This is a genomic window from Paenibacillus sp. IHB B 3415, from assembly GCF_000802655.2.
Lineage (GTDB): Bacteria > Bacillota > Bacilli > Paenibacillales > Paenibacillaceae > Paenibacillus_AQ > Paenibacillus_AQ phytohabitans.
The window spans coordinates 1-57,671 of sequence record NZ_JUEI01000050.1 but is presented as its reverse complement, the minus strand read 5'-3'; the positions used below and the strand labels follow the sequence as shown (position 1 = coordinate 57,671).

The 57,671-nt window shown below is 51.7% G+C and carries 48 protein-coding genes, 1 pseudogene and 2 riboswitches (1 of these 51 running past the window's edge); of the genes and pseudogenes, 5 read left to right on the top strand and 44 right to left on the bottom strand.

Annotated elements, in window-relative coordinates; all coding sequences use genetic code 11:
* The 7 genes from liaF to QW71_RS21310 form a co-directional block, all read right to left on the bottom strand.
* On the bottom strand, positions 1-988 hold the 5' portion of the coding sequence (gene liaF / locus QW71_RS21335; RefSeq protein ID WP_039303344.1) for a cell wall-active antibiotics response protein LiaF. It extends 98 nt beyond the left edge of the window; 988 of the gene's 1,086 nt are visible here — the first part of the coding sequence; it begins with the start codon at positions 986-988; the stop codon falls past the left edge of the window.
* A 242-nt stretch (positions 989-1,230) separates the two neighbouring features.
* Complete coding sequence (locus QW71_RS40565; RefSeq protein WP_160311830.1) at positions 1,231-1,377, bottom strand: hypothetical protein; 147 nt, start codon at positions 1,375-1,377, stop codon at positions 1,231-1,233.
* Positions 1,378-1,544: 167 nt separating this feature from the next.
* The gene (locus tag QW71_RS42020) at positions 1,545-2,306 is read right to left on the bottom strand and encodes a 3D domain-containing protein (protein WP_039303341.1); all 762 of its coding nucleotides are present in this window, start codon (positions 2,304-2,306) and stop codon (positions 1,545-1,547) included.
* A gap of 140 nt (positions 2,307-2,446) precedes the next feature.
* The gene (gene thrS, locus QW71_RS21325) at positions 2,447-4,384 is read right to left on the bottom strand and encodes a threonine--tRNA ligase (protein ID WP_039303338.1); all 1,938 of its coding nucleotides are present in this window, start codon (positions 4,382-4,384) and stop codon (positions 2,447-2,449) included.
* A gap of 243 nt (positions 4,385-4,627) precedes the next feature.
* The gene (locus QW71_RS21320; RefSeq protein WP_039303334.1) at positions 4,628-4,996 is read right to left on the bottom strand and encodes a hypothetical protein; all 369 of its coding nucleotides are present in this window, start codon (positions 4,994-4,996) and stop codon (positions 4,628-4,630) included.
* Between the two features lie 84 nt (positions 4,997-5,080).
* Positions 5,081-5,254: a toxin-antitoxin system HicB family antitoxin gene (locus QW71_RS39115; protein ID WP_039303331.1), complete on the bottom strand. Its 174-nt coding sequence runs from the start codon at positions 5,252-5,254 to the stop codon at positions 5,081-5,083.
* Between the two features lie 12 nt (positions 5,255-5,266).
* Positions 5,267-6,109 carry an SPFH domain-containing protein gene (locus QW71_RS21310; protein ID WP_039303327.1) on the bottom strand — a complete coding sequence of 281 codons (843 nt, stop codon included), beginning with the start codon at positions 6,107-6,109 and terminating at the stop codon, positions 5,267-5,269.
* A gap of 185 nt (positions 6,110-6,294) precedes the next feature.
* On the opposite strand from QW71_RS21310, the gene QW71_RS21305 reads away from it, so the two are divergent.
* On the top strand, positions 6,295-6,477 hold the full coding sequence (locus tag QW71_RS21305) for a hypothetical protein (RefSeq protein ID WP_039303325.1): 183 nt from the start codon (positions 6,295-6,297) through the stop codon (positions 6,475-6,477).
* Between the two features lie 121 nt (positions 6,478-6,598).
* Here QW71_RS21305 and QW71_RS21300 read toward each other — a convergent pair whose 3' ends face one another.
* Positions 6,599-11,002: a bifunctional 2',3'-cyclic-nucleotide 2'-phosphodiesterase/3'-nucleotidase gene (locus QW71_RS21300; RefSeq protein WP_039303322.1), complete on the bottom strand. Its 4,404-nt coding sequence runs from the start codon at positions 11,000-11,002 to the stop codon at positions 6,599-6,601.
* 158 nt (positions 11,003-11,160) lie between these two features.
* Between QW71_RS21300 and QW71_RS21295 the strand changes: the two genes are divergently transcribed.
* Entirely contained in the window at positions 11,161-11,487 is a 327-nt protein-coding gene (locus tag QW71_RS21295; protein WP_083442653.1) for a hypothetical protein, read from the top strand.
* 729 nt (positions 11,488-12,216) lie between these two features.
* On the opposite strand, the gene mqnC is transcribed toward QW71_RS21295, so the two are convergent.
* The 3 genes from mqnC to metA form a co-directional block, all read right to left on the bottom strand.
* Positions 12,217-13,353 carry a cyclic dehypoxanthinyl futalosine synthase gene (gene mqnC, locus QW71_RS21290; RefSeq protein WP_039303318.1) on the bottom strand — a complete coding sequence of 379 codons (1,137 nt, stop codon included), beginning with the start codon at positions 13,351-13,353 and terminating at the stop codon, positions 12,217-12,219.
* Between the two features lie 196 nt (positions 13,354-13,549).
* Positions 13,550-14,716, bottom strand: a complete 1,167-nt coding sequence (locus QW71_RS21285) for an aminotransferase class I/II-fold pyridoxal phosphate-dependent enzyme (protein WP_039303315.1) — start codon at positions 14,714-14,716, stop codon at positions 13,550-13,552.
* A 125-nt stretch (positions 14,717-14,841) separates the two neighbouring features.
* Complete coding sequence (metA, locus tag QW71_RS21280; RefSeq protein WP_039303312.1) at positions 14,842-15,759, bottom strand: homoserine O-succinyltransferase; 918 nt, start codon at positions 15,757-15,759, stop codon at positions 14,842-14,844.
* A gap of 119 nt (positions 15,760-15,878) precedes the next feature.
* A riboswitch (SAM riboswitch) is annotated at positions 15,879-16,010 on the bottom strand.
* A gap of 424 nt (positions 16,011-16,434) precedes the next feature.
* Between metA and corA the strand changes: the two genes are divergently transcribed.
* A complete protein-coding gene (corA, locus tag QW71_RS21275; RefSeq protein WP_039303309.1) occupies positions 16,435-17,370 on the top strand; it encodes a magnesium/cobalt transporter CorA in 936 nt (311 codons plus the stop codon).
* Positions 17,371-17,460: 90 nt separating this feature from the next.
* Here the strand turns inward: corA and QW71_RS21270 are convergent, their stop codons facing one another.
* From QW71_RS21270 to QW71_RS21190, 17 genes and pseudogenes are all read right to left on the bottom strand, one after another.
* Positions 17,461-18,402 (bottom strand): 1-phosphofructokinase family hexose kinase, encoded by a 942-nt coding sequence (locus QW71_RS21270; protein WP_039303306.1) that lies wholly within the window; start codon positions 18,400-18,402, stop codon positions 17,461-17,463.
* A 165-nt stretch (positions 18,403-18,567) separates the two neighbouring features.
* Positions 18,568-19,584, bottom strand: coding sequence for an HRDC domain-containing protein (locus QW71_RS21265; protein WP_039303302.1), 1,017 nt, complete (start codon positions 19,582-19,584; stop codon positions 18,568-18,570).
* Between the two features lie 256 nt (positions 19,585-19,840).
* Positions 19,841-20,722 (bottom strand): ROK family protein, encoded by an 882-nt coding sequence (locus tag QW71_RS21260; RefSeq protein ID WP_039303300.1) that lies wholly within the window; start codon positions 20,720-20,722, stop codon positions 19,841-19,843.
* 770 nt (positions 20,723-21,492) lie between these two features.
* Positions 21,493-23,115: a cobyrinate a,c-diamide synthase gene (locus QW71_RS21250; protein ID WP_039303446.1), complete on the bottom strand. Its 1,623-nt coding sequence runs from the start codon at positions 23,113-23,115 to the stop codon at positions 21,493-21,495.
* 36 nt (positions 23,116-23,151) lie between these two features.
* Positions 23,152-24,288, bottom strand: coding sequence for a cobalamin biosynthesis protein (locus QW71_RS21245; RefSeq protein ID WP_047013897.1), 1,137 nt, complete (start codon positions 24,286-24,288; stop codon positions 23,152-23,154).
* On the bottom strand, positions 24,254-25,048 hold the full coding sequence (gene cobM / locus QW71_RS21240) for a precorrin-4 C(11)-methyltransferase (RefSeq protein WP_039303441.1): 795 nt from the start codon (positions 25,046-25,048) through the stop codon (positions 24,254-24,256). Before cobM ends, QW71_RS21245 begins: the two co-directional genes overlap by 35 nt.
* A 5-nt stretch (positions 25,049-25,053) precedes the next feature.
* Entirely contained in the window at positions 25,054-25,803 is a 750-nt protein-coding gene (gene cobI / locus QW71_RS21235) for a precorrin-2 C(20)-methyltransferase (protein ID WP_047013902.1), read from the bottom strand.
* Between the two features lie 209 nt (positions 25,804-26,012).
* Positions 26,013-27,236, bottom strand: coding sequence for a bifunctional cobalt-precorrin-7 (C(5))-methyltransferase/cobalt-precorrin-6B (C(15))-methyltransferase (locus QW71_RS21230; protein WP_039303293.1), 1,224 nt, complete (start codon positions 27,234-27,236; stop codon positions 26,013-26,015).
* Positions 27,229-28,572 carry a cobalt-precorrin-5B (C(1))-methyltransferase gene (locus tag QW71_RS21225; RefSeq protein ID WP_268794626.1) on the bottom strand — a complete coding sequence of 448 codons (1,344 nt, stop codon included), beginning with the start codon at positions 28,570-28,572 and terminating at the stop codon, positions 27,229-27,231. Before QW71_RS21225 ends, QW71_RS21230 begins: the two co-directional genes overlap by 8 nt.
* A 501-nt stretch (positions 28,573-29,073) precedes the next feature.
* The gene (locus tag QW71_RS21220) at positions 29,074-29,739 is read right to left on the bottom strand and encodes a precorrin-8X methylmutase (protein WP_039303290.1); all 666 of its coding nucleotides are present in this window, start codon (positions 29,737-29,739) and stop codon (positions 29,074-29,076) included.
* Positions 29,740-29,755: 16 nt separating this feature from the next.
* Complete coding sequence (gene cobK, locus QW71_RS21215) at positions 29,756-30,535, bottom strand: precorrin-6A reductase (RefSeq protein ID WP_039303288.1); 780 nt, start codon at positions 30,533-30,535, stop codon at positions 29,756-29,758.
* Complete coding sequence (locus tag QW71_RS42260; RefSeq protein WP_373604786.1) at positions 30,532-31,851, bottom strand: sirohydrochlorin chelatase; 1,320 nt, start codon at positions 31,849-31,851, stop codon at positions 30,532-30,534. The genes cobK and QW71_RS42260 overlap by 4 nt, the downstream gene beginning before the upstream one ends.
* 63 nt (positions 31,852-31,914) lie before the next feature.
* Positions 31,915-33,594, bottom strand: a pseudogene (gene cobJ, locus QW71_RS42255) (precorrin-3B C(17)-methyltransferase); the annotation flags it as partial.
* A gap of 29 nt (positions 33,595-33,623) precedes the next feature.
* Positions 33,624-34,469 carry an energy-coupling factor ABC transporter ATP-binding protein gene (locus tag QW71_RS21205; RefSeq protein WP_152679821.1) on the bottom strand — a complete coding sequence of 282 codons (846 nt, stop codon included), beginning with the start codon at positions 34,467-34,469 and terminating at the stop codon, positions 33,624-33,626.
* A gap of 259 nt (positions 34,470-34,728) precedes the next feature.
* Complete coding sequence (gene cbiQ, locus QW71_RS21200; RefSeq protein WP_039303285.1) at positions 34,729-35,517, bottom strand: cobalt ECF transporter T component CbiQ; 789 nt, start codon at positions 35,515-35,517, stop codon at positions 34,729-34,731.
* Positions 35,514-35,810: an energy-coupling factor ABC transporter substrate-binding protein gene (locus QW71_RS21195; RefSeq protein WP_039303282.1), complete on the bottom strand. Its 297-nt coding sequence runs from the start codon at positions 35,808-35,810 to the stop codon at positions 35,514-35,516. Before QW71_RS21195 ends, cbiQ begins: the two co-directional genes overlap by 4 nt.
* A complete protein-coding gene (locus QW71_RS21190; RefSeq protein WP_039303279.1) occupies positions 35,810-36,574 on the bottom strand; it encodes an energy-coupling factor ABC transporter permease in 765 nt (254 codons plus the stop codon). The genes QW71_RS21195 and QW71_RS21190 overlap by 1 nt, the downstream gene beginning before the upstream one ends.
* A gap of 272 nt (positions 36,575-36,846) precedes the next feature.
* A riboswitch (cobalamin riboswitch) is annotated at positions 36,847-37,043 on the bottom strand.
* Between the two features lie 162 nt (positions 37,044-37,205).
* On the opposite strand from QW71_RS21190, the gene QW71_RS21180 reads away from it, so the two are divergent.
* Positions 37,206-38,147 (top strand): transcriptional regulator, encoded by a 942-nt coding sequence (locus tag QW71_RS21180; RefSeq protein WP_039303273.1) that lies wholly within the window; start codon positions 37,206-37,208, stop codon positions 38,145-38,147.
* A 128-nt stretch (positions 38,148-38,275) separates the two neighbouring features.
* Here QW71_RS21180 and QW71_RS21175 read toward each other — a convergent pair whose 3' ends face one another.
* The 4 genes from QW71_RS21175 to QW71_RS39100 all read right to left on the bottom strand — a co-directional run bounded on the left by QW71_RS21175 (position 38,276) and on the right by QW71_RS39100 (position 42,488).
* On the bottom strand, positions 38,276-38,551 hold the full coding sequence (locus tag QW71_RS21175) for a DUF6171 family protein (RefSeq protein ID WP_039303270.1): 276 nt from the start codon (positions 38,549-38,551) through the stop codon (positions 38,276-38,278).
* 16 nt (positions 38,552-38,567) lie between these two features.
* Positions 38,568-40,064, bottom strand: a complete 1,497-nt coding sequence (locus QW71_RS21170) for an alpha-N-arabinofuranosidase (RefSeq protein WP_039303269.1) — start codon at positions 40,062-40,064, stop codon at positions 38,568-38,570.
* A gap of 254 nt (positions 40,065-40,318) precedes the next feature.
* Positions 40,319-41,011, bottom strand: coding sequence for a class D sortase (locus QW71_RS21165; protein ID WP_039303266.1), 693 nt, complete (start codon positions 41,009-41,011; stop codon positions 40,319-40,321).
* On the bottom strand, positions 41,004-42,488 hold the full coding sequence (locus QW71_RS39100; RefSeq protein ID WP_160311829.1) for an ice-binding family protein: 1,485 nt from the start codon (positions 42,486-42,488) through the stop codon (positions 41,004-41,006). The genes QW71_RS21165 and QW71_RS39100 overlap by 8 nt, the downstream gene beginning before the upstream one ends.
* Before the next feature lie 265 nt (positions 42,489-42,753).
* On the opposite strand from QW71_RS39100, the gene QW71_RS21150 reads away from it, so the two are divergent.
* The gene (locus tag QW71_RS21150) at positions 42,754-43,164 is read left to right on the top strand and encodes a peptide deformylase (RefSeq protein ID WP_039303260.1); all 411 of its coding nucleotides are present in this window, start codon (positions 42,754-42,756) and stop codon (positions 43,162-43,164) included.
* A 123-nt stretch (positions 43,165-43,287) separates the two neighbouring features.
* Here QW71_RS21150 and QW71_RS21145 read toward each other — a convergent pair whose 3' ends face one another.
* From QW71_RS21145 to QW71_RS21090, 12 genes are all read right to left on the bottom strand, one after another.
* The gene (locus QW71_RS21145; protein WP_047013895.1) at positions 43,288-44,229 is read right to left on the bottom strand and encodes a 5'-3' exonuclease H3TH domain-containing protein; all 942 of its coding nucleotides are present in this window, start codon (positions 44,227-44,229) and stop codon (positions 43,288-43,290) included.
* Positions 44,230-44,359: 130 nt separating this feature from the next.
* The gene (locus QW71_RS21140) at positions 44,360-45,286 is read right to left on the bottom strand and encodes a bifunctional diguanylate cyclase/phosphodiesterase (RefSeq protein ID WP_052770120.1); all 927 of its coding nucleotides are present in this window, start codon (positions 45,284-45,286) and stop codon (positions 44,360-44,362) included.
* A gap of 10 nt (positions 45,287-45,296) precedes the next feature.
* Positions 45,297-47,009, bottom strand: coding sequence for a methyl-accepting chemotaxis protein (locus QW71_RS21135; RefSeq protein ID WP_052770119.1), 1,713 nt, complete (start codon positions 47,007-47,009; stop codon positions 45,297-45,299).
* A gap of 85 nt (positions 47,010-47,094) precedes the next feature.
* Complete coding sequence (locus tag QW71_RS21130; protein ID WP_039303257.1) at positions 47,095-47,823, bottom strand: response regulator transcription factor; 729 nt, start codon at positions 47,821-47,823, stop codon at positions 47,095-47,097.
* Positions 47,820-51,041, bottom strand: coding sequence for a PAS domain-containing hybrid sensor histidine kinase/response regulator (locus QW71_RS38145; protein WP_052770118.1), 3,222 nt, complete (start codon positions 51,039-51,041; stop codon positions 47,820-47,822). Before QW71_RS38145 ends, QW71_RS21130 begins: the two co-directional genes overlap by 4 nt.
* A gap of 144 nt (positions 51,042-51,185) precedes the next feature.
* The gene (locus tag QW71_RS21120) at positions 51,186-51,659 is read right to left on the bottom strand and encodes a chemotaxis protein CheW (RefSeq protein WP_039303254.1); all 474 of its coding nucleotides are present in this window, start codon (positions 51,657-51,659) and stop codon (positions 51,186-51,188) included.
* A 774-nt stretch (positions 51,660-52,433) separates the two neighbouring features.
* Positions 52,434-52,799, bottom strand: a complete 366-nt coding sequence (locus QW71_RS21115; RefSeq protein ID WP_039303251.1) for an arsenate reductase family protein — start codon at positions 52,797-52,799, stop codon at positions 52,434-52,436.
* Positions 52,800-53,256: 457 nt separating this feature from the next.
* Positions 53,257-54,327, bottom strand: coding sequence for an RluA family pseudouridine synthase (locus QW71_RS21110; protein ID WP_039303249.1), 1,071 nt, complete (start codon positions 54,325-54,327; stop codon positions 53,257-53,259).
* The gene (locus QW71_RS21105; protein ID WP_039303246.1) at positions 54,324-54,890 is read right to left on the bottom strand and encodes a cob(I)yrinic acid a,c-diamide adenosyltransferase; all 567 of its coding nucleotides are present in this window, start codon (positions 54,888-54,890) and stop codon (positions 54,324-54,326) included. The genes QW71_RS21110 and QW71_RS21105 overlap by 4 nt, the downstream gene beginning before the upstream one ends.
* Before the next feature lie 140 nt (positions 54,891-55,030).
* Positions 55,031-55,909 carry a class I SAM-dependent methyltransferase gene (locus tag QW71_RS21100; RefSeq protein ID WP_052770117.1) on the bottom strand — a complete coding sequence of 293 codons (879 nt, stop codon included), beginning with the start codon at positions 55,907-55,909 and terminating at the stop codon, positions 55,031-55,033.
* A gap of 16 nt (positions 55,910-55,925) precedes the next feature.
* Entirely contained in the window at positions 55,926-56,810 is an 885-nt protein-coding gene (locus QW71_RS21095) for an alpha/beta fold hydrolase (RefSeq protein ID WP_039303244.1), read from the bottom strand.
* 32 nt (positions 56,811-56,842) lie between these two features.
* Entirely contained in the window at positions 56,843-57,487 is a 645-nt protein-coding gene (locus QW71_RS21090) for a TetR/AcrR family transcriptional regulator (protein ID WP_052770116.1), read from the bottom strand.
* Positions 57,488-57,671: the final 184 nt, after the last annotated feature.

Below are 57,671 nucleotides of genomic sequence, written 5' to 3'. Positions count from 1 at the left end.
CATTGCTCATGAACCCGCTGCGCGACTGCTCAAGCACCTGCATATCACCAATGAACGAGCTGCCGTTAACCGATACACCAAGATTCATATCATCCGGAATATAAACCTTAATATCACCGACAAAAGCGGAAATGTTGATCTTGGTCTCACCGTAAGGAATTTGCGCATTGGTCAGATCCAGCACTGTATCCCCGATAAACTGCGAAATATTGGTTTGTTTTAGCTGGAAATGCTCACGTCCCATATGGACATCGCCGATAAAAGCCGAGCGGTTCGTTGTTTCTTTGTCCTGCCCGGAATCCTGAAACTCCTCATGCCATTCGCCGTGGCGGCGGGCATGGCGTTCCTGACGCTCCTGGCGTCTGCGTTCATGGCGTTCCTGCTTCTCCTGCCACCGGGCATCCGCCGATGAGGAGGATACTCCCTGTTCTCCGTCTTCATCCTCAGTGTCTTTGTGCAGATAATCATTCCAGTCCCGCCCGCCGGCACCGGCAGATTTGCCGAACTTCTGCTCAAACTGCTCATCGAGCGTCGATTCCAGCGGTGCAGGAGGCTTCGTATCCAGCGGGCTTTTGCCCGGTCCCGGCGGATAGAAATTCGGTGGTGCAGGCGGTGCCGGAGGAACCGGCGGCGTTGTACCCCGCGGCTTGAAAATAACAGCTAAACCGCCGCCGATCAGCATAACCGGGATCAGCATTTTGAAGAAATCGCCTGCCGAGAAGTCAAACCATTCTAAATTCCGTCCCAGGAAAAACACACCGATGGCCAGAAAGAAAAATCCGCCAAGTGTTGCAGAGAATCTCGAATGCTCATCGTCCGGGGACAAAAAGCGTTTAACCCCTAATATAATCAGAATAACCGGCCAATACGTAGATATCAGTGAGCCCAGGTTGAAATCAGTGTAGCCCATCTGTCTTAGCAGGAACAGGCCTCCGAGACCGATAAGGATCAGTCCGCCGAGAACCTGGCTGGTGAACCGTCGTTTCATATGTCATTCCCCCCAGTAGTTAGTGTAACTCTTGCTTCTTCACGCTTATAGTCTTAGTCTACAGGAAGAAAGCTGCGGGGAACAGCGGCGTGAGAAGGAAACAGGCCTCAGTCTCCAGACCGAGACGGCTGGAATATTCCGTTAATTGTATGATGCCCATAAAAAAGCTGCCCTTTCAGCCCATAATCCGGACGTGAGAGGACAGCCTTGACGCTTCAAATGCTCATACCGTTACCCCAGCATTACTGCTGCGGTTTTTGTACCGGTTTGGCAAACGTATTACCGCTTTGCTTAGTTGCGCCGTCATTTTCAACGGCAAACTCAGCATTGTATTTTTCATTCGGTGTTTTGTAATTCTCTTGTACCTTTGGTTTCTTGGAATTAGCCACGGAAATCACCTCCCTTTCCCTTCAGTACAGCCCGTCAGAGCTGACGAAAAAGATTATATCGGAAGAGGCAAGTCGCTTTGCCCCAGTCGATATTATGGGAAATGTGACGCCGTATTATGCATGCTTACGTGAAAAATAATTCAAACTCAGTGAGGCCGGTCCGGCCCTTAAATAACCTCTTCCAGCAAATATTGCGGCACTGCATTATAGGTCTGGATTGCATGTCCAAGGCTTTTCAGCATACTCTCCGTGCATTTTCCGTTGCCTCGTTTGATGAGCTGGACGACAACGGTCTTCTTGCCCCATTCCTTATACACCTGCTTGGTGGTGCTGAAGTACAGGTCGATCTTCCGCCCTTTAATCGCCGAACCGGTGTCGGCCACTATAGCATATCCGTAACCCGGTATATATAAAATACTTCCCAAAGGCAGAACTTTCGGGTCTGCAGCAATGGTGGATACGGCATTCTTGTCCCGGCGTACCTTGACACCCGAATACGTAATTCCGTACTGCGGATGCTTCGCGGTCTTGCCTGTGGATTCGTATCCGGCCGTATAGCCGGTCGCTGTTACTTTCATTGAAGTGATGATCTGCTCCGGCGCAGGTGCAGCTACCGGTACCGAATCCGGCTGCTTGGCGGCTGCCTTCGCCTTCGGCTTACTTTCCGGCACACTTGCTGGCTTAGGAGCCTGGACGGTAACCGGCTGTCTTAACCGCGAAGAGCCTCCCAGACGGGATGCAGAACCTGCCTCTTGACGCTGAACCTGAGAATTCGTAGTGACTGCACTAAGTTGTCCTGCAGTGTCTCCCGTCCCTCTTGCCTGTGCCGATTTGCGCGAATAATCCGGGTAGACCCCGGCTGCTGTCAGCAGAAGCACGATGGTGACGAAAAGACACCAAAACCTCTGGTATAAGCCCATTTTGTTCATTAGTTAAACCTCCCCATATAGCGAAGGTTTCCCGTTTCACAAAATTTTATACCTGACACCGGATAATAGCGGTCCCACGCGGCTTATAACAGAGGTTATTTATTGGTAATTATACGTACTATTAACAGCTTGTGTATGCTTTAGATTACGCGTTCGGCAATTTCCTGTCCAAGCGAATCGATGACTTCCTGCAGCGGTTTGGCACCGATATCGCCTTCTCCGCGTTTGCGGATCGATACGCTGCCGGCATTCATTTCATTCTCGCCTACAACGAACATATATGGAAGTTTCTCCAGCTGTGCTTCACGGATTTTGTAACCCATTTTCTCATTGCGCAAGTCGACTTCGGCGCGGATGCCGCTACGCAGCAGCTTGGCAGCCACTTCCTTCGCATATTCATCAAAGGCCGAGGATACCGGAATAATCTTCACTTGCTGCGGAGACAGCCACAGCGGCAGTGAGCCGGCAAAGTTCTCCAGCAGGAACGCTACGAAACGTTCCATTGTTCCAAGAATCCCGCGGTGCAGAACAACCGGACGGTGCTTCTGTCCGTCATCGCCGACATATTCAAGCTCAAAGCGTTCAGGCAGCAGGAAGTCGATCTGTACAGTCGACAGTGTTTCTTCCTTGCCCAATACCGTTTTGATCTGAACATCCAGCTTCGGACCATAGAAGGCTGCTTCGCCTTCGGCTTCGTAGAACGGCAGGCCGGCTTCTTCGACAACCTCACGCAGCATGCGCTGTGCAGTCTCCCACATTTCATCATTGGCATAATACTTCTCTGTATCCTTAGGGTCCCGGTAAGAGAGGCGGAAACGGTAATCTTCTATGCCAAAGTCGCTGTATACCTGCTTGATCAGCTCAAGCACGCGGATGAACTCGCCTTTGATCTGGTCCAGACGGCAGAAGATATGGGAGTCATTCAGCGTCATCGAACGGACACGGTGCAGGCCTGTCAGGGCTCCCGACATTTCATAACGGTGCTGGATACCCAGCTCGGCAATACGGATCGGCAGATCGCGGTAGCTGTGCATCGAGCTCTTATAGATCATCATGTGATGCGGGCAGTTCATTGGACGGAGCACGAACTCCTCATTATCGATAGTCATCTTAGGGAACATGTCTTCCTGGTAGTGTTCCCAATGTCCAGAAGTCTTGTACAGCTCTACATTACCCAGTACAGGAGTGTAGACATGCTGGTAACCGAGGCTGGCTTCCAGATCAACAATATAGCGCTCCAGAATGCTGCGCAGCTTGGCTCCCTTAGGCAGCCAGATCGGCAGGCCTTGTCCAACCAGCTGGTTGAAGGTGAAGATTTCCAGTTCCTTGCCCAGCTTACGGTGATCGCGTTTCTTCGCTTCCTCCAGCAGGCGCAGATGCTCGTCAAGCTGGGCCTTCTTGATCCAGGCTGTTCCGTATACGCGCTGCAGCATCTTGTTCTTGCTGTCTCCGCGCCAGTAGGCACCGGCTACGTTCATCAGCTTGAACACTTTGATCTTCGCAGTGGACGGCAAATGGGGACCCCGGCAGAGGTCGAAGAATTCGCCCTGTTCATAGATTGTAATCACACTGTCTTCCGGCAGCGCCTGAATCAGCTCCAGCTTGTAAGGATCGGCCAGCTCACCGAATCTGTCCAGTGCTTCCTGACGGCTTACCTCATGGCGGACAATCGGCAGGTTCTCTGAAACGATGCGTTCCATTTCCTTCTCAATCTTCAGCAGATCCTCCGGATTAAGCGGATGCTCCAGATCCATATCATAATAGAAGCCGTCTTCAATTACCGGGCCTACTCCGAGCTTAACCTCCATAGTTCCGAACAGACGTCTTACCGCCTGGGCCATAAGGTGAGCTGTACTGTGACGCATCACTTCCAGGCCTTCCGGGGAATCCAGAGTAACGATTTCGACAAGATCGCCTTCCTGCAGCTGAGTGGACAGATCCACGACGATTCCGTTGATTTTACCTGCTGCGGCATTCTTGCGCAGGCCGCTGCTGATCGAGGCTGCTACATCATCAATGCTGCTGCCGCCCGGGTATTCCCGGACCGAACCGTCCGGAAGTTTGATATTTACTGACATTTTTCTTTCCTCCTAAAAGTTTGTTAGCATATACTTCCCTGATCCTCTTCGCACAAACTTACTCCGGGAGCATTGGCTTAGTTTTGCGGAACATCCGCTTCTTTGTTTCTTCTTTGCAGCAAAACTCACTTCGAAAAGCATAGGCTAAAGTTTGTTAGCATAGGTAGCTTCTGCACACAAAAAACACCCGTCCCGCAAAGGGACGAGTGATTGCACCCGTGGTTCCACCCAAATTCGATACCATTATACAAAAGCTGCTGCAGAGCAGCGGCATTGCAGAATAGAATCCTTCGTCAGCATGTAGATAACGGCCATGAACCGGCGGTTCTTACTATCCTGCTGTAATAATGTCCGCAGACGGACAAACCAGGAATTCATAACCGCAGCTACAAAGGGGTAAATCAAAAGCCGGTACCGGAGGAAATTGCAGCCTGAAGTTTCCTCTCTCTGAAGCGGTCCTGAACATCGATTCATATCTTTGTCGAAGCTGATAACGTGAATTACGGTAATTATAAATCTCAGCTTATCTTCCGTCAAGTGGAACCGGGTATCTTTGTCGAAGCTGATAACGTGAATTACGGTAATTATAAATCTCAGCTTATCTTCCGTCAAGTGGAACCGGCTGTGCCTCCTCCCAAGGACGGCACAGCCGGTTAGCAAGTCATACAAGTCTGAAGCGCCGCCGCCCCAGGCTGTTCATTCTTCTTCCCGGCGTTTCTTACCCGGCAAGCGGCCTGCGCGCTTCAAAGACTCACGCAGCAAGTATTCGATATGTCCGTTTACGCTGCGAAATTCTTCTCCCGCCCAACGTTCCAGCGCTTCGTGCAGTTCAGGATCGATCCGCAGCGGAAAGCTTTTTTTGGCCGCCATAATATTACCGCCTTAGTACAACGAGCCGGCGTTAATGACCGGGCTCGCACCGCGCTCCGACACAATCGCCACCATCAGATTGTTGATCATCGCCGCTTTGCGTTCTTCGTCCAGTTCAACTACACCGCTCTCTTTGAGTTGGCGGATCGCCAGATCCACCATGCCGACAGCACCTTCTACGATGATCTGGCGTGCAGACAGAATGGCCGAAGCCTGCTGGCGCTGCAGCATCGTACTGGCAATCTCTGTGGAATAGGCCAGATGGGTCAGGCGCGCTTCGATCACTTCTACACCGGATAAGGACAGACGCTCCTGCAGCTCCACCGCCAGTTCTTTGGCAATCTCATCGGCATTGGCCCGCAGGGACATGCCGGTCTCGTTGAAGTTATCGTAGGGGTATTTGCTCGCCACATGACGCAGCGCCGTTTCACTCTGGATTTCCACAAACGCCATATACTTATCTACATCAAACAGCGCTTTGGCCGAATTAATGACCTTGAATACAATCACCGCAGCAATCTCAATCGGATTACCTTCCACATCATTGACCTTCAGCTTCACGCTGTTGAAGTTGCGGACCCGCAGCGATACGGTCTTGCGGATGCTGAACGGAATTACAGCGAACAACCCGCTTGTTGCAATCGTACCGACATATTGGCCAAAGAAGGTCACGACCACTGACTTGTTCGGCTGAACTACGGTAATACTCGTACATAGAATACCGGCTGCAATAAACAGGATGACAGGCAATGCCACGTATTCCTGAACGGCACCGTAAATTCCGCCCCCGATACAAATGGCAATTAGAGCTACAACCCAGAATCCGCTGACAGGATGCAATGTTTTCTCTTTCATAAAGATGCCTCCATTAGATATGTATTTGATATAATTATGATATCACTTTTGGATACAACTGTAAACCGATATTGTAAAAAAGTCACTGCCTCTTTACCGTTTTTCTTTTATAATTTGTCTGACATTACGAACGTTACGAAGCATCAGAATGGACCAAATCACAATGAACAAAGGATGTGTAACTCATGAGTGTTAAGGATCAAGTACTGGAAATCATTAAAGCTTCAGCAGCTCCTGTAACTGCAGGTGAAGTTGAGAAGCTGTCGGGACTGGAACGCAAAGCGGTCGACAAGGCCTTCACCGAGCTCAAAAAAGAAAATGCGATTGTCTCCCCCATCCGCTGTAAATGGGAAGCTGCAGTGAAATAACGAGACGTCTATGGTCTGGGCTGGACAAGCCCGAGCATCCTCGTAAACGGAAAGGCCCGCGCACAATGTGCACGGGCCTTTTGCGGGCCTTTTGCCTGATTCAATTGTATTCATATAGAAATCAGGAAGCTTTGTTCTCCAGCATCCGGTAGATGATGACGGCCGCCTGGGCGCGGTTCGCGATACTTTTCGGCGCGAATTTCTGGGCATCCACACCGTTGACAATCCCCAGCTGGGTCAGCTGTGCTACAGGCTGCTGCGCATAGGCTGCAATCTTGGCCTTGTCAGCAAACTTATTCAGAGCAGCAGGATCAACCGGCTGCAGCTGATCCTTGAGGGCATTAGCGATCATAATCGCCATTTCCTCACGGGTGATCTCGCGGCCCGGTTCGAATTTACCGTTGCCTGAACCTCTCACCAAACCAGCGTTTACGGCAGCAGCGATCGTATCTGTATACCAGACACCTTGTTTCACATCGCTGAAAGTAGTTGCTGATGCAGTATTGCTCAAGTTAAGCGAACGAACGAGCATAGTTACGAATTCAGCACGGGTTACACTCTTCACGGGTGCGAAGTTCGTGCCGTCGATGCCTTTTACAATACCTTTAGCCGCTAGTGCATTAATAGCTTCTGCTGCCCACGCGACCTTACCCAAATCCTTGAATGCAGTAACAGGAACGGCCGGGCTCTGCGTTGGAGCTGTGGTTGCAGCCGGAGCCGGAGTAGCTGATGCTGCCGGACTAGGTGTGGCTGAAGGTGTAGCAGCCGGCTTAGGTGTTGCTGTTGCAGCCGGTCCCGGGTTCGGGTTCGGGTTGCCTGTTCCCGGATCTTTCTCAACATTGTTAATCCGTCCTTCAACAGCAGCGGTGATAGCTCCGCCATTGAATTTCTTCACAATATAATCATAGAATACATCCAGATCGATTGGTCCGGCCAGCGATTTACTTGCTTGGGTCAATACCTTATAGTTGTCTCCGCCTGCAGCCATGAAGTTATTGACGACAGCTGTGTAGCTCTTGGACATTTCAATCGGTGTTCCATCACTTTTGGTCAGGTTGGCTACACGGCTGGCAACCGGCAGATACATATTGGCCGTATATTTCAGGCCGGAAATTTGCAGCGTCTTGATGTCTGCTGTTCCATCAGCCTTAACTGCCCATTGCTGCTGCAGCAAGGTTTTGATCTGTTCACCGGTAAGCGTCAGCTTTACCAGCGTATTGCCGAAGGGCTGGATTTTGGCCAGATCACCGAAGAGAACATTCCCCTTAGGAAGATCGGCACGGATACCGCCCGGATTCATAAATGCAAAGTCAGCAGGACCAGCGGCGCCGTCTTTAAAATCAGCCTGACGCATAGCATCCGCAATCAGGTTGCCCAGGGGAGCTTCCTTCAGATATACATCTGTACGGGTAACGGTTCCATCTGTAGTTCCTACAGGCTTAGCCAGCTCAGGATGCAGAGCCAGATAATGATCTACCAGTGCTTTGGTTTCAGCATCCGGCGTAACATTCTCCTGGAAAGTAGTAATTACTTCAGCAGATTTGCTCTTAACCTCTCCGGTCTCCGGATCGATAGCCAGGCGGATGTCTTCATAGGCAGTACCGTAAGAGTAGGCCTGAACAACCAGTTTGCCGTTCACCATATCATTAGCGTAGGCATGATTGTCACCAGCCACAATAACATCCACCGGAGAATTAGCCGGTAGTGCATTCGCCAAGTCTACAGCTTCACCTGTGGATACATTTTTCTTCGTTGCAGCATCAACCTTAGTAGTTGCCGGATCGTGGGCAAGCACGACGATCGTGTTGACACCTTTACCTTTGAGCTCTGCAGCATACTTTTCGATGGCAGCTACTTCTTCCTCAGCACTCAGGAATTTCACACCGGCTGTACCGGCAGGGGATACCTTACTTGGTGTTGCCTTGGTTACTACGCCGATAAACCCGATTTTTACACCGCCGATTTCTTTAATCGTGTATGGCTTGATTAGCGGCTCTCCAGTCTTCATGTCGATCGCATTGGCATTAATGTAATCGAAATTCACAGGTGCATGGATAATGCTCGGGTTCACCGGGTCCGCACCGCCGAAAATTTGTGCCTTCAACGCTTCAACACCCTGGTCGAATTCGTGGTTCCCCAAGGTTCCCACATCGAACTTCATCATGTTCATCCATTCAAGGGTCGGCTTGTCACGCTCCATGGAGGATACCGGAGCAGAGGCACCGACAGAGTCCCCGTTGTGGACTAGCAGGGTGTTATCGTATTTTGCACGGGCATTCTTCAGGTAGGTTGCCAGAATCGCCGCAGTTCCTACAGGCTTGCTCTCCGTACCGACCGTAACAAAAGAAGTTGTATCCAATTGTCCGTGGAGGTCGTTGATGCCGAGCAGATGGACTTTGACGCTTCCGCTAAGGTCGAGATTGTAAATCTCGTCGCCGCGGAGATTCTGGGTTCCGGTATCGGTAATATTATCATGTTTAGGAAGTGCATTCTTAGCCTTCGGTGAAGAAGTAAAGGTAACCTTAACATCGCCTTTGATCGGAGCGATCGACCAGTTATTATCGGCCGGCTGGTTAACGTTTCCTGCTTCCTTAATGTAATCCATCAGAATCTGACGATTCTCTTCCAGTGTATCCAGCACCATCGTAAGACCGGCAGCGCCTGTTTTGACACCCGGGAAATTCCCGCCGCCGCTTGCCCGGTAATTGTTAGTCACTACGATGAAGTTCTGATTCATATCCAGCGGCTTGTCATCATAGGTAATGGAGGTAACCCGCTCGGAAGTGGGGTCATTCACCGTACCGTCCGGCTTGTATCTTGCATTTTTGGTGACATCAATCGTGTATTTAATTCCGTCGATAACATCGAAATTAAATACGGAGAATCCCGAGTTCAGCAGCGGCTGCTCCGTAGTCACTGCAGGATCAATACGGTTATAGGCACCTGCGCTCATTTCAACCCATTCTTTTACAGTCTCTCCCTTGACCATAATAGCCTTAAGCGTGTTGTCATAGAGATACAGGTCGCTTGCGCTGCGGATGGTCAGATCTCCCGCTTCGATTTCTGTATACTCATCCGGGTTATTGCGTCCGGCCTTGAAGGGTGCGCCAACACTCAGGATAGGCATTCCCTGGTATTCTGCCAGGTTAGGATCACTGTTGATCAGCTTCTCGACATAGTGTTTCTGGGCATAGGTTACGATCTGAACGGTCGGGTCATCCTGCACCATAGCGAAAAAGCTGTTCATAGGTACATCCGTACGTCCAAGGGGTTGATTGACATAAGCAATCGTAGCCTGGTGATCAGCGGCAACCACTGCATCCAGCTCAGCATCCGGCTCTACGTTTGCAATATTAACCTTGTTCTCCGTTCTGTAGATCGAACGGGTGGAGGAAACCGAAGCGCTCTTGTCCACCATAAAGTGTCCGCTCCGCTGTGGGTCCGGAACGATTGCCAGGTCGATGAGACCCAAATTGGCGCCGCCGAATCCCGCCTGAACGGCTGGAACATTGTTGATCTGGCCTTTGGCATTATCGATGCCGGGCAGCACTGCTTTACCCGTAGAATCCTTGAAGGATGCGTCCAGCGCTTCCACAGTCGCAGCCGGGAATACCTTATGGGTATGCGAGAACGTAATGGCATCAATCCCCGGCACGAGGCTTAGTGCTTTGATGTCATTTTCAGATTTGGTTCCGGGTACTGCATTATTATCATATCCGGTATGCGCCATCGCAACGATAATATCCGCACCGTCTTCCTTCATCTGCGGAATGAATTTAGCGGCCGTTTCAGCGATGTCCTTAGTAATGACCTTACCTTCCAGGTTGACTTTGTCCCAATCCATAATCTGCGGAGTAACGAGACCAATCAGGCCGACCTTAACATGTTGTGTAGCTCCGTTGCTGTCGGTAACTGCCTTGTCGATTATTTTATAAGGAGTGAAATAGTTCGGGTTATTGGAATCATCTTCGTCCCCGTCTACGGCATACACATTCGCATTAATAAAAGGAATGTCTGTATACTCATATGTGGCAGAAGTGGCAGAAGTAATGCTCTCCAGATAAGGAAGTCCATAGTTGAATTCGTGGTTACCGAGTGTCGCAGCATCATAGTTCATGGTATTCAAAGCTGCAATCATCGGATTGATCTGCTTAGTCTTGCCGTCTCCATCAACTTGCTTCGAAGCGTACGTTCCCAGCGGTGTACCCTGAATCAAATCTCCGTTGTCGAGCAAAAGGTTGTTAACACCCTTCTCCTCGGCTCTAGCCTGCTTCACCAGCGTAGCCGTCCGGTCCAGTCCAACCGTCAGAGACGGTTGGTTCTTAAAGTAATCCCAGCCCATCACATTGGTATGCACATCTGTAGTACTCATCAGCCGCAGGTTGATTGCGCCTGACGCAGGTTCAGCTGCTGCCTTCCCGGCTCCCAGTACTGAACCGGCAACGACTCCGCCCAGCACCTGCGCTGTAATCACAGCGGTAGCCAGTATTGAAGCGATAGGCTTATTCCAACGTTTTTGTACCATAGAATCTTATACCCTCCCAGTTAATCTCTTTAAATTGACCGTCAAAGCGTAACATATCAACTTATTCCTATCTATCAAACTGGGTTAACTAGAATTGCGAATTGTGTAAAATGTAAAAAGAATATGTTGCATTCATATTTGTAAAAGGAGGATTAACTATGGACGAGGGAAAGAACACACATGAAGAATTATTCTGGGTCAAAGACGAGAACCGGAACACAAACCGGAAAGAGATCCGCTGGTTTGAAGAAATGCTCACCTTTGATACTTTACGGGAAGCAGAAGAATGGGTTATGAGTGATGCCTATAATAAAATTGGCGGAGATCAGTTTGACGGCTATTGGACTGCTGATCCTAAACTGGCGTTTGCGCTGGTCTATAACCTGACACGACTGAAGACTCTGGGCCACGCTTCCTTTAATGATATCTATGCTGATGAAGAGAACCGGGAAGGTCAAACTATATTTAAGGTTTGGGTGAGTTGATGGGGGCTGGTGCCACTACCGGAAAAGCTGAGCGAAGGCAAGTGCGTAGGTAAACGAGTATAATGTATGCGAAAATTCGAATACAATTGACTCGCACGTAGCTGAATGAGCTCAATGTACCCGAAAATCCGAATACAATTGGCTTCCATGTAGCTCAATGAGCCTAATGTATGCGAAATTTCGAATACAATTGACTCGCACGTAGCTGAATGAGCTCAATGTATGCGAAAATTCGAATACAATTGGCTTCCACGTAGCTCAATGAGCCTAATGTATGCGAAATTTCGAATACCATTGACTCACACGTAGCTGATGCTAACGGTGCCGGTGGAATAGATGGAATAAAGACATTTCATTTAGCTTGTTAGCTGAATTTTTGAACAGGAAGTGGAAAAAGCACATCTAATTGGTCCTGTTATACCTCCGAACGATAAATTGTTGATGAATAAGTGTTGTTTATCCAACTGCTCTAAAAATGCAGCTTGCTGAAACAGGATATAAAATTAATAACTGTGATCATTAGTAGCTAAACCGGAATGAGGAAAGTGAAGCTTATTGGATCAACTCTCTCGGGCAAGATAAACAGCCCTCTTACACACCTAATATGTGTAGAAGGGCTATCTTTCGCTTTTACTAAATCTCAAACGCTAATATAGAGTTCATAGTGGCTATGTTGATGAAATTTGGAAGGATTGATATTGAACAAGCGTTAAAACCTATAGCCACGCTCTAGTTCTGCATGATAAAGTCATTGTCGATCTTGGCGTTCGCATCCTCGAACGTCCGCAGGATGTCATAGCGCGTGTTGCGCTGCGCGGGGATCTTGCCTGCTTCGCGGATGAGCTGGGTAATGGACTCGATGTTGACCTTGTAGGTCGCGCCCGCCGAGGAAACTACGTTCTCCTCGATCATCGTGCTGCCGAAGTCATTACAGCCGTATTGCAGGGAAAGCTTACCGACCTCAGGGCCCATCGTGACCCAGGAGGACTGGAAGTTCTTGATATTATCCAGCACCAGACGGCTGATCGCCACGGTCTTGAGGTATTCTTCCGGTGTCTGCCGGTCCAGCTTGAGGTTCGTATTATCCGGCTGGAAGGTCCAGGAGATGAAGGCCAGGAATCCTTCGGAGTCATATTTGTTCGCTATGCACTCGTCCTGGGCTTCACGGACACGCAGCAGATGCAGCGCCCGCTCTTCCATACTCTCGCCCAGACCGATCACCATCGTGGCTGTTGTGTTCATGCCGATCCGGTGCGCGGTCTGCATGACATCCATCCACTCGCGCCAGGAGCCTTTGAGCCGGCTGATCTTGCGGCGCGTGCGGTCATCGAGAATCTCCGCTCCCCCGCCGGGCAGGGAATCCAGACCTGCGGCATGAATCTCACGCATGACCTGCTCCAGCGGCAGTCCGGATACTTCGACCATCTTCATGATCTCTGCCGGTGAGAAGGAATGCATGGTGATCTCCGGGAACCGCTGCTTAATTCCGCGCAGGATATCCGTGTAATAGCTGAACGGCAGATTCGGGTTCGTTCCGCCCTGCATCAGAATCTCGGTCCCGTTCACGCTGATCGTCTCTGCTATCTTCTGATAGATGGTTTCATCGGGAAGCACATAACCTTCCTCCGAACCCGGTCTGCGGTAGAAGGCGCAGAAGCGGCAATAGACATCACATACATTGGTGTAGTTAATATTACGGCCGATTACGAATGTAGCCAGCGGGTCCGGGTGCCAGCGCTTCATAATATTATCCGCAGCCGCGCCCATTTTCTCAATTTCATTGCTTTCGAACAACGTGATTGTGTCTTCTAATTGAAGACGTTCACCTTTAAGTGTCTTATCCAGAATAAGATCAATTGCACTCAACGTTCGCAGCCTCCTCTTAATCCTATGAAGTATAGTAGATGAATTTAATTTAAAAAATAAACAAACTCGTTCCCCCATCGTATCACAATCGGATGAGCTTGAAAAATCTTTCGCCAAATAAAACAGCAGCACCAACGGGGTGCTGCTGTTCAATGTATACAGTGATTCTATCTGGCTGCTAAGGTCCAGAGATGCCCTATTCCAGTTCGGTGCGCGCAGCTTCCAATGCCTGCGTAAGATCAGCGATCAGATCGTCCACATGCTCGATGCCGACCGAGAAACGCAGCAGCCGGTCATCTACGCCAACCGCATCCCGGATTTCCGCCGGAATATCGGCGTGAGTCTGTACAGCCGGATAGGTCATGAGCGATTCCACACCGCCAAGACTCTCAGCGAAAGCAATCAGTCGGATATGGCGGAGCAGCGGCTCCACGTATCTGGCATCCTTCACCTTGAACGAGAAAATCCCGGTGTTGCCGGAGGACTGGCGCTTCTGGATTTCGTATCCCAGATGATCCGGCAGACCCGGATGGAAGACTTCGGCAATGGCCGGATGCTCCAGCAGATACCGGGCAATGGCCAGCGCGTTGCTCTCATGCCGCTCCATGCGCAGGGCAAGTGTCTTCATCCCCTTCATCAGCTGGTAGCTGTCGTTTGGTGCAAGGACAGCGCCCAGTGAATTATGCAGAATCGCCATTTCTGCGGACAATTCAGCGCCTTTGGTTACAATAAGTCCGGCAAGGACATCGTTATGTCCGCCCAGATATTTGGTCGCACTGTGAACGATGATATCTGCTCCAAGCTCAATAGGGCGCTGGAAGAACGGGGTCAGCAGCGTATTGTCGACAATCGTAAGCAGCCCGTGGTGGCGGGCCCATGTACATACCGCTTCGATATCCGTAATCATCATCAGCGGATTGGTTGGTGTCTCAATGAATACACCTTTGGTGCCCGGCTGGCGCGCAGCTTCCAGAGCATCCAGATCATTCGTATCCACATAGGAGGCGCTGATGCCGTATTTGGACAGAATCCGTTCCAGCAGACGATAGGTTCCGCCGTACAGGTCGAGCGAGACAACGAGATGATCACCTTGTCCAAATAAAGCAAACACAGTAGTCAGTGCGGCCATACCCGAGGCGCAGGCGAAGCCGGCATCGCCGGATTCCAGTACCGCTGCCGCATCTTCGAGCACAGAGCGGGTAGGATTTTTGGTGCGGATATAATCAAAGCCCGTGCTCTGTCCGAGTCTCGGGTGACGGAATGCCGTCGCGCTGTACACCGGATAATTAATCGCCCCTGTCGCGGGGTCCTCCATCGAACCAATCTGTGCCAGTCTGCTCTCAATTTTCAGTTTCTCGTCCATTTTCATTGCCTCCTAAAAGTTTGTTATAGCATTTGCTTCCCTGAATTTCTTCGTACAAACTGGCTTCGGAAGCATAGGCTATGTGTTGTACGTATAACCATTGCTTCTATATACAAATACAACTTTTAAATAAACGCTCCGATATCGTAGGGTGTCTCCTGGTATACATAGTAATTGAGCCAATTAGCGAATAATAAGTTGGCATGGGCGCGCCAGACGGCCGGCGGTGTACGGGTGGGATCATCTTTTGGATAATAGTGCTTCGGAATCTCTATATCCATGCCCTTGGCGATATCGCGGTCATACTCCCATTTCAGGGAGAACGGATCATATTCTGAATGTCCGGTTACAAAAATCTGCTTGCCGTCATGCGTAGAAACCAGGTACACGCCGGCCTCCTCTGATTCCGCCAGAATCTGCAGATCCGGATTATTCTCTATATCTTCACGGGAGACGTCGGTGTGACGGGAATGCGGCACATGGAATACTTCGTCGAAGCCCCGCAGCAGTTTCACATTATTATGGCTCAGCGTATGCGGAAACACTCCAAAGCATTTATCCGGCAGACTCACCTTACGCACGCCGAAGTGGTGGTACAGTCCTGCCTGCGCAGCCCAACAGATATGCATGGTCGAGGTTACGTTCTGCTTGCTCCACTCAAAAATCACTTTCAGCTCTTCCCAGTAGTTGACATCCTCGAACTCCATTTGTTCCACCGGAGCACCGGTGATGATCAAGCCGTCAAAGCGGCGGTCACTGATTTCATCAAAGGTTTTGTAAAAGCTCTTTAAGTGCTCTGCCGAAGTATTCTTCGAGGTATGGGAGCTGGGATGCAGCAGAACAACGTCCACCTGAAGCGGTGAGTTCCCGATAAGGCGCAGCAGCTGCGTTTCCGTGGTTTCTTTGGTCGGCATCAGATTCAGGATGGCGATCCGCAAAGGACGGATATCCTGATGAAAGGCATGGCTTTCATCCATTACAAAAATATTCTCACCGGATAATACTTCTTTGGCCGGAAGACTGTCGGGAATTTTAATAGGCATTGCTGTTTCCACTCCTTAACTGAAATTAGGTTCCGCTTGGCGGTTAAATCTGATGTAAAACAACGAAAAAAGACCTTTCTCGGGCGAGAAAGGTCATATATCTGCAGTCATATGCGCCTCTCTCATCTGCCAGAGAACTTCCGCCGGACGAATAACGTCCTGCAAAGCTTCCGCAAGAATTAGCACCGTGCGTTCACACGCCGGTTGCCGGGTTTCATCGGGCTAGTCCCTCCACCTGCTCTTGATAAGATTTAGCTGTATTCAGTTGGGGTTATTCCAAAGCATCCGCGGATACTTTTCTTAAAATTCACTTTAAATCATGAACCTCCTTTTCGTCAAGTCCATACAATGCTTAAGGGGCCTGGAGAATGAAAAGAATTTCTCTTGAAAGAGCCATACCCCGGCGTTATACTAGACAAGTGTTTCAACCATAAACGGCGAAAAGAAGAGGTGAGAGAAGAATGGAAGGCGACCCGGGCTCGCGAATAAGCGTGCAGAAAGAACAACCACACAGGATTAACATCAGCTTGCCGGCGGCGGGGGCAGTTCTTCTTCATGCTCTCGGACCGTCTTTTGGCCTTCATCCATGATTGTACCACCGGCCAAGCTGATTTTTTCTCTGTGCTTTAATTAGCATATCCCTGGAGAAGACCAGGGACAGAAGGAGTGAATCAGATGAAAATCCGGCTGGTGAACGCAGGGGTTTTTACGACTATTGACAATATTGAGGATACACTTACCGCACCCGCTGAGGGTTTCTACTGGATTGATGCAGATGCCCAGGATCTCGTTGAGCTTCAGCCTTTGTACAATCTGCATGATCTGGCTGTCGAGGACTGTCTCAGTGAAGAGGATCAGCGCCCGAAGCTGGAGATCTATGAGAGCCATTATTTTATCGTAGTCAACAGCATCCGGTTTGATGACGAGGAAATCTTCCTCCGCGCGCTCAACGTATTCCTGGGCAGACATTTCATCATCACCGTTACGAAGCAGAAGATCCATGAGCTGCGCGTCCTGAAGCCCATTCTGTGGGAGCAGGAGGTCAGTGAGCCGGACCGCTTCCTGTACCTGTTAATCGACCTTGTGGTCGACAACTTCTTCTCGGTCGGTGACCGGATTGAAGCGCGGATTGAGAAGCTGGAGGAGGATATCCTCATGCACACCAAGAAATCGCATCTCAGCGAGATCATCGGTCTGCGCAGTGAAATTCTCTGGCTGAAGAAGATGCTGGGCCCGCAGAAGGAAGTTATCAACACGCTCAACAAAAAAGACCTCCGCCTGATCGACGATCAGCTGCAGAAGTATTTCAGCGATATTTATGAAAATGCGGTCAAGATCTCTGAAACCTTTGAAACGTACCGCGATCTCATGGGCAACTTACGTGAAGCTTATCAGTCCAGTATTGCTAACCGCGCCAATGAAATCATGAGAGTATTTACGGCAATTACTACAATATTCATGCCGCTGACCGTTATTACCGGAATCTACGGTATGAACTTTGACAATATTCCCGAGACCCATTCCCAGTATGGCTATTATGGAGTCATCGCCGTCATGGTGACGCTCGGCTGCGGAATGCTGGTGATCTTCCGCAAGAAGGATTGGCTATGAAACTAAACGGACGAATACGCAGGACGAAGGCACCGGATACCTCTGGGTATAGGGAAGCCTTCGTCTTTTTGGTATATGGCGGCCACAAAACTACATGTGTCCGGCTGCGCCGGTATCCATGCCGGCAAACAACCGCTCCGTATCCTCGCGCTTGCAGAGCTGACGCTCCGGATTCATGACAGCTGCAGCTCCGGAGGCGATGCCGAACTGAACGGCTCTGCGCAGCGGCCAGCCCCGTTCCAGACTGTACACGAGCCCCGCAACCAGACTGTCGCCAGCGCCTACTACACTGAGTACAGGAACTTCAGGTGCGTGCAGATGCTCGCTGCCTTCTCTGGTAATCAGCAGTGCACCGTCCCCGCCCAGTGAGACTACTACTACTTCCGTCCGGCCTTCTTCAATCAGCTGAAGTGCGGCTGCCTTCACTTCCTCATCACCGGTTATCGTATGCCCTACCAATTCTTCAAGCTCACGTGCGTTCGGCTTCAGCAGATATACGCCGGCGTCAGCCGCAAGCTGCAGTGCTTCGCCGGAAGTATCGATGATAACCCTGGCCTTCCAGGGCTTCGCAGCTTCAATGACACGCGCATAGAAATCAGCGGGACAGCCCGGGGGCAGACTGCCGCTGGCTACAAGATAAGCAGGTTTATCCGGCAGCGCCGTTAATTGCTCAAGGCACTCCTTCCAGTCGCCTTCGATGAACCGCGGGCCCGGCATGTCGAACCGGAACTGCTGGCCGGTGGATTCCTCCACGACAATCAGATTCTCCCGGGTCTGCCCGCTGATCGGAATCTCCTGATGCCTTACGCCCTCCTGTTCCAGCATATGGTGCAGCAGCTGACCATGAAGTCCGCCTGAGGCATAGAGTGCAAGGGAATCCCCGCCCAGTCTGTGAATCGCCCGTGACACATTCACACCGCCGCCCCCCGGTTTGTACGAGGCTTCACGGCAGCGCAGCTTATGATCGGGAACAACCTTACTTATACCCGTACTGGCATCGACGCTAGGATTAACCGTCAACGTTACTATCATATGTCCCACTCCTTTTTAACTGCATACAGGTATAGTACCGCTAATCGCCCCTTTCTCCTAATAATTTGCAGACACTGCCGGCCGCAGATAAAACCCTGCAGCGCGCTTCCTCACGGGAAGGGGGGAAGCGCGATACAGGGTAAGCTCCGGGAAGTAGGCTACTTTCTACAGGTTCGTCGCCAGCCCCAGACCGGCCGGCTGCTCCCGGCGGAAGCGGATACGGATCAGCCGCAGGCGCTCATAGTACATATCGAGGCCTTCTGCGGGGGAGAAATCCTCGCCATAGGCCTTATAGAGGACGGGCTTCAGGAAGGTATCACCGATCAGCTCATAGGCTGTCCATATATTGTTCTGTTCCTGGGGAGTAACTTCACTGAGCTCAAGTGCAATGAGCTTCTCGACGGAATAACCGTCCTTCTCCAGTTCCTCCACAGCTTCAAGAACTTCACGGCGGGAGACCCCGCTGAGCCCCTTGAGCTGCTCCATTCCCTGCCCTTCTTCAATCCCCTGAAGCAGTACACGCCGCAGTCTCAGCCGCTCCAGCTGCTTCTTGTATTTCAACTCCTTCTGTTTGTACAGCCAGGAAACAAAGCTCTCTTCGTCGATCGAATCACTTACCCAGCCCAGCGGATATTGATGCTCACGCTGCACACCGGAGGTAATACTGAGCCAGTCGGCGCCATATTGCGAGGCTTTACCTTCACCTACGCCGGGAATCTGCAGCAGCTCTTCCGCCGTATGGGGCAGAAATGCACTGATCATCCGCAGCAGACGGTTGCTGGCCAGGATGTAAGGTGCCTTGCGTTCGCTGGAAGCCTTCCCCCTGCGCCAGGAGCACAGCTCCTCATATACCGTTTCATTGGCGTACTGCTCACTGTAATACTGCAGCTTAAGCTGCTCCTGACCTCTGCTGTTAAGATGCTCATCTTCATGAAATACACCATCAATCAGGGGGCGGTAACCGTCTCCCATCTTCATTGCAAGCTCATGCCGGTACACACACAGCATTTCATTCCATGAACCGCCTTCATACCATAAGCTGTCACCCATTTCCTGTTCTCCTGAGAAGTCGCGCCAGCCCAGGCGCCACACCCCCTCCTCCTCTCCAATCCACAACTGGGCAAATACCTCCTGATCCACACCTGACATTCTGGACAAACGGTTCATAAATACGATCTGCATATGAATCCCTACCTTCATCGTCTTACAGTATGCATGAGCTTTGTGCGGACCGGATTACCTGCCCCCGCCGATACCGTTTCAGCGGGAAAGATAAGGAACATTTATTGCGCGGAGCCTATAAATTCTTATCTTTGCACAAAAAAAAGCACCTCTCCCACGAAAATCCGTGAAAGAGGTGCTTCCTCTTAAATGCTATACTGTTAAAACCTAGGATACCACATATTGCGAAACAGTCAATGCCTTTTTATAGGATATTCTACTGTCCGTCAAGCGCCAGCTTCGCAAGGCCAAGCGCACCGGAGAGTCCCGCATTATCCCCGAGCAGAGGAGGGACGATATAACTGCCGACCGCTTCATTGAGCGCCGGATGCTGCACATATCCGCCAAGCAATTCCTGCAGCTTGGTATGGATCAGCGGGAAGAGCTGGCTCTGCTTCATCACGCCACCGCCCATCACGATTCTCTGCGGCGATAGGATCAGCACATAGTTCATCAGGGCGTGGGCCAGATAGTGGGCCTCCATCGCCCAGGCCGGATGATCCGATGGCAGCTCGCCCGCAGGCTTGCCCCAGCGCTTGCCGATAGCCGGACCTGCCGCCAGGCCTTCCAGGCAATCGCCATGATAAGGGCAGAAGCCTTCATAGTGATCCTCCGGATGGCGGCGGACCAGAATATGTCCCATTTCAGGGTGGGACAGCCCATGGATCAGCTTCCCGCCGACCACTGCACCGGCGCCGATGCCGGTGCCTACTGTGATATAGAGGCAGCTATCCAGCCCTTGGGCGGCACCCCAAGTGTACTCGCCCAAGGCGGCTCCGTTCACATCTGTATCGAAACCGACCGGAACATCAAGCTGCTCCGCCACGGCTCCTACCAGATTATATCCACCCCAGTGGGGTTTCGGTGTGGTTGTAATATATCCGTAAGTAGGGCTGCCGATCACCGGGTCAATCGGTCCGAATGAACCGATGCCAATGGACTCCACATCTTTACCGGAGAAGTAATCTAGTACCAGCCCCATCGTTTCTTGAGGGGTTGTGGTCGGAAAGCTCACCCGGTCGATAATCGTCCCGTCCTCATTCCCGATTCCGCATACAAACTTTGTTCCTCCTGCTTCAATCGCTCCCAACAATTTCACTGCAGCGTTCTCCCTTCTCCATAACCATCATTAAGTGATTGCTTCCAGACTTTGAAATTCAGCAGCATATAATCCAATCTATTCCCTGATAAAAAAAGCCGGTAACCTGCCAGCAGGGTAATAAAGCGCTCTCTTGATCCTATTATACGAGGCTTACAGATGTATGACAAGCGGTTGACATAAGTGGTACGGCTAAAAAATATTCTGGAATTGCCACTCTCCAGCGGGGAGTGAAAAACCAGTCAGAATTACCCGAATGATAATGATTAGCAGGCAAACAGCCCTGAATATACAAGATAAGGACTTTAGAAGGCTGTCTAACCGATGGCCGAAATCCCTGCGGACCAAAAATTTAGGCCATCCAGTTCGTTCATCCGGAAAGTAAGAGACTTAAGTTCACTTGGTATAGACCACTTGTATAGACCCTTTGTATAGACCTATATATTAGGCAATCCGGCCGAGGGTTAAGCTATGATTCTAGAGTCTCTACCCGGCAGCGAAGTGATTGTTAAGCTCCCTCAGTATGGACAGGCTCAAATGTTGTAAGTATTACAACTTGGGCTCACTGATATTAGGGTATTCATGAAGATTGTTGCAGAAAATACAAGAATTCATTCCACTAACCGACCTGATGGTGGAGAAATCCTGCCTTTCATACAACAATGTCCGATTATCCTCATTATCTTGAAGGAAATGTTGTATTTCGTGCAGGATTTCGTGCAGAATTTATACGGAGGCCATTTTCTGCCTTCGCCTCCGGTCTGGAACAATTAGAGCCGCTGCTTCGCTTGCTTCTTCTGTTCCCGATAAGTACGGCAAGCCTCCACCAGACGTCCTGCGGCCGGGAAATGGGAGGCCAAATGAATATGCGTATACGCAGCCATAATGTTGCCACTGATATAACCTTCCGGCTGACTGCCTCCTCTGCCTTTGCTCTCATAGGCATAAGTCCGGGCTTCGCCGGGCATGTAGCTCATGCCGGAATAATGGAATTCATGGCCGCGCAGTCGCCCGCCCTGCTTCAGCAGCAGGCAATCGTGAAGTGCTGTCACCTCACGGTACCCGAGAGCGGCGCGGCGTTCCTGCATTACGGTGTGCGCCGGAATGATCCCGGCCATCTCATGCACGGCGCCAGAGCGGTCGGTCAGGCTGCGGGCCAGCACCATGTAGCCGCCGCATTCTGCATACAGCGGCATTCCGTCTGCAGCTGCAGCTCTTACGCCGTCCAGGAAGAGCGAATTCGCTGCAATCACAGCTGCGAATTCCTCCGGAAACCCGCCGCCGATATAGATTCCGTCGGCCTCCGGCGGGATTCCTTCCCCGCTAAGCGGACTGAAAGCGGCCAGCCTCGCACCTGCGCGCTCGAGCAGCTCCAGATTGTCGGCATAATAGAAATTGAATGCCGCATCCCGGGCTATGGCAATAACCGGCTGGACAAGACGGTGTGCCGGCCTGTTCGTATCCGCCGGCATTATCCGTGCTGCTGGTGAAGACAAGGGTGGCCCCGCTGCCACAGGCTGCTCCTGTGATGCAGGCTCCATTGCCGGCGGGCTGCCCAAACCCGGAGTCTCAGTCGCCGTAAACCCCGGCATTCCTGGCTCCAGTATACCCGGGCAGCCCTGCGAGGGCCCTTGCGCCTGCAGCACCGCATCCGGTTCCGGCGGATACTGCAATGCAGGCGCAGCAGCGGCAAGCTCCAGCAGCCGCTCCAGATCGGTGCCTTCCGCCAGCAGATCGGCGGCATGCTCGAACAAAGGCTCCAGCTCTCCGCGCTCCACAGCGGGAAGCAGGCCCAGATGGCGCTCCGGGATATCGAGACCACCGTCGCGCGGCAGCCAGCCGATGACCGGAATGCCGCAGGCCGCTTCAATCGCTGCCCGGACCATCCGGTAATGGCCCTCACTGCCGCAGCGGTTCACTATGACCGCAGCAATCTGCAGCTCCGGCTCCAGCTGCTGAAAGCCGAGCACAATGGCCGCAGCACTGCGTCCCATGCTGCGGACATCGACTACAAGCAGCACCGGACTGTCCGTCAGGATGGCGATTTCTGCCGTTGATCCGGTGAGTGCTGTGTCCTCTTTGCCGTCATACAGCCCCATCACACCCTCGATGACTGACAGATCCACATCCTCCGATACGCGCAGGAAATATTCCTGCAGATAGCTGCTTGAAGTCATCCAGGAGTCCAGGTTGCGGGAAGAACGGCCAGTGACTGCAGTATGATACGCAGGATCGATATAATCAGGCCCGCATTTGAAGCCCTGAACCTTCAGGCCGCGCCGGGCAAACGCCCGCATCAGTCCGAGCGTGACCGTTGTTTTGCCGGAGCCGCTGCCCGTGCCTGCTACTACAAAGCGCGGGCGTGTCTGCAATAACGGCTCCCGGTCCTTCATTTCATTCCATGTCTCTCTCACCGCTTCTCCCCCGCTCTAACCGGCATAGACAACCCGCGCTACGGCGATTGTCACATTTCCGCTTTTAAGTTTGCGCTGCAGGAGCGCCTGCGCACCTGAAGACAACAGTGCGGCAGGCTCACAGACCCCGTACGCTCCGGTTGCTCTGAACACTACCTCCGAAGGATTGTCCAGCATGACTGTGTTCAGCTGTTCCGGTGAATACAACGCCAGCTCCCAGCCGTATTTGGCACAAAGAGCCAGCAGTCCGGCCTCATCACCCTTAATCCCGGCAGTTGCCACATTCCGCACACTGTAGAGCGATAGCCTGTGCTCTGCCAGAGTATGCAGCACTACTGCTTCAAGCTCCTCCGCAGAGGTCCCGCGGTTACAGCCCAAACCGAGCACCAGACTGCGCGGACGATAGACTACAGCGTATTCAGCAAGCACGGCATCCTCCGGCTCATCTTGATCCGGCAGCCGGTCACTCACTACGATCGCTGCGCTGAAGCGGAAGCCGCTGCTTCGCAGCTCATCCCTGCTGGCAAATACGTGTACATGCTCCGGCAGCACTGCCCCCGGCGGCAGCCAGCCCGGCTCTCCGCTCTCCTGGACAAAAGCTACCGCTTCCCCGTTGACGAGCGCAGCACTGACACTTTTCATACTGGTAAAGCTGTCCGCGCGCCAGCCGTATTCCCGGCCAAGCAGATCCACAGCGAAGGTGCCCTGCACATCGGAAGCCGTTGTAATTACCGGATGACTGCCGAGCAGCCCGGCGATCTGCAGCGTCAGTCTGTTGGCCCCCCCGAGGTGGCCGGACAGCATGCTGATAACATGCTCCCCGCGCTCATCAATGACGATGACGGCAGGATCGGTTCTTTTGTCCTGCAGCAGCGGAGCAATCAGCCGGACCGCGGCGCCCAGCGAGAAGAACAGAATGACCCCCTCGTAATCCCGGAAGAGCCGGGGGAGTAAATCTTTTACCGGCCCCTCAAAAAGCGAAATCTCCCCAGCCCGCATCTCCAGCCCGCCGCTATACTTGGCATAACAAAAGATTTCCGTCTCCCCGAGCCCCGCTCCCAGCTTCAGCGCCAGCCCGATGCCGTTTCGCGTGATCGCGACCGCTGCATACCGCCGCTTACTCACCAGAGCCAATTCCTTCCCGGCAGCCATGGGTAAATGCCTTGTCATAGAGCTTGGAACGGTGCTGATCGCGGTCCGTCAGCCCGGGGTCCAGCGCCCAGCCGGCCAGGATCATGGCATGCATGGTGATACCCGCATCTCGCAGATCCGGCTCCAAATTCTGCACCGTTGTCCGCAGAATCTGCTGATCCGGCCAGGTGGCCCGCTTCACTACAGCTACCGGTGTATCCGGACTCCAGCCGGCAGCCAGGAATTCCCCGGTCACATGCCCGGCCAGGGAGGCACTAAGAAACAGCGCCACTGTACAGTGATGCTCGGCCAGCTTACGCAGCTGTTCGCGCTCCGGCACCGGTGTGCGTCCTTCCGCACGGGTCAGAATTACCGTCTGCGTCAGATCAGGCACGGTCAGCTCTGCACCAAGCGCCGCAGCAGAAGCAAAGACCGAGCTTACACCCGGCACGATTTCATAGCGGACGCCGCATAGCTTCAGCAGCGACATCTGCTCCAGAATCGCGCCGTACATGGACGGGTCGCCCGTGTGGACGCGGGCTACGCTTTTACCGGCCTGGACTGCTGCCGCCATCAGCTCCACCTGCTGCTCCAGATCCAGCCCCGAGCTTCGCAGTACCTCTGCACCGGGCTTCGCACTGTGGATCAGCTCCTCACTGACCAGAGAGTCGGCATAGAGCACCACGTCCGCTGAGCGCAGAATCCGGCTGCCTTTTACCGTAATCAGCTCCGGATCGCCGGGGCCGGCACCTACAATATATACTTTAGGTTCAAGCACGATATCTGTCATTTGCTCACCACCATCAGACTTAAGTACTCCAGCTCCTTGCCCCGCAGATCCCGCGCATCGCGCCATACCGTTTCATAAGGCGAGGTTACCTTGGTAACGACGGATGCTTTGCCGGACAGCCCCAGTTCATCCAGCACATCCAGCACCAGATCCAGCACCTTGGCCACCTTGAGGAATACCACCGTCTCGTGATGCAGCAGCGCTTCCTTCAGTGCCTCGCGGTCATCTGTCGCCGGGATGATTCCCACCCGCTGATCTCCGTCCGCCAAGGGCTGCTCCAGGGCAGCAGCCGCGCCCAGCACCGAGGAAATTCCCGGAATGGAGACGATCGGCACACCGGGATGCAGCTCCTGCATTAACCGGGCCAGGTGAATAAAGGTGCTGAAGAGATTAGGGTCACCTTCCGTCACAAAAGCCACATCCCGGCCCTGCTTCAGCTCACTCCAGCACAGCTCCACAGTGCGGTTCCAGCCGCCGGCCAGCAGCACCGGATCTTTCGTCATCGGGAAGATCAGTCCGAGCATGATTTTCTCATCCGGCTTCACATGCATCTCGATGATTTCGTGGGCGTAGGATTTGCCGCCTTTTTTGGTTGCCGGGTAGGCAATCACCGGACATTCCCGCAGCAGCCGGCAGGCCTTGAGCGTAATCAGCTCCGGATCACCGGGGCCGACACCGACACCGTACAACGTCCCGATCGCCCGGGGAGTCAGTCTTTCCTCCAGCTTCAGCTCTTTCTCATCCATAGCATCATAGAGCGCACTTGCGGCCTGCATCGCCGCTTCTGCCAGCTGCGTTTCAGCGGCAATTCCTTCTCCCTCAGATGCTTCCTGCCCGTCCACAGCCTGCACTGCCTGCTGACTCGCCTCCGTTACATGGGTCTTCATCGCATGTTCCTCCTTTGTTTCTGATCGCTTCTTGTTTCCTTATATCTCAATATCTGATCTGATCAGCCTCAGCTCTTCCGCCCACTAACCACATAGACCGGATTCATGCCTTCGAACCGGGTCATGCCGAGAATCGGCTTACCGCGTGATGCCTGAAGCAGAGTTACCCCGCAATCCAGGCCTGCTTGCTTCAACGCCTCCATGCTTCCATATAGCGTTTCAATGGTGATCGCTCCAACGACAATCCGCCCTTCCGGCCGGAGTCTCGCGGCGCAGAGCGCGATAATATCCGCCAACTCCCCGCCGCTGCCGCCGATGAACACTCCATCCGGATCCGGCAGACTCTCCAGCCCCTGCGGCGCTTTCTGATGTATGATCTGGAAATCGGCGCGGAACTTCCGGCGGTTCGCTTCCATGTTCGGCAGATTCTCCGCTCCTTTTTCCAGGGCATAGACCTTGCCGAGCCGGGCAATCCGCGCACATTCCGCCGCAACCGCACCGGAGCCGGAGCCGATATCCCACACCACCGCATCCTCGGAGAGATTCAGCTCCGACAGAACCAGAGCCCGGACCTCACGTTTCGTAATGAGGCCTTTCTCCGGCTTCCGCTGCTGGAACTGCTCATCCGGATAAGCAAAGCCGCGCCGCAATGATGAGCCGGTTCCCGGCCTTCTGCGCAGGATAACTACATTCAGCGCCGCAAATTCACTATTCTCCATTTCATCCAGCGTCCAGAAGCGGCAGACTTCCTCCGCCCCGCCCAGCCGCTCACACACGAACGCTTCATATTCCATCATCCCGAACTCACGCAAATAAGCGGCAATCACCGCAGGCGTATTACTCTCGTCCGTTAGCAGAGCCACCTTGTGCTTGCCGTCTATGCGCTGGGCCAGTCCCTGGATGGGGCGCCCGTGCAGACTGATCAGCTCGGCATCCTGCCAGCTGTCCCCCAGCCGGGCAAACGCGAGCTGCACACTGCTATAGTGCGGAATAACCTCAACATGCTCCGGCCCGAACTTGCGGACAAGATACCCCGCGATGCCAAAAAAGAGCGGGTCCCCCGAGGCCAGAACCACAGTCCGCCGCTCTCTCCACATGCCCTCCAGCTTATCTGTAAAAGGCTTCAGCCCGCCTTGCAGAACGATTTTCTCACCGGTATATCCGCCAAAAAAATTTAATTGCCGTTCTCCGCCGAGCAGTACCTCACTATTATTCACTTTGCTTAAGCTATCCGGTGTCAGGCCGCCGGCGCCATCCTCACCGATACCGATAACATAGATCAGGTTACCCACAGATTTCCGCCCTTCCCAGCACTCGGCCCTTCATCGTCATCAGTACCATTTCCACAACCATGCCCCCGTTCATATGCTTCAGACTTTGTTCACAGGCATGCCGGCACAGGCTCTCAAAAAAAGCGGAATTCCCCGCCTCGGTCATCATATCCACCACCTGCGAGGCTGTATTGGCGGCAGCAATCTCCTGCACCTGCTTCTTATCTGCCCCGGCCTCCGCCGCCACAGCTGCCAGAAATCCGAAGTCAACAGGTGCATTCTTCGAGTGGATCAGCATAGCGCCTTGAGCGACTTTGGAGAACTTACCAGCCATGCCCACAAAGGTAACCTTCCCGATTCCGTAGGCCTTGGCATGCTCCAGCGAGAAGCCTACATACTCCCCCATCTGGATAAAAGCTTCCTCCGGAAGCCCTGCGAACATCGCCATCGCATATTTCTCACTGCTGCCGCCGGTGGTCAGAATAATCTGCCCGTTCCCCGTCGCGGCCGCAACCGAAATCGCCTGGACCACACTCGCCTTGTAGGCTTCGGTGGAGAACGGGGTAACCACGCCCCGCGTGCCGAGGATAGAAATGCCGCCGATGATGCCGAGCCGCGGATTCAGCGTTCTTAGGGCAATCGCTTCGCCTTCCGGCACGCTGATGACCACCCGCAGCCCCCGCGCCGCGCCATGCTCCTCCAGCACCCCGGACACCGCCTCCAGTATCATCCGCCGCGGCACCGGATTAATCGCCGCTGCTCCGACGGGCACCGGCAGCCCAGGCTTCGTCACCCGGCCGACGCCACGGCCGCCGTCGATCTCCACACCGGGGTGATCCAGCCAGCTCACCGCTGCTTCGATCCAGGCCTGATGCGTGGCATCCGGATCATCTCCGGCATCCTTAACCGTGGCGCAGATTGCCGAGTCCGTACCTTCGCGCTGCCACCCCGTAAGTTCAAAGGAGTGCCGGAAGCCCGCCGGGAGATCAATATCCACAGCGGGAAGCCTGTCGCCTGTAATCAGCAGCAATGCCGCACCTTTGGCTGCGGCGGCGGCACAAGCACCTGTGGTGTAACCCCTGCGCAGAGGGGCAGCAGGGGTTGAGGAGGCAGGAGCATCTGAAGGTGACGATGTTAAACCGCTTGGGTTGGCAGCTCCTGAATCACCGCCGGACTCCGCAGCTGTGTCTTTTCCTGCCAGCTCTGCGGACTCAACAACATGCTCAGATTCTCGTTTTGCTGCATACTTTGCATACTCTGCATCATGCTCATGCTCGAGATTCGCTGCGTACTCTGCATTCTTCTCAGACACCCGCTTTGCAGTGTACTCTGCCGCGGACTCATTATCATGCTTCACCTCCGTTTCCTCCTATTCTGATCTGCCCGGTTGTCTGCTGTTTCCTCGCTCATGGCAATCCCTCTTTGTGATGATATATGCAACCTATTTGGAGTATCGTAGATATATTTAGACACGCTAACAATTAAATAAGTGAGTTCAATCAACAATGCAGCGATTGATGTATTCAGTTCCAAGTGAAAATTCCATAATAGTTGTATACTGTGCAATTAAAATCAGCGAAAAGGTAGGCTAGCATCTTATAACTGTACTCTGTACAACTAAATCTGCCCCAATGGGTGAGAACAAGCAATTAATGGTAGTTTAATTGTACGAAATACAGCTAAACGGATAATTGGTTGTAAATCAGACGTTTTAGTTGTACAAAGTGCAGTTAAGCATACCTCATAAGCCTAGGCATATGGATTAGAACTTGTTCATATCCTGTTCAAAACCCGCTCCTATAGAGTTTTGAGTTTTGGCCCAGCGCTAACACAGTTCCCGCTTACACCTGGTGCAGACCTAATTCAATTCACCCGCAGCCCGGCGGTCCGCCAGCAGACTCAATGCATTGACCGCAGCAACCACGATCGTGCTTCCGCCTTTGCGGCCGATATTCGTGATGTAAGGAATGTCGAGCTTACGCAGCTCATCCTTGGATTCCGCTGCCGAGACGAATCCGACCGGCATGCCGATGACAAGACCCGGCTGCGCTGCGCCTTCTTTTACCAGACGAATCAGTTCCAGCAGGGCAGTCGGCGCGTTGCCGATCACATAGATCCCTCCCGGAGCCTGTGCACAAGCTTTGCGCGTAGCAATAATGGCCCGCGTAGTCCCGAGCGCCTTCGCTTCTTCCATCACATCCGGATCGGAAATATGAACCCTGACTTCCCCGCCGTACCGCTGAATCCGCTCCTTGGCAATGCCCGCCTCCACCATCCGCACATCGGCAATAATCGGCTTGCCCTGCAGAATGGCGCTGATCCCGGCCTCAATCGCCCGCGGGTGAAAAACAAGACTGCGCCCCAGCTCAAAATCGGCAGAAGCATGAATGATCCGCTGCACTATTTTGTACTCCAGCCTGCTAAAGGAATGTTCACCAATCTCTTCTGTAATCATCTGAAAACTCAGACCTTCTATTTCCTGCGGCTGTACCGTCACCGGCTTGAAATCCGTACCAAAATCCACAGTTATCCCTCCTTGTTCATTTTTGCAGCGCAGTTCTCACGGCCTCCGTAATCTCGTCAAAAGAGTCAAACACCTTCCCGCTCTCTCCAAAGGTCAGCTCCGGCCGCATAATTAAAATGACGTAAAGCCCCATATCCAGCGCGGCATGCAGCTTCTCATCCACCGAGCCTTCCGCCCCGCTCTCTTTGGTGATCATCACCTGTGTGCCATATTGCCGGTAAAGTGCCTCATTCATCTCTCTGCTAAAAGGGCCCTGAAGCGCAATAATATTCCGCTGCTCAATGCCAAGGGACAGACATTTCTCCATATTCTCCAGGCAGGGCAGCAGTCTGACCGTCAGCCGGATATCCGGATCTCCCAGCAGCGCCTCCGCAAACACCTCAAGTGTCTTGCCGCCCGTTGTCAACATAATGGAACCCTTAAGTTCCCTGGCCTTGCGTGCAGCCTCTTCATAGGAATGCACAACGATCAGCCGGGGGTGGCTGTCATAGATAAGACTTTGCCGCTCGTAGCGAAAATAGGGCAGGCCCAGCGCTGCAGCCGCGCCCATAGCATTGACGTGTGCCTCCAGCGCAAAAGGATGGCTGCCGTCCACTACTGCACGATAGCCGCCCTCCTGCAGCAGCGAGATCATGGCCGGCTTATCCAGCCTGCCGACCCGGGTGCGGATTGCTGCGGCTTCCAGCCGTTCAGCCGCACTGGGCGTTACGACAGAGGCCTGCAGCGGCAGGCCTTGTCGCGACAGGTTCAGGGCCAGCTCCCGGGCATCGCTGGTGCCGCACAGCATGAAGATCATCGCGGCTGGCGCAGATCCCGGTTGTCTGCCGGAGCCGCTGTTCCGGTTACATCATGCCGCCGCTCTTGATGCCCATGTTCATGATCCCCGCGACCGTGATGCCCATGCCTATGATGCCCATGACCATGATGCCCGTGCCGATGGTGCTCATGACTGTGGCCTCCGTGCGCGTGTTCCCTGTGACCGTGTTCCTGATGATCGTGGTGTCCATGCTCGTGTTTCCTATGACCGTGTTCTTCATGCCCATGATGCTCATGCCCGTGATGCTCGTGCCCGTGATGCTCATGCCCATGATGCCCGTGCCCGTGATGCTCGTGCCCATGATGCTCATGCCCATGATGCTCATGCCCATGCTCCCCGTGTCCATGCTCCTCCTCACCATGGTGATGGTGGTGGTGGTGGTGCAATGCCGCTTCATCACGGTACTTACAGTTATCGCAATTGCTGAAAGACTGCCCCTCCATTGTCTCCTCAATGCGCTCTGTCAGCATATCCACTAGCAGTGGATGTGTGCCGAGCTGGCGGCCGAGCTGCACTTCAATTTCCGGATGCTCTGCGGCGAAATGAGAAACCATTTCTGCGAATTGCTTCATCAGTACTCCGGTGAACAGCAGGTACGGCACAACTATAATCTTACGCGCACCCAGTGCCAGGCAGCGTTCAAGCCCATCCGGAAGCGACGGCTTCGTGATGGCAATGAAGCAGCTTTCAACGCTTTGGTAAGATGTTCTTTCCCATAGCAGCCGGCCCAGCTTATAGAAATCACTGTTGGCATCCGGATCACTGCCCCCGCGCCCCATAAGCAGCACGATGGTATCCTTATCCTCTGCTGTGGATGTTGTACGGGCTTGGGCTTCCTGCAAACTCAAGTCTGCAGCTCCGGCTTCATTACTGTGATCCATAGAAACGGCAAGCGATTCAGCTTCATTACTGTGTTTCACAGAAGCAGAAAGCGATTCAGCTTCCCGTATCCGGTCCAACACAATATCGACAGCCCGCTCCTGAACACCCAACGGACGCCCGTATACAAACTCCACCCCCGGATGCTTCAGCTTGGCTTCATCGATCGCCATCGGAATATCCAGCTTGGAATGGCCCGCCGCGAACAATATAATCGGCACAATATAAATTTGCGTCGCGCCATCCTCCACACATTTGGCAATTCCGCCCGCGATTGAAGGTGAGGCTAGCTCTATGAAGCAGGTCTCAAACTTAAGCTCCGGCTTGCGGACGGCAAGCTGGCTGGTGAACTGCAGCAGCTCATCATTTCCCGCTTGAATCCGGCTACCGTGTCCAACCAGTAATACGGTTCTCATCATGCGTGCTCCCTCTATGCTGTCATTATTATCTATACTTCCTGCAGTGCTGTTCACCTGTTCTTCAATACTGCCCATCCGTTCATAAAAAGCATGAAACCGCTCCTTCTCCCGGCCTTGCGCAGTATAATGCTCCACTGCCGCTGCTACAGCAGCCACGGCTTCATCTTCATTCATACCTTCGCGGACGAGTGTGCCGGCATGTGCTCCCCGGCCCGACTTCTTGCCGCCCAGATAGAGCTCATAGCTGCCCCGCGAAAGAACCAGCCCGATATCATCCAGAACAGCTGAGCTGCAGGCCATGCCGCAGCCCGCCACGCTGATATGCAGCTCTTTGGGTACAGCAAGTCCGTGCAGCAGGGTATGCAGGCGGACCGCCGCGCTTAAAGCGCCGCTACGCCGCAATTCACAGAACCCGCAGGTTTTTACTTTCACATAATCACCGGGTATACTAACGCTCAGTTCTGCCTCTGTAAGCTTAGCCGCCACCTCAGCACGGTCCCCCGGATGGCTGCGCAGCAGAAAATGTCCGTCCTTCGTATAGATCAGCTGCCCCTCATCGCCTGCCAGCTCCGCCAGCAGCTTCATCTGGATACCGCTGAATCTGCGGCTGCCGATGACAGGAGAAACCTCCAGCTCGAAGGTTTCATCAGCGTGTTCCGCCAGCTGAACGGCAGGACGGCGTAGCTGCTCCATACGCGCAGACGCTGCCAGGCTTAGCGCCGCAGCCTCCTCCGTCCGTCCCCCGTCAGTTGGAGCCATACTCTCTGACACCAATCGCTCTACCCGTCCGGTTTCACCGGCAGCTGCACCCGGTGTCACTGCTCCATCTATCCGTCCCGCCTCAGCAGCCACACTCTCCACCGCTGCCCCTTCAGACCGTCCCGCCTCAGCAGCCACACTCTCCGCCGCAGCCAGCGACCAAGGCTCGGCCGCAGTGCGCAGCCGCTCATGCGGTTTCAGCGCCTGCGTCTGCGCGCCAAGATTGTACTTGCGCTCGTATCCGCGCGGCGTAACCATTAGACCCTCGTAGACCACCGTCGCCGAGTTGCCGACGACAACCGTAGAGAGCATGCCGATCTCATGCTCCAGCATCTCCTGCAGCGTAGTGACGATCGTCTGCTGACGGTCACGGTAGGCGCTTTTGACAATGCCGACCGGCGTGGAAGGATCACGATAACGCAGCAGGATATTGCGTGCTTCTTCAATCTGGCGCGTCCGCTTGCCGCTGCGAGGGTTATAGAAGGCGATCACGAAATCCGCAGCGCCCGCCGCTTCTACACGCGCGGCAATGCTCTCCCACGGGGTAAGATGATCGCTGAGGCTGATTGTGCAGGAATCATGCATGATCGGCGCTCCCAGCAGGGAAGAACAGGACTGGATCGCCGATATTCCGGGGATCACCTCGACCTCTACTCCGTCAGCCCGGTTCCAGCCCCGTTCAATCAGCACCTCGTAGACCAGACCCGCCATGCCGTATACACCGGCATCGCCGCTGGATATTACGGCAATGGTCTGGCCGTCCTCGGCTCGGCGGACGGCCTCCTGCGCCCGGCTGACCTCTTCGGTCATACCGGTGCCGACAATCTCTTGATGCCGCAGCAGCGGTTTGATCAGGTCGACATAACTGTTATAGCCGATTACAGCCTCACTCTCTTCGAGAGCAGCCAGCGCCCGGTCGGTAATATGCTCCAGCGCTCCGGGACCGAAGCCGATAATCAGCAGCTTGCCTTGTTTCTTCATCCTTCTTCCCCCGTTCATGAATACCTGTATTAACTATTCAGCAGCCTGTTTAGTACAGCTTTGAAATCTCCCGCCGTGCGGGGGGCTGGCTGGCCGGCGGTGTGCCGTGCAGGCAGGCTGTACCACAAGTCGGCCAGCAGCGGCAGACCGAGGCCGATGGCCTGCAATTCTTCCGCCCCGGCAAAAATCTCCTCCGGCGTCCCCTCAGCCCGGCACCTCCCCTGATCCAGTACGATAATCCAGTCCGCCCAGCGGTACGCCAAGTTCATATCATGCGTAGCCATAACTACGGTTGTGCCTTTTTCATGTATAAGATCAAGACCCTGCAGCATCTGTGTCTCGGATAACGGGTCCAGATACGAGGTCGGCTCATCCAGCAGGATCAGCTCCGGCTCCATCGCCATTACTCCGGCGAGTGCGGTGCGTTTTTTCTGCCCCAGGCTAAGCTGGTGAACCGGTTTGTCACTCAACTCCGTCAGGTTCAGCAGTTCCATAACGCTGCGGCAGCGCTCAGCTATTGCGGCTTCGTCCATCCCCGTTCCCCGCAGCCCGAAGGACACATCCTCCAGAGGCGTGCTCAATATGAGCTGCTGCTCCGGGTCCTGAAAAACAAGGCCCACACTGCTCCGCAGCGCAGCCAGCTCTTTTTTGGCATAGGACAATGTCCTGCCTCCCTGCTGAACCGTACCACGCTGCGGACGCAGAATGCCGACAGCATGCAGGAACAGGGTCGATTTGCCCGAACCATTGTGGCCGAGCACCGCCGTTTTGCGGCCTTTGGGAATGGAGACGGTTAGTTCACGCAGCGCGGCTTCCTTCGTATCCGGGTAATGAAACACCACCCCGTCAAAAGCCAGACTATATTCCATGTCCATGGCGTACTCCTCTAATGTGATTTGGCAAATCGAAACGGATAAATGTTGTATGTTTTACAGCTTTGATACCTAGATACACCGGCCTTCGGGAGGATTGTTGTATGAAATACAACAATCTTCCCTCAAAGCCAACTAAATGAAGAGAAATGCTGCCTTTTGTACAACAATCATGGAATACATCCGATATTCCGAGGAAATTGTTGTATTTTGGGCATGATTTCAAAAAAGCCAGCAGATTTCTTGCACTAAAATCTTAAATTCAACCCCTCAGCCACAGCCAAAGCTGCGCCAGCGCCAGCACAGCGATCCCGGCATACGCCCGGACCGCATAACGCCGCGGCACAGGCCGCGCGGTATACGGCGGCAGAATGATCTCCCCCGTGAACCCGCGGGTCAGCAGCCCCTGCGACAATCCGTAATAACGGTGCATCGTATTGCCGAAGAGGGCCGCGGCCATGGCCGCAGTCTCCCGCAGCCTGGCCTTGTACCCTCTGCGGCCGCCGCGCAGTCTCCGGGCCAGCATCAGCCCGTGCGCTGCATCATTCAGCAGGAACAGGAAGCGGTACATGATCAGCATCAGCTCCAGCACAATCTGCGGCATACGCAGCCTGCGGAGCACTTGCAGCAGCTCACTGAACGGTGTGGTGAACATCAGGAAGAAGAAGCAGCTCGTGCAGGCCGAGACCCTAACCAGCAATTCAGCGGCCCGCTCTAGTCCAGCTGCTGTGATATACACCGGAAGAGGCTGCCCCGAAATCCGGAATACGCCAGCTTCCCCGGCAGCGGGGTGGCCGAATTCCACGAGCAGCGCCGGGACACTAAGGCAATAAAACAGCAGCGCCGTACCAAACAGCAGCCCATAGGCGCGATAGGGAATTTTGGCATGCAGGATGCACCAGGACATCATCCACAGCGTAATCACAAGCTGCAGCACCGGATGCACTGTATAGGAGAGCAGGAACATCAGTGCCGCGAACGAGCTTTTCCACATGGGAGACAGCTGCCTCAAGGCATTATTATAAGAAAGGACATCAATTCGTCTGATCACTTGCTGATGCTGTTCTGCTTCGCCTGGCCTTGTTTCCCTTTCAGCAGCCCCAGTGAATATCCGATCACCCCGGCGCCAATCGCCGCCTGTAATGCGAACAGCATACTCTCCGTCTCACCCGGAAGCTCGGTCAGCGGCTTGAACCAGGGTTCATATTCGGGGTTAATCTCCGTGATCACACCCTCGGCAGCATCATCGGCCCCGCCGAATTCCCCTTCCACGAACAGTAACGGCAGCACACACAACAGGACAACGGCCAGCAGCATCAACCCATTTTTCCATTTATTGCTCATTATGCATTTCCCCCTTTGACCTTGCGTTTCAGGAGCGACATTTCATTTGGACTGTACGATTTCAGCCAGTTCCACAATAATACGGTCAGCAGCCCTTCGCTGATGGCCAGCGGAATCTGAGTTACGGCAAAGATCCCCCCGAATTTGAGAAAAGAGGCCAGGACTCCGCCATCCGCAGCCGGAAAAGCCACCGCAAGCTGAAAGGAAGTCACTACATAAGTCATCAGATCGGCAACCGCCGCCGCACAGAATAAGGCCAGCTTCTCGCGGTCCGGCAGCTTCATCATCAGCTTATAGACTGCATATCCGGCAAAAGGCCCCGCGACCGCCATCGAGAACGCATTCGCCCCCAGCGTAGTGATTCCCCCGTGCGCCAGAAGCAGCGCCTGAAACAACAGCACAATCGAGCCGATCACGCCCATCGGCAGCGGCCCCAGCATTACAGCACCAAGCCCTGTACCCGTAGGATGAGAGCTGCTTCCGGTAACGGAAGGCATTTTGAGCGCCGATAGAACGAACGTGAACGCCCCTGCCAGACCGAGCAGCAGCTTCAGCTCCGGATTCTCCTTGGTCATCGATCTAAGCCTGATAATCCCGAGCACAAAGAACGGTAAGAACGCCACCCACCAGAACACGGCCCAGCCTACCGGCAGAAACCCTTCCATAATGTGCATAGCCTGGGCCGTTCCCGGTTCATTCAGCATAAAGTACACTGTAAATCCGGCAATCAGCGCCGCAAAACTCCAAAATCCGCGTTTCTTCATTTGTCAGCCTCCAAGTTTCTTAAATATAGCAAACCAAAAAACTCCCGCCCTTCAGGGTGGGAGTGTATGTACGCAGGTATGATTCGATAGAGAGCACTGCCGTGCGCCAACAAGGGGTTCTGCACCCGGTCGCTCCGCATGGGCCGCTCAACGCTGTGTCTGCATAACATTGAACCGGCTCTGATCTTGATCTTCAAGATTCCCTCCGGTCCTGCAGGCACATCGCTTCATCTCATTAACCTATCCGTACACCGCTCCTATCCGCGTAGAGTCGTGGTGTGCGTAATCAAGGTAGGTCTCCTGGCTTGGAATACGGGCGCTTTATCCTTCGTCTTCCCCGGGGTTCTCCCCAAGTGACATCTTGAAGTTCAGCTCTTCCTTACAGTGGCGGGACCGCTCGGGACTTGCACCCGATTCCCTGTTATCCCTTGCCTGATCCGGCAAGAGCACCTTGTTACATCGCTAATCCATCCTACATCATAGCGGAACAGGCTCTGCATGTCTGTGATAAAATTGGAGCGGCTGCGAGGCGCAGTATTCATTTGCTTGTAAGGCAGCGTTCATTTGCTTGTAAGAATATCATTTGAGTAATATAATTATTAACTATATAACCTGAACGTGGAGGCAGCGCATGAAACTTGATCTAACCGAACAATCTTTACCCGTGTACGAAGCGTTATCCAGCGCTGTGCGCCTGCAGATGCTGCGGCTCCTGTCCGAACAGCCGATGAACGTCAAGGAACTGGCCGGGGCGCTGAAGCTCAGCAGTGCCATTATGACGATGCATGTGCGCAAGCTGGAAGCTGCCGGGCTGATCCGCAGCCACATGGCTCCCGGACGCAGCGGACTGCAGAAGATTTGTACACTGGCCGCCGAGAGTGCTGAGATTATTTTCCCCGGACAAGCCAGAACACAGCGCAGAGGCTACCGTAAGGAAATTCCCGTGGGCCACTACTCTGATTTCCAGATTGAACCGACCTGCGGATTATCTACAACCGAGCGGGTAATCGGCAACTTTGACGATCCGCGGTATTTCTGGGATCAGGAGCGGGTGAATGCAGGCATCCTGTGGTTCGGCAAAGGATTCGTGGAATATAAAATCCCGAACTTCCTGCTGTCCAGCCAGAAGCCTGAGGAGCTGGTCATCACGATGGAGATTGCCTCCGAAGCCCCGTCCATCAATAATAACTGGCCCTCCGACATCACCTTCACACTGAACGGGCAGCGGCTCGGCTTCTGGACCAGCCCCGGCGACTACGGGGACAGCCCGGGCAAATACACTCCTGCCTGGTGGCCTGCACTCACCAACCAGTATGGACTGCTTAAGCAGCTGCGGATTACTCCGGCGGGCACGTTCATGGACGGTCAGAAGCTGTCAGAGGTTACGCTGGAGCAGGTCGGTATCCGTGATAAGCAGTGGACGTTCAAGGTCTCAGTGGAAGAGGATGCGGAGCATATCGGCGGCCTTACCTTATTCGGCAAGGGGTTTGGCAACTACAACGAGGATCTGGTCTTTGAGCTCTTTTATACGGATGCTGTTGAAGCTTCGGCAAGTGCCAGCCGGACGGAATGACCAGGACTGGACAGCAAACAGCGGCAGCGGGAGACCTTAAGCTCAGGTCTCCCGCTGGGAGACCTTAAGCTCAGGTCTCCCGCTGCCGCTGTTGTGGTTACGGGTGTATTGCAGGGCAGCTTTGCAGTTTAATCAGTCACCGGCTGCCACAGGCCGCCGCCCGGCAGCGGACATCCGCGTGCCTTCAGCCGGGCCACAACCGGTATAATACAGCCGCAGGCAATGCAGGTTACGCCATCCTGCAGCTTGGGACAAGCTCCGCATAGGGCAACCCGCTCGGCATAGACTTCGTCCGGGGCTGTATTATCCGGATTGAACATGGAGGAGGCGAGAATCCGGGCAATCTGCGCTTCCGTCACCTTGTAATCTTCCCGGCATCCCTTGCACGCTGAGGTTGTAGTCATGCTGTGCTCCTTCTCGTTAAGCTCCCGGAGTAATTGCCAGTACTGTCACCGACATTGGCGGCAGTTCAACCGTAAGCGTGTCGCCTTCAAGCTGGAAGGCGGTGAACGGCTGCGGTACTACCGCTTCCGGCTGCTCGAAGGTATTGTGGGCATCGATGGAAGACCCCGCAAGTGTAGTGCCGCTTACGGCTGCTGACTGTCCAGCCAGTCCGCGCAGCTCCAGCGGCAATACTGCCGGTGCAGCGTGATTCAGGTTGCACAGGCTGACGTGAATGACGCCCTCTGCTGTTACGGAAGCTGAAGCAGATACTTCAGGAATCTCCACGCCCTCATAGCTGTAAACCGGGCTGTCGATCGTCAGATCCAGCAGCTCCGCATCCTGATGTACTTTATACATATTAAATACATGATAGGTTGGAGTCAGAAGCATTTTCTCGCCTTCGGTCAGAATTACAGCCTGCAGCACGTTTACGGTCTGGGCAATGTTCGCCATCCGTACACGGTCGCTGTGCTTGTGGAAGATATTCAGGGTCAGACCGGCAACCAGCGCATCACGGATCGTGTTCTGCTGGTAGAGGAATCCAGGGTTCGTACCGGGTTCCACATCATACCAGGTGCCCCATTCATCAACGATCAGGCCCACTCTTTTGTCCGGATCGTATTTGTCCATAATGACACTGTGGCGGGTAACCAGCTCATCCATGAACAGCGCCTTCTTCAATGTGTTGAAATATTCATCCGTTCCATAGCCGGTAGCCGCACCTTTATTAGCCCAATCCGAAGTCGGCAGGGTGTAGTAATGCAGGGTAAGCGAATCCATGAAGCGGGTGGCTTCGCGCATCAGTACTTCGGTCCAGTTATAGTCATCCGAGTTCGCACCGCAGGCGATCCGGTGAATCTTGTTATCCCCATAGTTGCGCACATAAGTCTGATATTGGCGGTACAGGTCAGCATAATACTCAGGACGCATATTGCCGCCGCAGCCCCAGTTCTCATTGCCCACGCCGAAGTAAGCTACACTCCAGGCCTCTTCCTGTCCATTCTTCTGGCGCAGCTCAGCCATCGGCGATACACCGTTAAAGGTCAGATACTCAACCCACTCGGACATCTCCTGTACCGTTCCGCTCCCTACATTGCCGTTGATGTACGGCTCACATTCCAGCATGGCGCAGAGCCGCATGAATTCATGTGTACCAAAATGATTGTTCTCAACCGCACCGCCCCAATGGGTATTGATCATGCGCTTGCGTTCTTCACTTGGGCCAATGCCGTCCTTCCAGTGATATTCATCGGCGAAGCAGCCGCCCGGCCAGCGCAATACGGGAATCTTCATTTCCTTAAGCGCTTCCACCACATCGTTACGGATACCGTTCGTGTTCGGAATCGGTGAATCCTCGCCAACCCAGATACCTTCATAAATACAGCGGCCCAGATGCTCAGCGAAATGTCCGTAGATGTTGCGGTTAATTGTGCCTTTGCGGATGTCAGTGTTCAGTACAATGCGTTCTGCCATTTCAGTTAACGCTCCTCTTTAAGTTAATATATTTGTTAATCATTTAACACTTATATTAATATTATAGTCAGGCTTCCGCTGGTTCGTCAATCTTTAAATTAAGTGGCTCGTGCACCGTTTCTTAAGAATCCTTCCATCCATCGCTGCAGTGGCGCATAGGATAAAGCACTGCTTTGGGTGGTCAGACCCGTTTTCCCTCCAAAAAAATCCCTTGACACCGAGCTGTCAAAGGATAAGGGTACGCCGAAAGATCTTCATGTTGTGGGGGAACGGACTTCAGCGATCAGGTCTGCGATGAGAATATAACGGTCGGGAGCCGCGCCGATAAAGTGAAAGGGATAGCAGGTACTTACGGTTAGGACAGCGTGGTCTGTAGGTACAATAATCGTTTTATCGTCTTTATCAACAATCCGTATAGCACTTATCTTATAGGTGAAAGAACCCGCTGATGTATCAACGACAAGCTCGTTTCCTATTTCCAGTTCGCCTAATTTAGCAAAGACAGTATCCCGGTGTCCGGATAGAACCGAATTGTTATTCTCACCCGGCAGGACGCTTTCCGAGAAATGTCCAATTCCCTCCTCCAGCTCATCCTCGTCTGTCCCGTGTATAATCGGAAGAATTTGCTGTAAAGCCGGAATTTTCAGCTTTCCGATAACATCGCCTTCAAGCGGCCTTATGGGATAAAGGATATCCTCCTGCGGCGGTATGCTGCTGGAATCGCTTCCTTCTACCGGAACGGCGATGCTGCTCTTTACACTATTGCGCAGATCAGCCTGAATTGGGATTCGATCAGTATTCTCATTATAAGCAACGGGAACGGTTTGCGCCTGGATATGAATCAGGGCCCAAGAGATAGACAAGATCCCCAGAATCATTGATCCCAGGGAGATAATGTATATCTGTTTTCCGGCTTTTACTTTGTGCTCAGTGTGCCGTTTATTCACGAAGCTTTCTCCTCCATAAGATTACTCCTCCCATTATGGTTAATAGAGATCCGGAGAGAAGCAAGTTGTACCACGGCGTCGCGGTAGCCGGAAGCTGGCCTCCGGTGACTGTAGGTACAGATACGGGAACCGCCTCAAACTTAAACACTGTTCCGTTATGGGAAGTGAATCTCACCAGAATATTATAAGTCCCTACCGGTGCTTTAGCGATCCTATAATTGACACTTTCAGTTCCTTCTATATTGTATAACTTCCCCCCCAGATCGAAATTCCACACTCCTGTTTCTTCTTGATTATCAGGGAGCTTTGCATCAATAATCATATCCCCGTCCGGAAGTAAGCCTACTTTAACCCATTCCGTTTCAACAATCCAAGCAGGCACTGCCGGCAGCTCCGCAGGAGATGAAGCAGCAGGAGTATTGACAGGTGAAGCAGCGGCGCCTGGCGTTGCTGTAGCCTGCATTGGTGCTGCCGTGGCCGGCATTAGCGTTACTGTTGCTGGTATTGGCGTTGCCGTAGCCGGTATTGGTGTTGCCATGGCCGGTATTGGCGTTGCCGTAGCCGGTATTGGTGTTGCCGTAGCTGGTACTGGCGTTGCCGTAGCTGGTACTGACGTTGCCGGTATTGGCGTTGCCGTGGCCGGTATTGGTACTGCCGTAGCTGGTACTGGCGTTGCCGTAGCTGGTACTGACGTTGCCGTAGCCGGTATTGGCGTTGCTGTGGCCGGTATTGGCGCTGGTGAATCTGTTTCTACAGGCGGTTGTACCGGTGGTTCCACAGGCGGCTCCTGTACACAAGCTGGAACGGTAATGTTAGACGGGCCCGGGCCAGTGAATGTAACTGCATCTTGTGACAGAATTCTGCCATTTATAATAGTATTGATACCAACCGTTGTTGCTGAAGATTGACTCAATAAACTGCCTTTGAACTCCGTATTTGCCGCGAGTGTCGTGGCCCCGTTTACCACCCAATAGATATTACAGGCTTGTGCCCCGTCTGTTAATAGAATCTTCGTACCGGCTGTTGTATCCAATGTCCCTGCAATTTGGAAGATAAAAATATCATCACCGCTAAGAGTTACATCAGCACTGATATTAACTGCACCTGGATAATTATATATACCGGGCAGTAGGATTTCGCCTCCCAGATCCGCTCCAGCCGTTCCATTAACAGTGGGCACCTGTGAATTTGCATACCCAATGGCATTTCCCAAATCAATGTCAGCAGCATGATAAACACTATCATCTAAATAATTATTCCCATTCGTTATATGTGGAATTACGGTCTGAGTAATAGCTCCCGTATCTCCGGAAACGGAAGTCTCAACCGTTGTCATCGTCTTTGCGAGTAGCCCGAAAGTGGCCGCTGAACCCAAATTCATGTCTATTACCGCAGCTGAAGCGGGCAGCAAAATTCTGGAGAACGACAGCGTGAAAAACAGCACAATTGCGGTGAGTCCTAGATATTTCAGTTTCATACGCATGCTCCCTTTTTGTTACCAATTTTTACCATTATATACTTATTAATTCTACAGTAGTCTTGTCGAATAAGCAAAGTAAATCTGTAATTCCGCACCATACACGATATCCCCCCCGCTGAACCCCAATGCACTGCAAAAAACCACCAAATACCCGAAAGTGTCTGGCGGCTTTACATTATTGTTCCGGCAAGATTCATTTCACTGTCCATACAAAAGATGATATTATGGCAGTGGCAACCAAATAAAACACATGGAGAATACTATGATCAGACCCATATGTAAAGATATGACGATTCTAAGCCAGAAGTCCACACCGGCAACTAAAGAGGATTTGCCAGTGTTAGATGACCTTCTGGATACCTTGCGGGCGAACGCAGACCGGTGTGTCGGCATGGCGGCTGACATGATCGGTGTCAACAAGCGCATAATCGCCTTCAGCATCGGACAGATGAATATTCCAATGATCAATCCGGTCATTACTAAACGTGCCCATCCGTATGAAACCGAGGAAGGCTGCCTGTCCCACGAAGGCGTACGCAAAACTACTAGATATGAATCCATTGAGGTAGAGTACTGCGACCATAATTTCAAGCCGCAGAAGCAGAGCTTCACCGGCTTTGCTGCACAGATCATTCAGCATGAGATCGATCACTGCGACGGAATTGTAATCTGAGCCCGGCATATGGTATTCATTTGTTAGGGAGAACACAAAAAGACCCCTACGCGAGATTTTCGCGAGGGGTCTTCTGCTTGTTCAGGAGGCTCTGGCCTGCCTAAGCCTATAACTAAGCTCTTCTTAGCCCAAATCTCCGAGTTCAATCTGTACGATTCCCCGGTCATCCCGGACCTCGGCGATCCCGCCGATCAAATGCATCAGGCTGCCGAACTCCAGCTCATTGAACTTGCGTGCCGCAGTATCCCGCTGCAGTGCCCACAGGCAGTCCGCCAGTTCGCAGACCACAGGCACATCGCAGCGGATTTCCGCCAGCTCTCGCGAGAGATGCAGCATATCGAGGTCAGCCTCGATTTTGGCCCGCACGCCTTTGGGCAGCAGATGCAGATTCTCAATGACACCTTCCACGGTGCCGTATTCGGTCAGCAGCTTGGTGGCTGTTTTCTCACCGATGCCCTTAACACCGGGATAATTATCGCTGGTGTCGCCCATGAAGCCCTTCAGGTCAATCACCTGTGCAGGGGTGAGGCCACGCTCAGCAAGGAGTTCCGCCGGATCATACACTTTATAGTTGGAGCGGCCTTTTTTCATAATCACGACCTTGACGCTGTCATTCACCAGTTGCAGCATATCGTGGTCACCTGTGAGAATATAGACCTCCGACTCCCCGCTGTAGCACGAAGCCAGTGTACCGATGCAGTCATCTGCCTCATAACCAACCAGACCGATATTCGGCACGCCCAGCTCAGCTACCACGTCTTTCACAAGATCAAACTGCGGGATCAGCTCCAGCGGCGCGTCAATCCGGTTCGATTTGTAGCCGTCATACTTCTCCGTACGGAAGGTACCTTTGCCCATATCCCAGCAGCAGACCACATGTGAAGGTTCAAACGTACTCACCGCGTCGAAAAAATACTGCAAAAATCCATACACCGCATTCGTCGGAAGCCCGGCGCTGGTCTTGCGGATATATCCTCCATAAGAGGTAGCATAAAAAGCCCGGAACAGCAGAGCCATTCCATCAACGATCATTACCCGGCCCTTAGTTTCTGTTACTGCGCTCATGTGTAACCTCTCCTTGTGCATACAATTTGCATTGCGCCTCTAGGAGTATTCTATCAGAAAACTAGTAATCTTATAAGAGTGCATCCAGATTCCCACAGCTCCAATCATTGGGAGGCCCGGCCGGAATTAACTACTGTAGCACCAAATCATAGTCAAAAATCCCTTCGGACGCCAGTAAATCTTCAAAGTCTCTCACTGTTAAGGGCCTACTGTACAGGAATCCTTGAACCTCATCGCATTTATAATCAGACAGAAGCTCTAGTTCTTCCATTCGCTCCACCCCTTCAGCTATGACCTTCATACCCAGATTGTGTGCCAGGAAGATTAAAGAGGATACAATCGCCTGATCACAATTGCTGCTTATCATTTCACGAATGAAGATCCGGTCAACTTTGAGTGTATCTATTGGAAAATACTTAAAATAACTTAAAGAAGATTGTCCGCTTCCAAAATCATCTATCGCGATACTCACACCGGTTGCTTTGATACTTTCTACGGCTGCAATCATGCTCTCCGTATGGGTCAGAAATCCGCTTTCTGTAATTTCAAGTTCCAGCCTGTGTGGATCTACGCTGGTTTCACGTATAATTCCAGAGAGGATGCTTGGAATATCATCCATCATCAGTTGCCTGACGGACAGGTTTACTGAAATACGAATTGCTGACGTTAAATGCTCCTCCCATTTGTTCAACTGTCTGCAGGCAGAGAGGAGCACCCATTCACCAATCGGACAGATGAGCCCCGTCTCTTCAAGGATAGGAATGAAAATCTCGGGGGAGATCATTCCGAATGTGGGATGCTCCCAACGTAGCAATGCTTCAGCGCCCACAATTTTCTGTCTGGGAACATCGACCTGTGGTTGATATACGAGAAAAAATTCTTCATTTTCGAGCGCATGGTGTAAGTCTTTCTCAAGCTGCTGCCGATAAAGAGGCTCCTCTGCTTTTGGGACATTGCTGATAAGTTTCCGAAATGACTTCCTGTAAGCAGTTACTCTTAAAAAAAGATAAATACAAATACCGGCGGATACAATGAATTTCAGAATTATTATCAGCATATTCTTTACCTTAATTCCTATAAATCTTGAAACCGTTTAAATTGTCGTACAAATCCTCGGCCATTTGGGCTAAGGAAGCTGAGGATGCTGATATTTCTTCCATTGATGCTAGCTGTTCTTCTGTTGCTGCTGCAATATTCTGCGTGCCGGAGGCAGAAGTTTTGGCAGAAGTATTGATCTCTTCCACCGAACGAAACACTATTTCTGTTCCTGCAGCCAGATCCTGAACTTCATTTGTGACTTCCCTGATCTGGGCGGCGACGTTATCCACAGACTCTTCAATCTGTGCAAATGCTTGCCCTGCCGAATTCACAATCTCGATCCCGCTCTCAACCTCTTTAGACGTGCGTTCCATGGATCGGACAGCTTTGCCTGTTTCCGACTGAATCGTACTGATCAGGACAGATATTTTTTGGGCCGATCCTGCTGATTGCTCAGCCAGCTTGCGGACCTCATTCGCGACAACCGCAAAACCCCGGCCATGTTCTCCAGCCCTGGCCGCTTCGATTGTTGCGTTCAGCGCGAGCAAATTGGTTTGTGCTGAAATCCCTGATATAGTGTCTACAATCTGACCTATCTCTTCTGACTGCTGTTCTAAACCATGAATAATGCTGTTCAGCTCTTCAATCGCCGCATAGATTGAACTCATTTGACTCACAGCTGTATAGACCGCTTCATTTCCCTCCAATGATAGATCTGAAGTCTGTGAGGCTGTTTCAGACATGTTCTGAGCATTCCGTTCAATAAGCTGAATACTGTCCTTCATATGTTCCATTGTTCTGGCCGTTACTTCAACCGCATGAACCTGTTGATCTGCACCTCCCGCTACTTCTTGAACGTTTGCCGCAATATTTTCACTGGCTGTGCTGGTCTGTTCCGCATTTGCCGTAAGCTGCACAGAGAACGCCGCAACCTGCTGCGAAGTCTCTGTAATCTGCCCGAACAGGTTTCTTAATACCTCGAGCATAGTATTGAGAGAATACGTCAGTTGCCCGAGTTCATCTCTGGAACGATAACTTGCTTCTCCGGTGAAATCTCTGTTCTCCGCTTCTTTCATAAGCTTCTGTACAGCCTGCACCGGTTTTACAATCATCCTTATGATGATAATTCCGACAACAGTGCAGAGCAGACAAAAAGCGATGGACAGGATGTTTGATAACAGAATGCTTTGCTCCCCTTGTTCGCGGACCAAAGTGTTAATGGCAGCGGCACTATCCTTAAGTTTGTTTTCCAATGTGTCACCTAAAGTAAGCATTACATTCATTGTGGGTACAACATTATTTTTATAATAATCATAGGCTTCCACATTGCGATTAACAGCCCCCAAAGCAAAGGCTTCCTGCATGGAACGGATGTATACAATAAATTCAGTTTTAATATCTTTTACAAGCTTTTTCTCCTCTTCGGTGATCCCATTCACAAGCATTCTATCCAGAATATTTGAATTCGCATTCACTAGGCTATCGAATTTTATTTTTAATTCCTTCGCCTCTTGATTTGTACTAGTCTGCATGGATTGGAACAGAATGCTTTCCATCGCTCGGTTGCCGGTACGGTAATTTAGAAAATCTGCTTCCGGCACCATCCGATCGAAATACATCGCGTTAGAATTATCAACCATTTTCGTCAACGATACATATCCAAGAGCAGATTGTGCAACCATGGCTACAATAAAGACTCCGATCAACAGAAACAGTTTTGTTGCTACTTTTAGATTACGCACAGTTCTATCCCCTTCCTATCACTTACATCTCCCTTTCATGATAGAGCAGAGGTATTAAAACATTTCTTGTAAAAGTATTAGGAATCTATGTCTTTTCTTCATATTCATTGAATTTATTCAGCGAAAATTTATAGCCTATTCCCCAAACTGTTTTAATATATTTCGGATTTTTGGGATCCAGTTCAATTTTATTCCTGAGCTTCATAACATGCACATCAATTGAGCGTTCATTCACTAATGTATGGATTCCACGCAGATAAATAATTAGTTCCTCCCGCGAGAACACCCGCTCCGGATGGTTATAAAGGAGTTTCATAATTTCAAATTCGGTAAAGGTTGTTTCTACTATTTTCCCTTGAACTTTAATGGACCGGTATTCATGTTCAATAACAATGCTTTTATCTTCCGGTCTGGAAATTGAATGACTTCCATCAGCCTCTTTATAATTTGATCTCTGATACGCTCTCCGTAAAATGGCATTCATTCTGGCTAACAGCTCCTTCATGCTGAAGGGCTTGCATAAATAATCATCCGCCCCGGCGTTTAAGGCTTCGACACGGCTCATGACTTCGGTATTCATAGAAATAATTACGATGGGCACCACAGATTCTTTACGAATCTCTCTGCAAACCTCAATGCCGTTTAAGTCAGGCAGCACTAAATCAATGATCACAAGATCGGGTTGCATTTCCTCAATAAGAGCAAGTCCTCCGGTTCCTGTATCTACTCTGTAAACTGTATTGCCTTCTTCTGCAAGATACATCTTTATCATATCGCCGATAATCATGTCATCCTCAATAAGTATTACTTTCATAATAAAACCCTCTCATGATCAAGTACATCCTTGCTGTCACCAGGATATGCATTATCTAAATAGTGCTGTATAGAAGAGATGATCCCCAGAAGCTCATCCTCCAAATTGTCCAATCCATTCTGGAGATCAGCATCCTGCTCTAATTCCCGTTCAAGCCTCACTGCAGCTGTCAGCAGCCGGTCGGCACACAGATTCCCTGCCACACCCTTAAAGGTATGAAGCATCCGATGATATCCAGTTAAATCGTCATTGTTCAGGGCATCCCGCAGTTGTTCAGCAAAAAGCTTATAGTCACGAATAAACACAGTGAACATATAACGTACAATATTTTCTTTTCCGCTAACTCTTTGCAGAAGCAATTGATAATCTATTCCTTTGACACGTCTGTTCAGTAACGCGATTAGTGCATCGACCTGAAGCGGCTTGGTCAATACACCGTTCATCCCAATGCGGTAATACATTTCATGCTCTTCCTTTACAGTATTTGCAGTCAGGGCTATGACGGGCAGGTGGTCATACTCTTGGTTCTGCCGTATCCTCTTCGTCACCTCAACCCCACTAAGTTCAGGCATATGAATGTCCAGTAAAAGCAAATCCCATCCCCCATGTTCCAGTAAAGCTAGAGCCTCCCTGCCATCATTTGCTGCGGTTACCTCAAAGCCGTATGAAGTCAGAAGCTCTGTGATAACAAGCTGATTAATTTCGTTATCTTCTGCTAGCAGAATTTTCCGCTGAAGCCCGGGTAAGGAAAGCTTCCCGCTACCCTTAATCTCATGCGATGAATCTGGTTCATTCTTGAACAAGGCGCACATGGCCAGGTACAGGCCGTTACGGCTAACGGGCATTAGAATTAGAGCGTCCGGCTGCAGACTCGCGGGTAATTTCGAAATCCCGTCACGTACCCCTGCCGTTGAAATAACAACATAGCGAACGGGATGTGTATGATATATTTTCTGAAGCTGCAGCCATTCGTTCACTCCTTCCCGCTCATTCATACTTAAATCGACCACAATCACTTCAACAGGCAGACGAGAATAAACAAGATCCGATTGTTCACATGCCGCAACATCAAAGTTCATTGATTCCAGCATAGAGCATAATCCGTTTCTAACCGCAGCATTGTTCTCAATGACAAGAACTCTGGTTTGCGAAAATTCCATTCGCTTCTCCCGCTGAAGCAATTCATCCGATCGTGCATATTCAAAGGGAATGGTAAAGGAAAACTTACTGCCCTGCCCCGGCTCGCTGCTGATTTCAATATCTCCTTCCATCAGTTCGACAAAGTATTTGCAGATCGGAAGCCCCAGGCCGGTTCCACCACTCATCTGTCTGGAATAATGTCTGACCTGCATGAAGGGTTCAAATAGATGATCGATCTGATCGCGGGTGAGCCCGATGCCCGTATCTTCTACCGAGAATTCCAGATGAATACTATCTTCTTCATATCTTACGGGTTCAACCTTGACGTATATATGCCCCCTATCTGTAAATTTAATGGCATTGTTTATCATATTGATAAGAATTTGTTCAACGCGCAGAGAATCACCATAGAGCATCTCCGGAATATCCGCCGATGTATCAATAATGAACTTTAGCTGTTTCGATCCGAGAAGCACGGCAAGAATATCCGATAATTCCTGCATCAGCTGATGCAGATTAAAATTAACCTTTTGCAATTCAATTTTACCGGCCTCAATCTTCGAGAGATCAAGAACATCATTAATAATACCAAGCAAGGTATGGGACGAGGAGAGAATTTTGTTCAAATAATCTTTTTGCACCGGAGACATTTCCTGTCTAGTCAAAAGCTCCGTGAGACCTATGATTCCGCTAAGCGGGGTACGTATTTCATGGCTCATGCGGGCAAGAAACTCGCTTTTTGCCTTATTAGCTTCGTCTGCCGCCCTGCTTTTCTTCACATGGGTAATATCATGCCCAGTGGTTATAACCCCTATTACTTCCTGTTTCATGTTAAAGAACGGAGACAAAGTGACATCATACTGATGCTCTCTCCTGGCTGATCTAAAGCTGTATTCAAATCTCTCCATCGTTCCATTTGAGATGACCTGTCTGAAGTAATAGAACCATTGCTCAACATGCTCACCCGCTGGCATCTGTTCTGTTATCATTGTCCCAATCAGGCTCTCAGGCGATATTCGAAGCGTCTCGGCCACTTTATTATTTACAGATGTAATTCGTCCCTGCACATCAAACCACACTATGAAATCCTGGGTGCTCTCCACAAGTGAACGGTATAACTCCTCACTCTCTTTAAGCTTCTTCTCTGATTCCGTCCGCTGGGAAATATCTATAACAGAGCCGATGATAGCGCCAACGATGTTATCATAGAAAACTGGATTCAGATTGATAAGCAGCGTATGCTCCTTAAATAATATTTCAAATGTCTGCGGTTCTCCGGCCCAGGCCTTTTCCTTTTGAATCTTCATAAAAATACTTAGATCTTCAGGGAATAAATCCAGTCTATCGAGTGTCTTGCCGATGAGTTCACTGGAGGAAATCCCCAGTTCAACACACAAGGCACCTCCGGCGATTTTATATTTGAATTCTTCATTTTCTTTGGTCAATTTATAGATTAATCCAGGCTGCAGATGAAGAATCTCTAACAGATCGCTTTGCATCTCATCGAACCGTTGCTTCAGCCTCTGGGCATTGCACATATAGAATAACTTTGCCGCGATAAATAACCCGGATGCCTCATACACGGCCAAAAATTGCAGACTGGTGGATAAAGAATGTGAGTTGTCAATAAACTTATAAAATAATATCAACAGAAGATTGGTCACGGTGACTAAGATGATCCACTGCTTCCAGAAGGAGTGAATATAGCGGATGGTTATATTGCAAACAATAAAAATGATGGACACATCAATAATCCCCACTATCATCATCTTTATGGATGGCTCATAAATAAGACGGGGAAGGATAATTAACAAAGCCGCCAATGCTGATGCGAATGGGCCGCCAATGGAAGCAGCAATGAGTATGGGGATGGTACTCAGGTCCGCAATCAGGCAATTATTAAAGGGATGACTAACAGCATATATTAGAATGACGCCCACAAGGCCCTGGTATATCCCCACTTTCCAAGTGTAGCCTGTTAAAACCCTCAGATTAATGTTTACCCTCATCATAAAGTGCTCGAAAAAAAACGTAAAAAGCGTCAACAGGCAAAAACTGAGAATCAAATCACGAATCAACTCACTACCACCTTATAAATACATTATTGGTTTGTATTTGGCAATTTTAAGATTAACATGATTATATACAAAAAATGTCGAACAATATACACCGTTCGACAAAATGCCACACATTTCAACATTTGTTTGATATTTTACAAACACTTAGTCAGCAGATATAGTCTCTATCACTTTTTCAAAGTCCAGAAGAACAAGCAGCTTCCCCTCGACTTGCACAATCCTCTGACTAAACCCGCGCTGCACTTGTACGGCCTCAAGAGTCTGATTCATCTTCGCCGGATTAAACTGATTGATTCTCAATGCCTCATGGACATGAAACGCGGCAGCCTTATTATTCTTCATCTCAGCAATAATATATTTGCCCTGTATCTGTCCAGTTCTCCTTGCAGAAGGATACCCGAAACATTTAGCCAGGTCTATGACTGCAATGGCTTCTCCACGGAACTGAATCAGACCCTCCATGTAAGGATGTGCTAATGGAACCGGAGTAACCGGAATAGTATTAATAACCTCCCTTACTTGCTGCACATACGTACAATACAGATCATTGCCTAGCAGAAACTCAACAATTCCGACTTCTTCTGTATCCGTTACTGGTAATAATCGCCGTACTGTCATTTCCTCGCCCCATTCATTCAATATCATTGACACTATATAGATTGAACTTGGAAAATTGAGGAGGAGGAAGGAGTGACGAAGGGGGATTTTGGAACTGAAGGAGCGATAGCGATCGCCTTAGTCTGCGGATTTCCACCGCGAACAGCAGTATAATCATGAAATCTGCAGACAACAGCGGCCGGAAGTCCAAATATTCACCGCAGTGGCGACTGATTCTTCACTCTAAAATCTCAAGTACAATCTATATAGTATGAGATTTAACTATAAATCCAAATTGTTATATAACATGTTTATATGCTATTTAATTTCTGTTTGATAAATTAACACAAAATACATATTACCCTTGCAATAAATTCAGGATTGCTCATATGCAGACAAACAATTTGCATCAAAATTTAATCCATAAACAAGGAATGGGATTTCTTTGGGCTGGAGGAAGATATCCAATATAAGCGCGGCAAAGTGTGGAAGGAATTTCAAAAATGTATATGGCTTCAAACAGGGGGACTGGAGACTATTGCAATAGCAATCCTGAAACTTTCCGAATGGAATTAGGACTGGTTCTAAAGGGGGATTCTGGAGGTTTCGTACGTATGCCGTTATCTTCCCCTTGCTGCTTTTTGATGCTTCGGTGATCAAACGAAGCAAGGGGACAAGAAAGGGCAGCCAAACATAAACATGATATGGGATCCAGTATTGCTGCAATGCTTAAACAAGAAATAAAAAAGGAAATCTTATGGAACGCTGCATTAATCAACTGGATCGAACCGAATTTTAGGTGTTGCTCCAGGCTTCAGCGTACTGCTCATCTTTGTAGCCGACTGTAACCTTCCAGCCGTCAGTGACAACCGGACGCTTGATCAGCATCCCGTGGCTGGCAAGCAGCTCAAGCTGCTCATCTTCACTGAGACCGGCCAGCTTGTCCTTCAGATTAAGTTCCTTGTAGACCTCACCGCTCGTATTAAAAAACTTCTTCAGCGGCAGTCCGCTGTTCTTAAGCAGCACGCGCAGCTCTTCCACTGTGGGCGGCTGCTCGGCAATATTCTGCAAGTCCAGCTCATGCTCCTGCTCCTTGAGCCACTTCACTGCGGCGCGGCAGGTGCTGCATTTCGGATATTGATACACCTTCAATTGACTCATATGGTTCTCCTTTTATTATAAGCGCAGCGGCAGTGCTGCAGTGCGCTGATTATTAGAGCTGCCGGCGCAGCCACGTTCGTGGGCCGGATGGGCCGGAACATTGGTGCACCTGCGTTGCTACGTTTAACCACCACTCTAGCCGCCTATTCCGTTAAAGGCATCTGGGCTATGTGCTGAGCGATTCGGAATTAAGTGGAAATTGTACATTTATTTAGCATAAATTCGCAGCTTAATAGGAATTAGTTGGATTTTCAACACTTAATTGAGCGCATTCGATACTTTTCGGCCAAACCTCTGAAATTAGTTGTACTTTTTCCACTTGTTGGAATTAGAGTGGAGAAACAGCTAAGAATAAGTGCAGTCTCGCACTTATTTCACAATCTCAGCTGGCCCCTGGCTGTATTGGCCTGCGGAATCCTAAGCGGCCCCTCCATCTAACGGCTGCCAGCTGAGACCGTTATTCCCTGGCCGCAGTCTCACGCAGCTTCGCCTGCAGCAGCGCCATATCCGGCGGCAGCGGAGCTTCGAAGACCAGATCGGCATGCGTGACCGGATGCCGGAAGGACAGCCGCACCGCATGCAGCGCCTGGCGCGGAATGGACGCGTCCAGCTCCGCGATCTCCGCCAGCTGCGCCGCTTCCACGGGCGACAGCTCCGCCTCTTTGCTCTCTCCGCCAGGCAGCACCAGCCCGGCCTCCCGCTCTCCGCCGCCCAGCGGAACGAGCCCGCCTGCCGCCTGCCCGCGGGCATACAAAGGGTGACGGTACATGCCGTCACCGATCAGCGGGCAGCCGATCGAGCTCATATGCACCCGGATTTGATGGGTGCGCCCGCTCTCCAGCTTCAGCTCCACGCGCGAAGCCGCGCGTGGATAGACCTCCTTGACCTCGTACCGGGTCAAGGAAGGATAACCATCCGGCGTCACGATCCGCCGGTGCGGCTCCAGCGGGTCGCGGTCGATCGGACCGTCGATGTCGCCGCTGGGCACAGCGGGAACACCGTGCACAAAAGCAGCATACCGCTTGTCCACCGTCCCGGCGATCATCTGCTCGGAGATATGCTGATGGCTGTACGGGTTCTTGGCAATGACCAGTACACCGGAGGTCTCCTGGTCCAGGCGGTGGACCGGGCGAAAGCGGACCCGCTCCCCCTTCTCCGCCCAATAATGGACTACTCCGTTCGCGAGGGTCTCCGTGTAATGGCCATTGGTCGGATGGACAATGATCCCCGCGGCTTTGTTCACGACTAGCAGATGCCCGTCTTCATATAGAATCTCAAAAGGAATCGCCTGCGGCAGAATATCCTCCGACGTCTCTTCTTCCATCCGGATCTGTACCTGATCTCCGCTGCTTACCTTGACGCTGATATAGACACGCTCTCCGTTCAGCGTAATCCCGAGGTCTGTCATCTTCAGACGGGACAACAGCTTACGGGAGACATCCATCCGCTTCTGCAGGATGGTTTTGAGCAGCCAGCCGTCTTCAGACGGCGGCACCCTATAAGTAATCGGCGGATAGTAGCTGGTCATTTGTTCCGGAACACCTTTTTGCTGCGCACATACTCTACCTCAGCAACCTCCTGGCGTGTATTGGCAGCACGGGCCAGCGCGAAGAAATAATCAGAGAGTCTGTTCAGATAGACAACAGCCTCCGGGTTAATGTCCGCACTCCGTCCCAGGGTCACAGCCCGGCGCTCCGCACGGCGGCAGACCGTCCGGCAGATATGCAGGACCGAGGACAGCTGGCTTCCGCCGGGCAGAATGAAGCGCTCCAGTACCGGGTTCTCCGCCTGCAGCACATCGATCCAGCCTTCCAGACGTACGGCCATCTCGCTTTTCACCTTATATTTGTTCTCGCTCAGCTTCACGAACGCCAGGTCCGAACCACAGTCAAACAGCTCATGCTGGATCTCCAGCAGCTGCTCCCGGACATCTGCAAACCGCTCGTCTTCCATCAGACTCCGTGCCTGGCCGACGAAACAGTTCAGCTCGTCTATGGTGCCATAAGCCTCGACGCGGACATCGTCCTTGCCCACACGGCCGCCGATGACTGAGGTTTCCCCTTTATCCCCCGTACGCGTATAGATCGCCATCGAATTTCCCTCCTAAGTTGCAAATCACATAGTAATAGTGTAATCGTTCTTATGTATGTAGGCAAACAAAGATAATCATTCCTGACATATAAATAACTCCCTAATGAGCTAATATGGAATGTACCCGATCCCCACCCCGCCTACGGCTTCCGGAAAGTAATGCAGTACATCAGGCCTTTGCATACTTCCTTATAATCGATCTCCAGCATATCCTGCGGAATGAGTCCAAGAACCCCCGGCAACTCCTCCCCCTGCTGAAAATACCCCTTAACCACCGGCACCTTCCCGTACGTTCCCTTAACCAGCTTCTCTGTCTCATCGGCAATCATCAGCCTCGTGCCCGGCTTCGCCACCCGGATCATCTCCAGCACCGCAGCTCCCGGATCACTGAAATAATTAATTCCGCCGACATGGTAGACACAATCGAAGACGTTGTCCTTAAAAGGCAGCTTCTCCGCCTGTCCCTGGAACAGATGTCCCTGAAGCTTCCAGCGACGCAGATTGCGCACCGCCTGCTTCAGCATTCCGCTGGAGATATCCAGTCCGTACAGCTCTGCCTGTACACCCAGATAGGGGAAATTATCGCCGCTGCCCACCGAGGTTTCTAGTACCCTGTCACCGCCATGCAGCTCAAGGGAAGACAGGAACTGCTCTCTGTAGCTGCGTTCCCCGCCGAATTTGAGAGCGAAATAAGCTTTGTTGGACAGCCGGTAGAAACGCGCTATCCGGTTGTACAGCTCAAGGTACTTTTTGTTGCTGCCCTCGGCATCCGCTTCTCCCAGGAAGGCGAGAAAACCCTGCTTCAACGGATACTTACGCCCGCTCTCCGGATTAACTGCTCCTGTTCCTTCCAGCTTCAGCTCATCATGGGTATATGGGTCCTGCAGCATTTCTGCCTGTAACATGAATATCATCCTCTTCTTGTCAGAGTTGCGTGAATATTCATTATATGCCTGCGGCAGGAGTCCGCCATCAGGCCCCGGGTCCACCTCTTCCTCCGCCCCGGGACGTACAAGCATTACAGCAGCCTCATATTCACTGTCCTAGCAGGAATCCTATCAGCTCCCGGTTGACCCGCTCCGGCTGTTCATGATTAATGCCATGCCCGGCCTCCGGGATGACCGCATAATGAAACCCGTCATCCTTAAGAATCCCTGCGAATTCTTTCTTATGCTCGAGCTTATAATCTCCCAGCAGAAAATATAATTTATCCCTGACAGCAACCGCTTTGTCTTTGTCATATCGCTGGAGCTTATGGGCAAACATGGCCTGCTGATTATGGTTTTTCATCAATAGCACCAGATGCGCACCGACTTCAGGATGTTTGTCAAACAATCCGGAGGCGGGCGAACTGAGCTTCCGGGCTACTTTGAGCAGGTTGCCTCGCGTAGGTATCATTATTTCCGGGAACATCATCAGCAGCGTCTGGATCATGCTTTTTAAAGGAGCCGTGACCATCCCGCCTTCCATACAGACTGCCCTAAGGACTCTTCCAGGCTCGTTAACCGTATAATTGTAGACCATGTACGCTCCATTCGATACACCTGCTGCATAGAACTGTTCCAGCTTCAGTCCATCCGCGACGCTGTTGATCCAATCTACCTGATTAAAATTCTGCTTATTGAACCTAGCACCCGGCAGGCTCTTCCCCGGCCCTCCCAGCGTATCCACCGCAATGCAGTAGAAATGCCGGGACAGCTCCCGTATATTCAGCAGCCACATCACCGCCGAATTATCGCCTACCCCATGAAACAGGAACAGGGGCGGCAAACCGGCCTCACCCGCCGTTATACAATGTGTTGTCCCGTACGGGGTCTCGATATCCAGCTCCCGAACCTCCGTCCCCCAGTCCCCGAGCAGCTCATTATAGGAACGGAGAACCTGTTCTTTGCCGGCATCACTTTTAAATACCCTGACCATGGCTAATTCCACCTTTTCGGATATGGGATGGGCTAATGATCTCTTTTCATGAAGCGCAGAACCAGTTCTGTTGAGGGAAAAGGGGCAGCAGCTGTGGCCTGTACCCTCGCTATGCCAAGTCCCTGGATGAATGAGAAATAGGCGACTGCGATTTCAACCGGATCACCCGGAATAATTTCCCCTGCCTCCTGCCCGGCGATGATCAGGGGAACGAGATGCTCGAACGGCTTCATAATCTTCTCCTTCGCAACAAGCTTAGCCTCCTCCGGAATAGCTTCCGAGGTTGCCGTCTGCAGCAGAATGAGCCGGAAGTGCTGCAAGGCAATACTGCCTTGGGACAGGAAGGCCTCGGTCAGCCAGGTAATCCGCTCCATCGGGGTTCCGTCCAGCTCTGCTGCATATTGCACCGACATTCCGGCTCCGTCCGAAGCCAGCTCAACAATCCTGGTGAAGATATCGTCTTTGGATTTGAAATACATATAGACATACCCCTGGCTGAAGCCTGCACTGGCGGCGATATCCTTGATTTTCGTCCCGGCATAGCCTTTCCTGGAGAAGACCTCGACAGCATGATAAATGATCTGACGGATCGCCTTGTCCGGAGCCAATTGCTCAAAGCCCTCAATAAATTTACGTTCCAGCAATTTGCCGTTGTCACTCTTGCTGTTATCACTCACGATTCCCATCTCCTCCCGAAATGAATGACTGTTCATTCATTTTACTATGAAAGGATATTTATGTAAAATAAAAAACGGGAACGGCTTTGCCGCCGATAAGTTATGGCATCCAGCAAATCAGTTCATTCATATATTCAGAACAAAATCACCCTAACGGGTGAATAACGTTCTAGCCAGCGGTTAT

Coding starts and splice junctions, on each gene's coding strand:
- QW71_RS42020 (WP_039303341.1), bottom strand. CDS start 2,306: ATGAACAAAATGGGCTTATACCAGAGGTTTTGGTGTCTTTTCGTCACC.
- thrS (WP_039303338.1), bottom strand. CDS start 4,384: ATGTCAGTAAATATCAAACTTCCGGACGGTTCGGTCCGGGAATACCCG.
- QW71_RS39115 (WP_039303331.1), bottom strand. CDS start 5,254: ATGGCGGCCAAAAAAAGCTTTCCGCTGCGGATCGATCCTGAACTGCAC.
- QW71_RS21310 (WP_039303327.1), bottom strand. CDS start 6,109: ATGAAAGAGAAAACATTGCATCCTGTCAGCGGATTCTGGGTTGTAGCT.
- QW71_RS21305 (WP_039303325.1), top strand. CDS start 6,295: ATGAGTGTTAAGGATCAAGTACTGGAAATCATTAAAGCTTCAGCAGCT.
- QW71_RS21300 (WP_039303322.1), bottom strand. CDS start 11,002: ATGGTACAAAAACGTTGGAATAAGCCTATCGCTTCAATACTGGCTACC.
- QW71_RS21295 (WP_083442653.1), top strand. CDS start 11,161: ATGGACGAGGGAAAGAACACACATGAAGAATTATTCTGGGTCAAAGAC.
- QW71_RS21285 (WP_039303315.1), bottom strand. CDS start 14,716: ATGGACGAGAAACTGAAAATTGAGAGCAGACTGGCACAGATTGGTTCG.
- metA (WP_039303312.1), bottom strand. CDS start 15,759: ATGCCTATTAAAATTCCCGACAGTCTTCCGGCCAAAGAAGTATTATCC.
- corA (WP_039303309.1), top strand. CDS start 16,435: ATGAAAATCCGGCTGGTGAACGCAGGGGTTTTTACGACTATTGACAAT.
- QW71_RS21270 (WP_039303306.1), bottom strand. CDS start 18,402: ATGATAGTAACGTTGACGGTTAATCCTAGCGTCGATGCCAGTACGGGT.
- QW71_RS21265 (WP_039303302.1), bottom strand. CDS start 19,584: ATGCAGATCGTATTTATGAACCGTTTGTCCAGAATGTCAGGTGTGGAT.
- QW71_RS21250 (WP_039303446.1), bottom strand. CDS start 23,115: ATGAAGGACCGGGAGCCGTTATTGCAGACACGCCCGCGCTTTGTAGTA.
- QW71_RS21245 (WP_047013897.1), bottom strand. CDS start 24,288: ATGGCTGCCGGGAAGGAATTGGCTCTGGTGAGTAAGCGGCGGTATGCA.
- cobI (WP_047013902.1), bottom strand. CDS start 25,803: ATGGATGAGAAAGAGCTGAAGCTGGAGGAAAGACTGACTCCCCGGGCG.
- cobK (WP_039303288.1), bottom strand. CDS start 30,535: ATGATCTTCATGCTGTGCGGCACCAGCGATGCCCGGGAGCTGGCCCTG.
- QW71_RS42260 (WP_373604786.1), bottom strand. CDS start 31,851: ATGAGAACCGTATTACTGGTTGGACACGGTAGCCGGATTCAAGCGGGA.
- QW71_RS21205 (WP_152679821.1), bottom strand. CDS start 34,469: ATGGACATGGAATATAGTCTGGCTTTTGACGGGGTGGTGTTTCATTAC.
- QW71_RS21195 (WP_039303282.1), bottom strand. CDS start 35,810: ATGAGCAATAAATGGAAAAATGGGTTGATGCTGCTGGCCGTTGTCCTG.
- QW71_RS21190 (WP_039303279.1), bottom strand. CDS start 36,574: ATGAAGAAACGCGGATTTTGGAGTTTTGCGGCGCTGATTGCCGGATTT.
- QW71_RS21180 (WP_039303273.1), top strand. CDS start 37,206: ATGAAACTTGATCTAACCGAACAATCTTTACCCGTGTACGAAGCGTTA.
- QW71_RS21175 (WP_039303270.1), bottom strand. CDS start 38,551: ATGACTACAACCTCAGCGTGCAAGGGATGCCGGGAAGATTACAAGGTG.
- QW71_RS21170 (WP_039303269.1), bottom strand. CDS start 40,064: ATGGCAGAACGCATTGTACTGAACACTGACATCCGCAAAGGCACAATT.
- QW71_RS39100 (WP_160311829.1), bottom strand. CDS start 42,488: ATGAAACTGAAATATCTAGGACTCACCGCAATTGTGCTGTTTTTCACG.
- QW71_RS21150 (WP_039303260.1), top strand. CDS start 42,754: ATGATCAGACCCATATGTAAAGATATGACGATTCTAAGCCAGAAGTCC.
- QW71_RS21145 (WP_047013895.1), bottom strand. CDS start 44,229: ATGAGCGCAGTAACAGAAACTAAGGGCCGGGTAATGATCGTTGATGGA.
- QW71_RS21140 (WP_052770120.1), bottom strand. CDS start 45,286: ATGCTGATAATAATTCTGAAATTCATTGTATCCGCCGGTATTTGTATT.
- QW71_RS21130 (WP_039303257.1), bottom strand. CDS start 47,823: ATGAAAGTAATACTTATTGAGGATGACATGATTATCGGCGATATGATA.
- QW71_RS21120 (WP_039303254.1), bottom strand. CDS start 51,659: ATGACAGTACGGCGATTATTACCAGTAACGGATACAGAAGAAGTCGGA.
- QW71_RS21115 (WP_039303251.1), bottom strand. CDS start 52,799: ATGAGTCAATTGAAGGTGTATCAATATCCGAAATGCAGCACCTGCCGC.
- QW71_RS21110 (WP_039303249.1), bottom strand. CDS start 54,327: ATGACCAGCTACTATCCGCCGATTACTTATAGGGTGCCGCCGTCTGAA.
- QW71_RS21105 (WP_039303246.1), bottom strand. CDS start 54,890: ATGGCGATCTATACGCGTACGGGGGATAAAGGGGAAACCTCAGTCATC.
- QW71_RS21100 (WP_052770117.1), bottom strand. CDS start 55,909: ATGCTTGTACGTCCCGGGGCGGAGGAAGAGGTGGACCCGGGGCCTGAT.
- QW71_RS21095 (WP_039303244.1), bottom strand. CDS start 56,810: ATGGTCAGGGTATTTAAAAGTGATGCCGGCAAAGAACAGGTTCTCCGT.